This window comes from Dyadobacter sp. CY343 (assembly GCF_021390335.1).
GTDB lineage: Bacteria > Bacteroidota > Bacteroidia > Cytophagales > Spirosomataceae > Dyadobacter.
Window position 1 is genome coordinate 1,499,457 of the sequence record NZ_JAJUXK010000001.1, and the last position, 57,671, is coordinate 1,557,127.

The window sequence follows — 57,671 nt, forward strand, 5'->3', positions numbered from 1 at the left end:
ATCTGACTTTCAATCCGGTCTTTCAGCGGCGTGACAATACTTCCGCGGTTGGTATAATCTTCCGGATTGGCAGTGAAAACAAACTGTATATCAAGTGGCAAACGCAGCTTGAAACCACGGATCTGAATATCGCCTTCCTGCAAAATATTGAACAGAGCCACCTGAATACGTGCCTGTAAATCAGGAAGTTCATTGATCACAAAAATACCTCTGTGCGAACGTGGAATTAGTCCGAAATGGATCACGCGTTCGTCTGAATAGGGCAATTTTAAAGTGGCTGCCTTAATAGGATCCACATCACCGATTAAATCCGCAACAGATACATCCGGTGTCGCCAGCTTTTCAGTATAGCGCTCGCTTCTATGCAGCCACGCAATTTCTGTATGATCTCGATGCTCCTCAAGGAAATCCTTCGCATTGCGTGAAAGTGGTTCCAGCGGATCGTCGTGCAACTCGGAGCCTTTGATATAAGGAATATATTCATCGAGCAGATCCACCATCATCCGGGCAATACGCGTTTTAGCCTGTCCGCGCAATCCCAGGAAATTGATATTATGCATCGAAAGGATAGCTCTTTCCACATCCGGAATGACCGTTTCCTCATAGCCCCAGATACCGGGGAAAATATTTTCTTTTAGCCTGATCTTCGTAATCAGATTATCTCTTAACTCCTGCTTGATGGAACGTGTCTGATAACCTGCCTTTTTAAGTTCGCCGAGCGTCTGGATACCCAGTCGTTCTGAACTGGTAAGCTGTGAGTAATTCATGTATGATAATCTAAGTTAGCGCGCATAGGCAACCGAACGCATCTCGCGGATCACAGTGATCTTGATTTGTCCGGGGTATTGCATTTCTTTTTCTATTTTTTGAGATATATCAAATGACAACATACCTGCTTTTTCATCGGAAACATTTTCTGCGTCAATAATCACCCGCAACTCGCGTCCTGCCTGGATCGCGTAGCACTTCTCAACTCCCTCGAATGAAAGGGCCATATTTTCCAGGTCGCGCAGACGCTGAATGTAGGATTCCATCATTTCGCGGCGAGCACCCGGACGTGAGCCTGAAATAGCATCACAAACCTGGATGATCGGAGACAGGATACTCGTCATTTCAATCTCATCATGGTGAGCTCCGATTGCATTGCATACTTCCGGATTCTCTTTGTATTTCTTCGCAAGTTCCATTCCAAGTATTGCGTGCGGCAGGTCAGATTCTTCCGGCCAAACCTTACCAATATCGTGCAACAGTCCGGCTCTTTTAGCCAGTTTCGTATTCAGGCCCAATTCCGACGCCATCGTCGCGCAGAGCTTAGCCACTTCCCGGGAGTGTTGCAGCAGGTTTTGTCCGTAAGACGAGCGGAAACGCATTCTTCCGATCATTTTGACCAACTCTGGGTGCAGGCCGTGAATCCCCATATCGATCACAGTACGCTCACCGATTTCCACGATTTCATCGTCAATATTCTTGCGCGTTTTGGCAACTACTTCTTCAATCCTGGCAGGGTGAATCCGGCCGTCCTGAACAAGTCTGTGTAGTGAAAGTCGCGCGATTTCTCTTCTAACCGGATCAAAACCAGAGATTACGATCGCTTCCGGGGTATCGTCCACAATAATCTCCACACCAGTTGCTGCTTCCAGGGCGCGTATATTTCTACCTTCTCTACCAATGATCTTACCCTTAATATCATCATTTTCAATATTGAAAACAGATACGCAGTTCTCAATCGCATGCTCGGCAGCGGTGCGCTGTATGGTCTCAATAACGATTTTCTTAGCTTCTTTGGTGGCGGTAAGGCGGGCTTCTTCCATCGCACTTTTCACATACGATCCCGCTCTTGTGTCTGCTTCTGCTTTCAGCGCGTCGATCAGTTGCTCGCGAGCCTGCTCGGCAGTCAGGTTAGCTATCTTTTCAAGTTGTGTAACCTGCTGTTGTAGTGATTTTTCCGCTTCTTCCTTCCGTTTTGTAGCAATTTCAAGCTGCTGGTTGAGGTTGTTTTTCAGCGTTTCCAGTTCGTTTTCGCGGCGCTTATTTTGCTCCTGCGCCTGGTTCATGCTTTGCTCGCGCTGTTTCAGTTTCTGCTCGTTGCTTTGAAGGATGGTGCGTTTCTTGTTAGCGTCTTCTTCGAACTCTGTTTTGAGTCTTAAGTATTTTTCTTTGGCTTCAAGGATCCGGTCTTTTTTGATATTCTCAGCGGCACTTTCAGCATTTCGGAGAATTTCGGCTGCCCGTTCCTGGGCTTCCTTTTCCTTTTGATCAAAGGATCGCTGGAAAATGTATTTACCTGCAAAAATTCCCACACCGATGGCGATGATATCGGAGAGGACTACGATGAAAAACAAAGAATTTGACATTTCCATAATGGTTTATATATAGTTGGTTTTACCGACTACACCAATGCTAAAAATGCCGAAAGTGAAGGAGTTAAAAGAAGTATTAGAAGATTTTGAAATTAAAGGGTTGCTCTACAGTTGTTAGCTTTCAATGGCACCGGAGATTGCTTCATCCAGTTTCTCTACTCTGTTTTTAAAAGCCAGAATCAGATCATCCATCTGCTCCTGGTTCCGCTGCAATGCCACAAGGCACTCAATGGAAGTCAGCGCGATGGCTTCGATGTCTCCGTATACTTTTCCTCTTAATTTATGCTGTTGCACGCGATGCAAGAACACCTCATACCCATCCCTGTAAAATTTCTCCTGATCCGCCGGAACGCTCAGTTTGAAACCTCTGTCCAGCAGTTTTATAAAGACAGAAACGTCTGGATTAGGTATGCTATTTTTTTTCATAAGGTATCTTCAAGCAATTCTATGCACTTATCAATCTCCTGGATATATCTTTCAACTGAGTCTTTCAGCTCGGCAATTCCGCTTGTTGGTGTCAGTTTACTAGTGACAATTTTAGCGAAAGTTTTGGACTTATTAAAGTCTTTTTCCAAACTCCCGCTTTTTTTCTTCAATTCCCTTGACTCTTCTTTTAGCTTATTATTGGCCTGCTTAAGCTCGGCATTTTCGCGCTGAAGCTCCGAAATTGTCCAGCTTAATTTTTCTTTTGTGTTGATCAAAAACTCAAGTTTCCTTTCCAGGTCAGATAGTTTGTGTTCAATAATGCGCTCAATGCTTCTTTCCATTTGTCAGCCTGATGAATTTTGATCAAACAAATTATTGCTTCCAGTCTATTTTCTGATCACGGCTTCAAACTCTTTTTCATAAGCATTGATCAATCGCTGCATCGACTTGTCGATCACTTTATCTGTTAGCGTCTGCTGCTCGTCTTGCAGAATAAAACTGATTGAATAGGACTTTTTGCCTTCCAGATTAGCCCCTTCATACACATCAAATACATTCACAGAACGCAGCAACTGGCGTTCGGTCCGGTAGGCGATCTGTTTGAGCTCTTCAAAAGTGATTTTCTTATTAACAACAATAGAAAGGTCCCTTCTCACTTCCGGGAACTTTGGTACCTCGCGGTATTCCACTGCTGCACTATATTGACGCAACAAATATTCCCAGTCGAAATCTGCGAAATAGACAGGTGCCTTGATATCGAGCTTTTTGGTAACAGCCGCATTCAGCAAGCCAAGTGTCACTACTGGTTTTTTGTTGGCAAATAGTGTCAATCCGCTTTTAAAAATAGCTTTGTCGGCCTCCTGCTTTTCAACTTCCCTGATCTTTAAAGAAGCCAAAACCTGAGTTACGAATGCAGCCAGGTCGTGGAATGTCACTTCGCGCGACTTTTCAGTCCAGGATTCCTGCTGGATATTGCCAGTAAGAAACAAGGATAATCTTTCCTTTTCTACATACTTATCGCCGGACTGGTGATAGGTTTTGCCAAATTCAAATAATTTCAGATCACGCTGCCTGCGGTTTACATTATGCGCTATCACCTCTAATCCTGAGAAAAGCAGCGTTTGACGCATTACCGACAGATCTTCGCTCAGGTAATTCAGAATTTTCACCGGCTCACCAAAAAGACTATCTCCCAGCGACTGCTGATATTCTGCTTTGGTCAACGAGTTGTTGATCATTTCGTTAAATCCGTTGCCTGCCAGTAATTCAGAAGCACGTAACCGCAGCTTTTCCGGATCATTTACAGGAAAGTCTGACAAGAACTCCGAGCTCATTGACTCAGAAAGTTCTACCTGACCGAAGCCGTAAATGCGCAAAATTTCCTCAATCACATCCGCTTCACGCTGCACATCAACCCTGTAAGGAGGCACGATTGCGGTGAAAGTTGCGTCAGTATCATTCTCAACCTGAATATCAAGGTTACTTAAAATACTTTTGATCAACTCCTTATCAAGTGTTTTTCCGATCAACCGGTTGATATTCCGGTATTTCATATCAACCCTGAAATCCTCGATCGGCTCAGGATAAATATCAACGATATCGGAAGAAACCTGGCCGCCGGCGATTTCCTGGATCAACAGGGCTGCGCGCTTCAATGCAAAAAGCGGCATATTCGGATCGGTACCACGTTCAAAGCGGAACGAAGAATCTGTTTTCAGGCTGAAACGCTGGGCAGTTTTGCGAACCCAGGCCGGCGAGAAATAAGCAGATTCCAGGAAAATAGAAGTGGTTTCAGAAGAAACGCCCGAAGTTGCTCCACCGAAAACACCTGCAATGCACATCGGCTCCGGCGCAGTACCGTCACCTGCATTACAAACCATCAGATCGGTAGCCGACAATTTCCTTTCAACTCCATCGAGGGTAACAAACGGGGTACCTTCTGCCAATGTAGTCACGATCACTTTACCGCCTTTTATTTTGGCAGCGTCGTAAGCATGCATCGGCTGGCCCAGCTCGTGACACACGTAATTGGTAATATCTACAATATTATTGATCGTCCGGATTCCGATCGTTTGCAAACGCTGTTTCAGCCAGTCGGGCGATTCGCCTACTGTGATTCCCGAGATCGTCAGTCCTGTAAATCGGGGAGAGGCTTCCTGGTTACGCACTTCAACCGGAATGGAAAGATCCTGATTCGCTACTGCAAATCCGGCTACCGACGGAAGCGCGACTGGCCGGTTCAAAACTGCTTTCAAATCCCGCGCTACACCGAAATGGGAAGCCGCGTCGGCACGGTTGGGGGTTAAGCCAATTTCTATTAAATAATCGGAAGAAATACCGAAATAGTCGCTGGCTGGTGTCCCATTCGCTGCGTCGGTATTTAAAACCAGAATACCATCGTGGGAAGTGCCCATTCCCAATTCGTCTTCGGCGCAGATCATACCTTCCGACAATGCGCCGCGGATCTTGGATTTTTTCAGCACCAGAGGCTGCTCACTGCCGGTTGGGTAAAGTACAGCGCCGACAGTAGCAACAATCACTTTCTGGCCAGCCGCCACATTAGGAGCACCGCAAACAATAGACAGCGGGTTTTCACCACCTACGTCCACGGTAGTTAGGCTTAGTCTGTCAGCTTCCGGATGTTTTTCACAAGTCAATACCTGCCCGACTACTACGCCCTGCAAGCCTCCTTTTACGGATTCAATCTCTTCTATTGCTTCCACTTCCAGCCCGGTAGCTGTGAGCAGTTTCCCGATTTCTTCGGGATTTTCGTTAATTTCAATGAGGTCTTTAAGCCACTTATAAGAGATCTTCATGCGAATACTATAATGATAATAAAAGCGGCTTTGTCGTAAAACCGCCTTTATGCAAAAATAATGATTTAGTTGGAACGCGACTTTGTCAAATGCACTACAAATGACTTTTTCTATATGCCAGCCGGCCTATTCGTGCACCGCGCTTTCGATCAGCTCACCAGCCTCAATAGGTATAGTCAGCTTGTTTTCAGCTGGCGGAACCGGGCAGGCGTAAGATTCCTGGTATACACAATAGGGATTATACGCTTTGTTAAAATCCAGGATCAGCATATTGTTTTTGATATCGGCAACCGGGTAGTCAATGTAGCGGCCACCTCCGTAAGTCTGCTTTCCGCTGGTGGCATCCTGAAAAAGTACGGAGATAACGCCTTCATTTTTAAGTAGCAGCAACTTCTGAGCTTCGCCCATGATCGTAAAATTCGCATAGCCGTATTTTTCATATTTCTCGCTGGTACCGTCGGTATATTTCACGATCATTTCCTTATCATCATTCATATAAGGAGAAACGGTAGCTTTCACGCGGAATGTCATATTCGGATCGAAATAATGCAGTCCGTGGAAGCTCGTTTTGTCCGCAATAGGGGAGTCTTCCTGGGTTCGGAACTGCTCATCTTTGGCCGCTCTTTCTTCAAGAAGCTTGGTTTTGTATTGCTGTGGGTCAACTGCGGCGAGGGGATCATTGCCGGAAGAAAAATTTTCGATCACGAAGTAGGCCAGAATAGCGATAACCATCGCGATCGTGCTGTAACGGATCACTTTATTTTTAAACATAACTAAAACGGTAATGGTAAACGGTTTGCAAACTTACACCTTATGCCAGCATGGAAAAAAGTATCCCGGCATTATTTACTTTTTTGTGATATTTTTGAAATTTCGCACAAAACCGGTTTGCGTTGTTGATTGAAATATACCTAAATTGACCTGGCAAATAATTAAAACCAATACCTGACCCATCGTATGTCATACACCAAGCGAGTACTCATTGCCGAAGACAGTTCAGTAATTCAAAATCTGGCAAGGAAAATTCTGGAATTTCAACATTATGAAATTACCTCAGTGAAAAATGGCGAACAAGTATTGCAGCTTCTTGAAAAAGAGGATTTCGATATTATTTTGCTTGATATCAATATGCCTGTGATGGACGGAATGGAATGCGCAAGAAGCATCCGTAAATTGCCTAACGAGAAAAAGGCCAAAACGCCGATCGTAGCGATCACAGGGAATGCTAAAAATTATTCAGAAGAGGATTTTAAAGAGGCAGGATTTGATGATGCGCTGATGAAGCCTTTGAATTTTGACCGCCTGGTTGAAGTGGTGGCGCATTTGACAGAATAAAACCGAATGAGGATCACATTTTTAGGGACCGGCACATCACAGGGGATACCAGTTATAGCCTGTGAATGTGCCGTTTGCCGTTCTAATGACCAGCATAACAAACGTTTACGCGCCTCCGTGTTGATCGAAACACAAGGCCGGACCTTTGTAATTGATACAGGTCCGGATTTTCGACAGCAGATGCTCCGGGCTGATGTAAAGCACCTGGACGCGGCCATATTCACTCACCAGCACAAAGACCACACTGCCGGACTGGACGATATCCGCGCATTCAACCACCGCCAGCAGCAGGATATGCCGCTTTATGGCCGGGCAGAAGTATTGAACCAGATCCGCAACGAATTTTCCTACGCTTTTTCGGAAACTCGCTACCCCGGCGTGCCGCATTTCGAAATGCATGCTATTGAGAACAAGCCATTCGATGTATTGGGGGTCAATGTAATTCCTATTGAAGTAATGCACCACAAGCTGCCCGTTTACGGTTTCAGGATCGGCGACTTTACTTACATTACCGATGCCAATTTTATCTCAGAGAAAGAACAGGAAAAAATAAAGGGTTCGAAGATTTTAGTGTTGGATACTTTACAGAAAGAGCCTCACTTATCTCATTTCACGCTTGCTCAGGCTCTTGAACTGATTGAAAAACTGCAAGTTCCACAAGCATATCTCACGCACATCAGCCATAAGCTGGGCTTGCACGCTGTGATAGAAACCGAACTTCCTGACCATGTAAGACTGGGCTACGACGGGCTGGTTTTAGAAATCGACTAAATAGAATTATAAACCATAACTAACCCACTGCATCAAGAGCGCAGTCAGGTATCCCCCGTAAGTCCCTATTGCATAGCCCAAAATAGCCAGCAATACCCCGACTGGCGCGAGCGATGGGTGAAATGAAGCCGCTACAACCGAAGCCGAAGCCGAGCCGCCCACATTCGCCTGACTGCCGACCGCCAGGAAAAAGAATGGTATCTTCAACCATTTACAAACTGCGATCAATATCACGGCATGAATGCTGATCCAGATCAGCCCGATTGCAAAAAGGCCCGGATTATCTGCAACTGCGCCCAGGTCCATTTGCATTCCGATCGTTGCCACGAGCACGTAAAGAAATACGGTACCCAGCTTCGAAGCCCCGGTATATTCGAGTTTACGCGCCGGAGTTGCCGATAAAATGATCCCGATCAAAGTGGCAATGCTGATTACCCAGAAAAAGTTGGAAGTAAGGCTGTACTTTTCCAGTCCAGGATAATTTTGGGCGAGATAAGGTGTGATCAGCTCGGCCAGCCCGTGCGCCAGGCCGGTTGCGCCGAAACCGACGGCTGCCATTAATATGTAATCTTTCACCAGCGGATTCCGCTCATTGGCCTGGATTTCGCCCGCCATGTGCAATTTAACATCTTCCACCAGCTGGCTGTCTGCGCCCAGCATCTTGTCTATTCTCGCCGCAATACCAGCTCCGTAGATCAACACCGCCATCCAGAGCTCGGCCACTAATACATCAACCGCGACCATCTGGGAGAACAATACGTCACTGGGTCTGAAAACTTCCCGTAGCGCGGTCTGATTCGCGCCTCCGCCGATCCAACTTCCAGCGATCGTCGCCAAACCCCGCCAGACTTCATCCGGACCTTCGCCTGCAACCGTTTGCGGACTGATGCTTCCCACGATCCAAAGCGCCAGCGGCCCGCCGATCATGATCCCGGCCGTACCTACCAGCATGGCGATCAATGCTTTCGGGCCAAGTTTGGCAAGTGACTTCCAGTCCATTCCCACCGTAAAGAACACCAGGCAGGCGGGCAGGAAATATTTGGATACAACCGGATAAAGCTGCGAACCGGGTCCGTCGACGATCCCGAAAGAATTGAGCAGGCCGGGAATAAAATAACAGAGCAACAGCGGTGGGATAATGCCGTAAAAGCGCTTCCAGGATCTTGAATCGAGCGACGCAGTGAAAAATATTGCGCCCAGGATCGCCATTAAAATTCCCAGTACGACAGCGTCGTTTTTAATCATCGTCTCAGGTGGGGTTAAGGTCTTGCGGCAAAAATAGCTTTGTTTTTGAAATATAGCCCAAATGCAGCGGCTATCGAATGCGGGGTGGTTGTTTAACTGCTTTTTTTAGGATAATTTACGTATAGATTGACAGTACCATCTGTTAAAATTATTCACTATGGCGATTTATAACTTATCAGTTAATGAGAAGAAAGTAAAGGTGGACGTTGAGCCCGACATGCCTTTGCTTTGGGTTTTGAGAGATTTTGCAGGGCTAAAAGGAACAAAATTCGGCTGTGGAATGGCGATGTGCGGCGCCTGCACCGTGCATTTAAATGGTCAGCCGGCGCGCTCCTGCCAGACGCCGGTTTCGAGTGTAGGTAAAAGCGACAAGATCACGACGATTGAAGGGATTGGCGACGGGAAAATGCATATCATCCAAAAAGCCTGGATCGAGGAGCAGGTACCGCAATGCGGCTACTGTCAATCGGGACAGATCATGTCGGCCGTGGCGCTTTTGAAGTCCAATCCAAAGCCTACCGATACTGATATTGACGCGGCAATGAGCGGAAACCTTTGTCGCTGTGGCACTTACGACCGGATCCGCAAAGCGATCCACCGCGCCGCCGAAGAAATTAAGGTTTCGGAAAGCGGAATCGGGAAGAGGTAATAGCATCAGAAAGTCGACAGCATATAAGCCCAACAAATCTTGGAAAATATAAAAAACTCACGCCGTAACTTCCTGAAAACCTCCGCAGTTGCCTCCTTTGGGCTTGCATTGGGGATATCGGGATTTACGAAAGATGCCTCGCTGAAAAAGATCAGTGCGGCGATCCTGAAACTTGAAATCAATCCATTTATTATCATTGATACTGCCGGCAATATCACGCTGGTTAACCCGCGCCCCGATATGGGCCAGGGCTCTACGCAGGCGGTACCTTCGCTGCTCGCCGAAGAATTGGAGGTAAGTCTGAACAAAGTTCTGATCGTGCAGAGCGACGGAAACGGCAAATATGGAAGCCAGACTTCCGGGGGCAGCAGCTCTGTGCGCGAACTGTGGCTGCCGATCCGGAAAGCAGGTGCGGCGGCGCGCGAAATGCTGACAACAACTGCGGCGAAGCGATGGAATGTGCCGGTTTCTGAATGCAGGGCCGAGGATGGAAAAATTATTCACACGACTGGAAAATCGCTGACTTACGGCGAGCTGGCCGACGACGCTTCCAAACTAGAAATCCCCAAAGAGCCGAAACTGAAAGAGGCCAAGGATTTTAAGATTATCGGAAAATATAATCGGCGCTTGGATGTGCCGGAAAGGGTGACGGGCCAGGCGGTTTATGGTATTGATGTGGACGTGCCGGGCATGGTTTACGCCAGTATCCTGCATTCGCCTGCAATTCACGGCAAAGTTGTATCTATTGACGATTCGGAAACCAGGAAAGTGAAGGGCGTTTTGCAGGTGATCAAAACAGAGCGCACCATGCCGCACCGCACTTCGGAAGCTGTGGCGGTGGTTGCTACCAATTACTGGGCGGCATTGAAAGGAAAAAAGGCGCTCAAAGTGAAGTGGGATAATGCGGGCTACGAAAAGTCACTGAATACCGCAGACTATTTTGCGGCAACCACCCAGGCTGCGCTAAAACCGGGTATTAACTTCGAAGAAAAGGGAGATTTCTCCGCCAAATTTGCGGCAGCAAAGGAAAAACTGGAAGCCAACTACGAAACGCCATTTCTTGCGCACGCGCCTATTGAGCCTGAAAACGCGATTGCGCACGTGAAGGACGATGGATCGGTTGAAATATGGGCGCCGGTGCAAGGCCCGGACTGGACTTTGCGGGACGTTTGTGGTTACCTGAAAGTCAAGCCAGAGCAGGTCAAGATCAATGTGGCATTGCTGGGCGGCGCTTTCGGCAGGAAAGCTTACCACGATTTCGTTTTAGAAGCCTGTCATATTTCTAAACAGGTTAAGAAGCCCGTGAAAGTAATCTGGTCGAGGGAGGATGATATTTCGCAGGGACCTTACCGCCCGGGGATGCTCAGTCACATGCAGGGTTTTGTGGATAATGGAAAAATTACCGGTTTTCATCACCATACTATTGGCGAATCTATTGCGGGTCAGGTTTTTAAGGGTTTGAAAGAAGATGAAGCTGACTCGTGGATAGGCGGCGAGTTGAGTGTTGAAAACAGCAAATATCAGTTTGATGCTGCGTCAAAAGTGAGCTGGACGAATGTGAAAACCGATATTCCGGTTGTCTGGTGGCGGTCGGTGTACGCGTCCAACTTCGGTTGGGGACAGGAATGTTTTGTAGATGAGCTGGCGCATCTGGCCAAGAAAGATCCCCTAAAAGCGCGTCTGGAAATACTGCCCGACGAACGTTTTCAAAAAGTACTGAATACCCTTGCCGAAAAGGCGAACTGGGACGAAAAACTGCCTGAGGGGAGCGGAAAGGGTATTGCAGTGTTCAAATCCTTTGGAAGCATTTCGGCCTGCTGCATTACTGTTACCAAAAAAGACCAGGGCGTACGCATTGATAAAGTCGTTTCGGTGATCGACTGCGGGTATTATGTCAATCCTGATAATGTAAAAGCGCAGACGGAAGGTAACATCGTAATGGGTTTGACGGCCGCAATCAAAGACGGGATCACATTCACAAACGGTATCTGCGACCAGACGAATTTCCACCAATACAACATTCTGCGCCTGAACGAAACGCCGAAAATGGAGGTGCATATTGTCGATAGCGGCAGTGTTCCCGGCGGAGTAGGTGAGCCGGGTTTGCCGCCTATTGCGCCTGCATTAGGTAATGCAGTATTTGCCGCAACGGGTAGGCGCATTCGAAAACTGCCGTTTGATATCAGTAATCTGGGCTAATTGGTTCTGGTTTGATTTTAAATATAGAAACTTGCAAAAAATAAAAAGTAGCAGCGCCACCCGGCACTGCTACTTTTGTTTAAAACAATATAAAACTATTCAGCTCCGTCCGTTTTCGCTCTTGCAACAGCGAATTCACCTACCTTATGTCCCGTCGACAAGCCGGCTTCGCAATCAAACCGGTAGTGGATCAAACCATAAATGCGGGAAACCGAGGCTTCGTTGGCCATTGCTTCCAGTTTCTGTTTTTCTGATGGGAAAATATGCGTCAGCAATTCTGCGGCAGCACCTGAGAATGTCGAGTGTCCCGAGGTATAGGAAGGGAAATTCGGCAATCCTACTGAGGTTTTCACCTTCCGGTCCATTTGGTTTGGGCGTGGATAATAGTAATAATACTTAGCGTCCCAGCATGCAATTCCGGCATCCTGCAGAGTGGTACCCAGCAGTGCCAGTGTGCGCGCAGTTCTTATTTCGCTGAATTTGTTCTCATGACAAAGGTTGGCAGCGCGGCGGTGCCAATGTCCCGGAGGCGTGTAGCTTCCCACCCCGTCGGACCAGAAGCTGGCGATCCGTGCCTGCTCGCGTGTCTGATTTTTAGCGATAGTAGTCAGCTCATCCATATTTTTCTTAAACTCGGCGCTACCGATCGCAGGAGGCGGTGTCGGGCGGAGTGTTGGTACGGTTTGCGCATCAAAGTTCCATGGCTTTACAAAACCGTAAGTTGGCAGCATGGGCGGGCGGGGAGGGAATTCCTGACTAACCCAGGGCTCTGCAATACCGATTGCTTTCGCATTGGCGATCATCTCTGCGGTTTTAGCCTGATTGTTGGCTGCACCCATTCCGTCGGTTTTGGCTCTTGCCATTATTTTTTCGCCAACTGCTTTTCCCAACGCAGCACCGGCTTCAATATCACTCGCTACATTCATTCCTGCCCACATGCGGCTTTCCTTGTGCTCTTTCAGTTTTTGTTCCAGGTAAGGCACTTCACCCGGGAACATCGCTTTCAGGATTTGAAAAGATGCTTCTGCCACCACCGCATCTTCGGAAGGATAGGAAGGCAGGTCGGTGACCGGCAGCAGTGTCTTGATCTCCCCGTCGTTTTTGGAAGGAGCTTGCCGGTTGTATTTGAACTTGTAATTCCAGGCACTTACTAGCGCATCGTATTGGGCCACGCTCAGGTAAGCGAGCGCGCGGGCTGTATAAGGCGGGTTGGCAAATGGGAATTTAGGATCTGCCAGCGGATTTGCCGGATCTGGCACAGGGTATTTTCCGTCCTGGTTAGATGCAGGTGGTGTATTGTAGCGCGCCGCCAGCTCCCGACCGATCTCATTCCAGCGATATACAGCGCCCGCTCCCCAGAAGTTCACCTTCTCTTTCTGCTGCGGCGTGGCTGCATTCACAACTTCTTTGAGCTTTTTAAGCTCGGTTTTGTAATAATCGGTTGTGATCGCTTCTGGCTGAGCAACATTTATTTCGTTCGAGGATGCCAACACGTATGGTTTCCAGTCACCTGCCTTTTCATCCAGGCTTGACGGATCGTTGATTCCGGCAGTTGGCTCATTTACATTTTTATTACAAGAAAAAAGAGCCAGTGAGAAAATGACAACCAACCCCGGCAGGACGGTTTTGAATGGGTATATATTTAATTTTTTCATTTCAAAAAGAAGAATATCGTTTATTTCTTGTCAGCCTTTGCATAGCGAAACTGATACAGTACGCCCGCTGAAAAGGCAGTAGTTTGTCCCACATTTGAACCCGCCACTACATACGCAGCGCGCGCATTTACACCAATGTTTTTAGGTTGATATTTGGCATACACCCCAACAGTCGTCGATTTCATATTGTTGGTCGGGAATGGCATATCGTTTCTGCGGATGTAATCCCCGCCGTCGCACGCACCAGTTTCTACATAACCCTCAGCCTGAATAGCCCGTTTTAAATATCCCAAGCGCACTGCGCCATCGTAAGCATTAGGTACGCGAACCTGATTTGAACTGTAAAGCTTGTCGTCGGCCTGGTAGGAATCGCGGTCAATCTGGATATTGCTGCGGAAAATGTAGCTGGCATGCGCGGTCAAATAAATACCGCTTTTGTGCCGATAACTTGCCAGAAGCCGCGCAGTAGCAGTTTTGCATTGCATTCCAATTGACATCGGCATAAAATCGGCAACATAATTGGTGATCGGAACAGAGCCGCCTGCGATCGCGTGCAGCGAAAATCCTGACACGTTCACAAACCTGTATTTCAACCAGCCGGAAGCGTCCTGAAATCCGCGCTGCCACATCAGGTTACCTGTGCTCGCCTGCGTCCATACGTAAGGCAGGGCCACGATCAGGTTCAGATTTTTCACAATACCAACCGCGAGCATGGGCATCACACTTTGCGTCGTGTGCGTTCCAATATTGAGATTGCTTCTTTTGAGAGAATTTTCCCAATACTTATCCCAGGAACTATGGTTGTAAGACACAGCCAGACAGGCCGTTTTACTGCCCATATAAATGGCATCGTTTGGCATTTGAGCAAATGCAGAAGAAATGGAGACAGCCAGCGTTGCGCAACAAACAGTAAGCGACCGCCGAACTTTGAGTAAAGTACTGATCATACACAAATTAGATAGAATGAAATACCCCCTTGGATACACAGAACCGGAAACGGCCTGCGTAAGTGGATGGAAAGAATGTTAGAAGCTGGTAATCAGCAGTGCTCGGGCGGCGGGGTATTGAGCTGGCTTGTGCAAGACAAGTAAATGTCAGGATTCAGTGTCTGATATTTTGCGGGAATGGTAAAAACGGGCCGGCAGGCAACTTCGAAGTTGTGGGTTGCGGCAGGAACGTAGCTATTTAAGAGATTACTAAACAGTTTAATTGCTTTACTATAAGGGCTTTGCGGCTGCTCAGCTTTCGTGTCACTTAACATTTCCATCGCTCCTGCCAGCTCTACAAAGCGGTCGCGCGCGCCCTGGTTGGATTCGAGTGTGATGTATAAGGTGTCATTGGAATGCAAAACCTGCACCGGATTGTAAAATTCATTTTCTGTCCGGATCAACCCTTTTATTTCGCCTGAGATTTCAACATCGCCTGAATAGGGTAGGGAAGGGTGGTACATTTTGATCATCTTCTGATCTCCACGTGGGCCTGAAACTGCGGCTACCTGGTAATCCTTTTCAAAGTAAAGCACAGCGAAACTTAGCCCAAACATGTGGTAGAGCAATAAGAGCATCAAGCCGATCGGTGCTATTCTTTTCAATTTCAAGAGGATTTGTATTCAAATGTAAATAAAAAGATGGCATATAAACAAGAAGATTTATAATACAAAAGTGGCTAGCCCTAAATGAGTTGTAAGTCACCTCCGGTGAATAAATATCCAGCCCCGAGCGATTTGTTTGTATAGCCCGAATCCGTATTTTTCGCGCAGCATAATCAGCTACTTACATTTGTATACGCCACATTGATAGGAAACAAAAATGAAAAGATCCAACATTCAACCGATGCCGCCATTTTTTGACAGGTACATTAATATCATCGAAGATATTGACCTTTTCGATGCCTTCGAAAAGCACACGCCTTCGACTGTTTATGTTGAAATCGCGAAACTGGAGGCGATGGGAGACCGGGTATATGCGCCGGGAAAATGGACTATGAAAGACATTTTGCAGCACGTAGTCGATAACGAGCGGATCATGGCCTACCGCGCGCTTCGCTTTTCAAGGGGAGACAAAACGCCGCTGGCAGGTTACGAGGAAGAGCTACTGGCCGCCAATACCCTGGCTGAGACGCGGAGCATTGGCGATCTGATGGAAGAATTTGAGCAAGTTCGCACTGCTACCATTCCTCTTTTCAGGAATATGAGCGAGTCAATGCTTATGAGTGCAGGAACGGCAGATGGAAAGCAGATCACGCCACTCGCACTGGGCTTTGTGATCCTCGGGCATCCCGTTCACCACATGAATGTGATCCGCGAGCGTTACTTTCCGTTATTATGACCCGCCGCCAAGCTGTTCAAGCGCTTTTTCAACTTCTGTAACAGGCAGCTGACAGGCTTTATTGTAACAGATATAGATGGCTGTTTTTGAGTTGATCTCCGTTCGGTGTTGCAAAAGCGGCAACTCGGAAGCCGTTTTCGTTCCCATTACTATTTTATTCGGGACGAAAAAGCGGTCGAAATCTTTGCGGATTGCGTCCGCGTCGTTACCTATGATCGCTATCTCGGCAGTTGGGATTGCCCGGGTGCAATATACTGCCGCCCAGTTACTCACCCACTGCACGTCGGTCAGGATCAGTTTCGACATTTTGGAAAGCATCTGGTCAGCCATTTCAATGTACTCAAACTTATCGAGCATCATTCCCAGGCTGTACAGGTTCTGGGCCATGATTGAATTTGAGCTTGGAATCACGTTATCAAAAAGCTCCTTTTTACGCGCGATCAATGCCTCACCGTAAGTATTGGTAAAATGAAAGAAGTTTTCGGTTTGGTCAAAAAAGTTGGTGATCGTGTATGCGGCGAGCTGATCTGCTTTGATGAGCCAGTTTTCATCGAAACTGATCTGATAAAGCGCGACATACCCTTGAATGACAGCCGCATAATCCTCTAAAAAGCCTGTGACGGATGATTTTCCGTTTTTGTGGCTGTGGAAAAGCTTGTTCTCAACGGTCATCGACGAAGCGATAAATTCTCCAATAGAAAGCGCCAGTTCCCGGATATTTTCATCACCCAGCGCGCGGTAGCATTCAGCTAATCCTTTAATCAACAGTCCGTTCCAAGATGCGAGTATTTTGTCGTCAAGACCGGGGCGGATTTTTTCCTGACGTTTTTCGAAAAGTTTCTTTAATACGTCTTCATATTTCTCCTCAAACTGATCCGTGTATACTCCCGCCGATTTCGCAGCCTGCGCAGGCGTTTCGGTCAGGTGCAAGTGATTGTAGCCGTGTTCCCAGTTTCCTGCTTGGGATATATTGTAAATTTTGGAGAACCACTCAAAGTCCTCACCCAGGATTTCGGTAAGCTCGCTTTGCGTCCAGATGTAATATTTACCTTCAATACCTTCACTGTCAGCATCTAATGCAGAATAAAACCCACCCTCGGGGCTACGCATTTCGCTGGAAAGCCACTTGATCGTCTGCCTGATCCGGTTGGCATACAATGGGTTTCGGGTGAGTGAATAGGCTTCGGCAAAAATTTCCAGTAGCTGCGCATTATCATAGAGCATTTTCTCGAAATGCGGAATAAACCACTCATCATCAACCGAGTAACGCGCCCAGCCGCCGCCAACATGGTCATAAATACCACCGAGTGCAATGCGGTTCAGCGATAATTCAATATGCCGAAGTGCCTCCGGATTTTGACTTACATCATAATAGCGCAGCAGAAACTTGTAAATGGAAGGCATGGGAAACTTCGGCGCCCGGTCCATTCCACCTTTATAGTTATCAAAATTTTTCTGCAAAGTCTCAAACATTCCGTCCAGATTCTCGGCCTCAAATCCACCGGTAGTAGCTGTAAGGCCAAATTTCTCAGACTCTGAAACAACCATATTCTCCACAAAACCCTCTGCCGATTTGGCCAGCTCGTCGTAATGATCGGTAAATGCGGTTTGAATACTTTTAAGTAGCTGCGTCCAGTTTTGAGGCGGCAGGTAAGTAACCCCGTAAAACGGCTTAGCATCCGGCAGCAGGAATACATTCAGCGGCCAGCCGCCACGCACGCCCATTGCTTGCACCGCGTCCATATATACCGCGTCTACATCGGGCCGCTCTTCCCGATCGACTTTAATGCAGACGAAATACGCATTCATCACCGCCGCAATGTCCTCTTTTTCAAAGCATTCCCTTTCCATAACGTGGCACCAGTGGCAAGCCGAATAGCCAATGCTGACCAGGATCGGTTTGCGCTCTTCCTTCGCTTTTTGCAGGGCTAAATCTCCCCATGGGTACCAATCGACGGGGTTATGGGCGTGCTGCAAAAGATATGGGCTGGTTTCCTCGCTGAGTCGGTTCATGATTAACTTACTGGTTTACAACTACTTTTCTTGTAATTGTCTGTTTGAAAGTCTCGAAGCGGGCAAAATACATGCCAGCAGCGAGTCGCGGTAAGGTGAGCGTTTCTCTGGTTTCCCCAGCCTTCGGTTTTAATTTCTTTTGAAATACCACCTGACCCTTTGTATTGGTAAGTGAAAAATTCACATCAGAAACGCCATTTACGCCCGAAAGAACCACATTCAACTCCCGGTTTGCTAAATGCGGAAAAATGTATGCGTCAGAAAGCATCGGCTGGCTTGAATTGACAGAATCGTTGAGGTCGAACTTGCAGAGGAAGACTTCTTTACCGGTGACCGTGATCGTTCGGGACCAACCCTGGTATGAGACGCCGATCGTAGTCTGCTGATTGTCGGCCGCATACGGATTTTGTGCGGCGATCAGGATCTCTTCACCCTTAACCACACCACGCCAGACCGGGTTTTGCTGTTCCATGTGATCCCGCGCCGACTGGGGAATTACGAGCTGGTAGGCGCCTTCAAACATACTCTTGAATTCGGAGAGGCGATATAGTCCGTAAATGAAGTGCTCGTAAGCGCCATAATTTTCCTGGCGATCACCCGGAAAAAACGGATTTTCCCACATCCATAACCCTTTCGCACCTGAAAAAAACGGAAATATCGCAGTCGCCTCAGCCTGGAAATCGGCGATCAGCGGCGTATTCGGATCATAACTGTCGTGAATGCGCATCCAAATAAACGGAATCACGGGCTTGTCGCTCCAAGCTGCATTGGCCTCAATATTAAAGAGCAGATAGGAGAGGTAATCCTTTCCGATCGGGTTATCGTAGCCGTAATAGTAGTAGGGTGAAGGCGATTGAAAATCCAATGCATTATAAAAACTTCCTCCAATCTTGCCCGCATTGTCCTGCGTAAGGTAATGCGTGCGCGCCGGGTTGGTACGCCAGTCCTGCCAGGAATTGGCGGTGATATTCAGCCAGGTATTGCGGACTGGTACGTCGCTGTAACTGGTTATGCTCGCCGTTACGCCTTTGGCCCTCAGTCTGTTGATCGCCTCTGTGTACCACCAGCGCATATCTCTTTTATACGTATTAAGAAAATCGGCATCAGACAAATTTCTGTAATTGGCAGGGATCGCAGCATTGGTTTTCAATGCTAGAATATCACGGTCTTCCCGCTGCATCCGCTCAATATCCAGGCATACAATATCGACATCGGTTACTGTATTTGCGAAATTGTCCCAATAGCTGCGGTAAACGGCGGTATCATTTCCCCACGGACTTCTCAAAACATTATCTGCCCAAGGCTGCTGTCCGCTCGATGTAGCCACTCCGTACCAGAGTACCGCCCGGTTCTGGCGGGGAAGTGAACCGGGCTCCGGGCCGCTGAATGCAGCAATATGACTGAACCCGTGCTTCAATGGGCGGGACTGGGTGTCACCAAAGCGCGGCCCGCTGTATATGATCTTAAAAGGGAGCGAAAATTCAGGAAACTTATCCCATTCAATGCTATTGTTGCCGCTCACCGGATTTAGCACATAACCTGGCTCACAGTCCTGGCCAAGGCAGGTAACCCCGGTAAAGATTGCAAGTAGAATGCCACTGAGAAAACCCTTAAAATTGTTTTTAGTAGATAATATCATAAGATAGGCCCGACAAATTCGTTACTTTTGTAATGTGTGCAATGTTAATTTTCCGTGAAAGCTCAAAGGATTGACCGCCATATCGATGATTGCCTTGAATCTTAAAATAAAGAAGAATATGAAAAAATTACTGCTGCTATCCTGCTTATTTCTGGCGCTTTTTGTGTCAGCTTGTGACAAGGACAAAGATAAGAACGAAACGCCTCAGCCAACAGAGAAGGACAAAATACTGGTCAATTATCCCTGGCGCATGTCCACTGTGACAGACCTTACCGGCAAGGATATTCCAATGAACCAGCTCAATACCCAGACGCAGGCGATCAAGTCCGTGATGGATATTCAGTTCAGACAAAACAATACGACTGTCGCGATCGATCAGAAATCCAAACAGGTTATCAATGGTGGTACCTGGTATCTGATTGAGGACAACAAACTGCTGGACATTGACATTTCAGGATTCAAAGGAAAGTTTGGCGTAGAAGAACTGACCAACAGCAAAATGCGTCTGAAGAGCACCATGCCGGTCAATGGAAAGGATCAGGAAACGATCATGGTTTTTGAGCCGGTAATCTGATTAGATATTAAGGATATAATAATTTGCGAAGGCGGCGGAATTAATCTGCCGCTTTTCTTATTTTGTGTCAAATATTTTTGAATGAAAAAGAATAACCCTTCTATTATCAATGCCTGGTGTATGTACGACTGGGCCAATTCGGTACACGCATTGGTGATCGTATCCAGCATTTTTCCAGTCTATTTCTCGGCCACGGCCCTGGCTGCATCGGGCAGCGGCCAGGTTGATTTTTTCGGGTTTCAAATTAAAAGCTCGGTTCTGTTTTCCTACACGGTTTCAGTCTCATTTCTGATCACTGCATTACTGGTTCCGATATGCACGGCGATAGCGGATTACACCGGAACGAAAAAGCGTTTTATGCAGCTTTTCTGCTATACCGGCGCGCTGAGCTGCATGCTCTTATATTTTTTTACAAAAGAGACATTACTTCCTTCGATATTCCTTTTCGGGTTGAGCTTGATAGGTTGGAGCGGAAGCATTGTTTTCTACGATTCCTACCTGCCGGAAATAGCCACCGAGGACAACTTCGACCGGATCAGTGCGCGGGGGTTTTCAATGGGTTATCTGGGTAGTGTATTGCTGCTGCTTTTTAATTTAAGCATGGTTTTGTTTCCTGATTTTTACGGAATTACGCAAAAGTCGCTGCCGGCGCGGATTTCCTTTTTTACTGTTGGAATATGGTGGGTTTTGTTCGCGCAGATTCCTTTTTACTATTTACCCAAAGGAAATCGCGGCAAACAGCGAAGCGGCAACTGGATATTCAATGGTTTTGCCCAGCTGCGGAAAGTATATACCAGGCTTCGCGAGCAGCCTTACCTGGCTAAGTTTTTAAGCGCCTTTTTTATCTATACCATGGGGCTGCGCACGGTGATGTACGTGGCCACTATTTTTGGAGCGACCGAGCTGCGGCTGCCTTCCCAGAGTTTGATTATCACGGTTTTACTGATCCAGCTGGTCGGTATTGCGGGCTCCTATACTTTCGCGTGGCTATCTGGGCAGATTGGTAATATTTATGCTTTGATGATAGGGGTTTTTATATGGATTGGTATTTGCACCGGCGCTTATTATACGACCGAAGCTATGGAATTTTATGTGATTGCCTGTACGGTTGGTATGGTTATGGGTGGAATTCAGTCGCTTTCCCGCTCGACATTTTCAAAGCTGATTCCCGAAAATGTGACCGATACAGCATCCTATTTCAGTTTTTACGATGTGACTGAAAAGCTCGCGATCGTGGTAGGAACATTTATCTATGGATTTGTAGAGCAGCTAACCGGCAGTATGCGCAACAGTATCCTGGCATTGCTGGTGATCTTCGTGCTGGGGCTGGTGCTTTTATCGAGAATTCCCTCGCGCAAGCTTTACCATTTCGAATTGGAAACGAAGGAAAATTAATTTAATATCGCGCCCTGACAGGATGTTAGCTCAGCTGGTTCAGAGCGCCGCCTTGACAGGGCGGAGGTCAGCGGTTCGAACCCGCTACGTCCTACTAAGAACTCGCTGGTAACATACGGCGAGTTTTTGTTTTTTTATCCCAATACCTATATTCCCAGGTAATTCACTCCACGCTTTCTTCTTTTTAAGTACATTACCTTTCCACCGATAACAAAGGCGCTATGGAACTTACCGACAGACAGTGGCAATTGTTTGATTTTGTGAAGCAAATGCACGGTTCGCAAAAGCGGAAGTATTCGGGCCAGCCATATTATACCCATTTGCTGAGCGTGGCTGACCGGGTCAGTGCGTATCCGCAAACAGGTTGTGAGATCGAGATCGCGCTTTGTCATGATCTGATCGAGGATACCGAATGCTCGCTGGCAACGCTCTCATCGCTGCTGATGAGCCTGGGCTATGATATTGCAGAGGATACGCAGATCCTGGCAGGGGTGGATGATCTTACTGATAAATACACGACTGTCAAATATCCCAAACTGAACAGAAAACAGAGAAAGCAAATGGAAGCGGCCCGGATCATTTTGTCCCGCCCCATTGCGCAAACTGTCAAATACGCTGATATTATAGACAATATCCAATCGATTATTGCCAACGATCCGTCTTTTGCAAAAGTATACCTGGCCGAAATAGACCAGTATATCTGGCGGATCGATAAAGGTAACCCGGCACTTTATGCTGAATGCTGCCGGCTGTTTACTGCTGCTTACGAAAGTTTGCAACGCAAGCGGCACGTCTAAAACGATTTTGATAATCACTTTTAAAACAACAATATGAATTCATCAGAGCAAAGAGACTTTGAGCACATTACCCCCACAGAAGAAGAGGTAAATGAAACAATCCGTCAAATTCAGGCCAGGCTCGCAGACGTAGGATCGGGAAGTAGCGCAGACGAGCCTCTTTCGCAGGGTTACCGGCTGGCATTACAAATTTTAACAGAAAGATCCGAAGATTACACCGACATTCCCTTGGAGGCCAGCTCTGAAAAGGCCAAGGCAATTACTGTTCTGGCTATCAACTATTTGAAAGGAGAAAGCTCACGACAGGTTTTGCTGGATATCTTTTCAGACTGAGCAGCCGCAAATCGCTGGCATAGTTCTTATCCCGGATCAATCTTCATCAGGCTGAAATATTACTGCTCCATTTATTGACACGCAATGCAAAATCACACCAATTACGGCTCGTCCAATAGCAAGGAAGGATCCTTGGATACACAAACTTTTTTAGAAGATCTGCCTCGCGCCGTTCTCAGACCAAACGAATACATTTTGCTGGACGGTGAATGGCAATTTGCGGTTGACCCCGACGATATAGGGGTAACCGAGAATTGGTATGTCCAGCATCACTATGCGCAAACAGCGCATTGGCCCGGGAGTGTAGAGCAGCATCTGGCTGCCACCCAGCGGGAAAATTCTTCCTGGAAAGACAAGATAGTCGTTTGGTATGAGCGCGAATTTGCATTGCCGGAGCCTGCATCCTCTGGGGAAGAAGACGATAGCATGCTGCAATTGACCTTTGGCGCGTGCGGATATGAGACCCAGGTTTGGCTGAATGGGCATTTACTTTCGACGATCGAGGGGGAGGCAGTCCATATGGGGGAGTATACGTCTTTTTCGTATGAACTTGAAATGCTGCAAGCTGTCAACAGGCTGACTGTCAGAGTTGCCAGTAGTATGGACGCAGATACCACTCGTGGAAAGCAGGAATCGCACGTTTACAAGCGAGGCGGGATCTGGTATCAGACTTTTACCGGCGCTGTTCGCAGTATCTGGCTTGAAAAAGTGGAACGAAACCGCCTTCGTTCGCGGGTAGGAGTGGTTAGTATTATTGAAGATAATCTGGTGCGGTTTACGCTCACTACCCGTATTCACGATCCGGGCAAATACAAGATCAGGTTGAAAGTCTTTCAAATTATTGATAAACAAGAAGATAGGCTGGCGGCTGAGGATGAATTTGAACTGACTCTGGAAGCAGGGCAAAAATCGCAGCGGCTTGTGGTGGACCTGCCTGACGCGCAGCTATGGTCGGTAGCTAACCCGAATCTGTACCGCCTGATCGCTCAGCTTATAGACGAGAAAGAGACCATATCTCAGATCGAGACCAAATTTGGTCTTAGAAAATTTGAGGCGAGAGGCAGCCGGATGTATCTTAATAACGAGCCCATTTATCTGGACGGAATTTTGTACCAACCGGGAAATTCCACTTATGACCAGATTAAAAAGCACTTGCTGGCGATGAAGGAATTGGGCTGTAACCTGGTTCGTATCCACATTGCTGGCGTGGACCCGCGCATTTACAAGCTGGCCGATAAGATTGGTATGTTGCTTTGGGTAGAGGTTCCGAGCCCGCACCAGTCCACGATGAAGAGTCGAGAAAATCATCAGGCAGAATTGATGCGCATGCTGACATTGATCGGAACACATCCATCGGTGGTAATATGGAGTCTTTATAATGAAGACTGGGGCGCGCAGGATATTGCGCATAATGTTGAAACCCGCCAGTACATAATTAATATGTACCACTACATGCAGATCGCCTACCCACAATTCTTAGTGGTGGACAATGATGGCTGGCAGCACATTTCCTTTGAGGGGCGGCTCAAATCTGATCTTTTGACGGCACATTTATACACGCCTGACCTGGAAAATTGGAAAAGAATGCTCGATGAGCTGACTTCCGGCAATATGCAAACTGTCGCCGCTTTTCCGCTTGTTGTCGGTGATCCTTACTTTTTTAGAAAGCAAGTGCCGCTGGTTGTAAGTGAGTGGGGCGGTTTTGGCTTCAAAGATTACGGTGGCCCCGCAGACGATGCTGCCCGTGCCACCCAGATCAGTCTATTCAAAGCAGAGCTAAGAAAGCGCGCGATCTCGGGCGACGTTTACACGCAGGCAACCAACATCGAAGATGAAAGAAACGGCCTGATCGACCCTGAAACGGGCGAGTTGAATGTTCCTGCAGGGTTGCTGGCTTCGGGTGGGGGGAATCGTTGATAGAAGATAATTAGGATAAAACATAAAAAAGCCCGCACCATTCGGCGCGGGCTTTCTCTTTATAAAAACTATTATCAAAGCGTTCTCTTCACCTCGCGAAGCTCGAAGCTTTCGATGATGTCGCCGACTTCGATGTCGTTGTAATTTTTGATACTCAGACCGCATTCGTAGCCGTTTCTAACTTCCTGAACGTCGTCTTTGTAGCGTTTCAGTGAGTCGATTTCGCCGGTGTAAAGTACGATACCATCTCTAACCACGCGGATTTTGTTATTGCGTTTCACGTAACCGTCTGTTACATAACATCCTGCAATCGTACCGATCCGGCTGATTTTGAACACCTCACGAATTTCGATATTACCTGTGATAATCTCTTCGATCGTCGGTGCAAGCATACCGGTCATCGCATCCTTAATCTCCTCGATCGCATTATAAATAACCGAGTAGTGACGAATTTCTATTTGATCCTGTTCTGCCATTTTCTTCGCATTCGAAGAAGGACGAACCTGGAATCCAACAATGATCGCGTCAGCTGCGATGGCAAGGTTAACATCCGATTCGGAGATTTGACCTACCGCTTTGTGGATGATATTTACCTGAACCTCATTAGTTGAAAGTTGCAGCAATGAATCCGAAAGTGCTTCCACAGATCCATCCACGTCACCTTTGACAATCAGGTTCAATTCACGGAAACTACCGATCGCCTTACGACGGCCAATTTCTTCCAGCGTAATGTGTTTGCGGGTCCGAATCGATTGCTCTCTCTGGATCTGCTCACGCTTGGTAGCAATATCACGCGCGTCACGCTCATTCTCGAAAACGTTAAAACGGTCACCAGCCTGTGGCGCTCCATTCAAACCAAGTAGCTGTACTGGCATAGATGGTCCGGCGGTTTTAAGCTTTTTACCAAGGTAATCGGTCATCGCTTTCACCTTACCGAAGTGCGCTCCGGCAAGAACCACATCTCCCACTTTCAATGTACCGGTTTCAACAAGGATTGTAGTAACGTATCCGCGTCCTTTATCCAAAGATGCTTCTACTACTGTTCCAATCGCGCGTCGGTTCGGATTTGCTTTCAGCTCTAACAATTCAGCTTCCAGCAATACTTTCTCTAAAAGAAGATCAATACCTAAACCAGATTTGGATGAGATTTCCTGGGTCTGATATTTACCACCCCATTCTTCTACCAAAATGTTCATATTGGCAAGCTCTTCGCGTATCTTCTCGGTGTTGGCACCGGCTTTATCTATTTTACTGAATGCAAATACGATTGGCGCTCCTGCAACTTGTGCGTGGTTAATCGCTTCACGCGTTTGCGGCATGATGCTATCGTCTGCTGCAATTACAATAATGACAACGTCTGTAACCTTTGCACCACGGGCACGCATCGCGGTAAATGCTTCGTGACCCGGTGTATCCAGGAACGTAACCTGCTTACCCGTTTTGGTTTTTACACTATATGCACCAATGTGCTGGGTAATACCACCCGCTTCGCCACTTGCTACGTTTTCCTGACGGATATAATCGAGTAGAGATGTTTTACCGTGGTCAACGTGACCCATTACGGTGACGATTGGTGCACGATCGATCAGACTTTCCTCCGTATCAACTTCTTCTACTACATCGTTTTGAACTTCCTCTTCTGCCGAAATGAATGCGACTTCGAAGCCAAATTCGTCGGCAATGAATGTAATCGCTTCTGCGTCAAGGCGCTGGTTGATCGAAACGAACATACCCATGCTCATACAAACAGAGATAACTTCCTGAACGGTAACGTCCATCAGTGAAGCAAGGTCGTTGGCCGAGACAAACTCGGTAACGCGCAATACTTTTGTTTCCTCTTCACCCAGGCCGTTCGGATCGTTCTGATCGGCGCGATCACGGCGACGTCCGCCTTTCCCGCGGGCCATATTTCTGGTGTTTCCACCGCCCATACGGGCCATGGTTGCCTTGATATTGTCAGAAACTTCTTTATCAGAAACTTCTTCGCGTCTGCCGCCTCTTCTGTTATTGGTACTACCTGCACGGTTACCGGTACTTGGCCTGGCATTAGCCGACTGTGTACCTGATTGCGCGGGTGTAGTTCCGGCAGCAGGAGTACTTGTTCTGTTTCCTGTCGTCGTAGTGCCCTGGGTTCTTCCGGTTGTCGATGCAGCGTCGGTGGTAGTAGTAGCCGGTTTGGTTTCACCTGGTACCGCTGATCCGTCACGGATTCGCTTGCGTTTTCTGCGACGTTTTTTATCAGCCGCAGAGTCGCTGGACGCTACGGGATCTTTTTTCTTAGCTTTATCAGAAGGAAGTTCAATTTTTCCAACAACACGAAGTCCGCGAAGCTGCTCGCCACGTGCTTCTATCAGTTCAGAACCTGCCGGCTCAACTGCCGCCGCAATTTCAGGCTGGGCCGAAGGTGTCTCTGCTTCAACTTGTGTTTCTTTCGGAGCTTCCGGAGCAACAGCAGGTTTTTCAACTTCAACTTCAACTTCTGCTTTCGGTTCAGTGACTGGTTTTGACTCTGCAACCACCGGCTCGACCGGTTTTTCAACTTCCTGAACTTTAACTGGCGCTTCGGGCGCTTTCTCAGCCTCCGGCTTTGGTTCCGGCTCAGCAGGTTCGGGCTTCTCTACCACTTTTGCGACAGGGGCCACTACTTCCGGTTCTTTTGCAACAGGAGGAGCGACCGGTTCAGGCGCCGGAGCTGGTTTTGGCTCTTCTACCGGCGCAGGAGCTTGTGGCTGAACAGAACGTTTCTGATCCAGATCAATTTTGCCTACAACCTTAATACCAGGCAACCTGTTTTCAACCACAGGCTGTGGCGCAGCAGCTTTTTCCTCTTCTACTGCGGGCTTTTCTTCAGGTTTTTGGGCATTACGGAAATACAGGATCCCGTCAACATCACTTTTGACTTTATCCTCTTTTATTTCAACAGGAGCCTCTACCGGCGCAGGTCTCTGAGTAAGTGATGACCGAAGGTCGTCAGACTTGAAATCCTTGGCTAGAAACTCGATTTGATCAGAATTAACTTTGGTATTTGGATTACTTTCCACCTTATACCCCTTGGCAGACAGATGATCCACGATCGTAGTAATTCCCACGTTCAGGATCCGTGCCACTTGGCTAAGGCGCATCATTTTATCTTCTGCCATATTAGCAATTAATAGAAAAAAAGTTTTGCATTATTGCAGTCCCGGTCACTATGGCCGGGCATGCCAGTTTATTATATTATTCAAATTCTTTCCGAAGTATTTCCAGTACTTCTTCGACTGTCGCTTCTTCCAGGTCAGTTCTCCTAACAAGTTCTTCTTTATTAAGAGCCAAAACACTTTTAGCAGTATCCAAACCTATCTTATGCAGTTCACTGATGATCCATTCGTCGATTTCGTCAGAGAATTCAGTCAAATCGACATCTTCGTCATTCTGCTCTTCTACATCTCTGAATACATCAATTTCCATCCCTACCAGCTTGCCTGCAAGCTTGATGTTCTGGCCGCCCTTCCCGATTGCGAGTGATACCTGATCCGGTTTTAAGAATACCGAAACACGTTTTGCATCACGATCGATCTGCATTGAACTAACCTTCGCAGGGCTTAATGCACGGCTGATCAACAGTTCTAGGTTGTCAGTATAATTTATTACATCAATATTCTCATTTCCAAGTTCCCGCACAATCGAGTGTATCCTTGAACCTTTCATACCAACACAAGCACCCACCGGGTCAATTCTGTCGTCGTAAGATTCAACTGCGACTTTGGCGCGTTCCCCTGGTTCACGAACAACTCTTCTTACTGATATAATTCCATCATATATCTCAGGAATCTCAACTTCGAATAGTCTTTCAAGAAACATCGGTGATGTTCTCGACAATGTGATTTTCGGCGATCCGTTGTTCATTTCCACTTTATGGATCACAGATTTAACTGATTCTCCTTTGCGGAAACGGTCTTTTGAAATCTGCTCGTTACGCGGTAAGGAAAGCTCGTTTCCTTCCGAATCCACAATGATCACCTCGTGTCTGAGTGTTTGATAAACTTCTCCGGTGATCATTTCACCAACCTGATCCTTGTATTTCTCGAACATGATTTCTTTTTCCATGTCCTTGATTTTCTGAATCAGTGTCTGACGCGCTGTTTGAACAAGTCTGCGGCCAAATTCTACCAGTTTAACTTCTTCTGCCACTTCTTCACCTACTTCAAAATCGCTCTGGATCTTGCGGGCTTCTGCAAGGGGTATCTTATTATAGTCCCAGATATCCTCCGAGTTATCGTCAACGATTTCCCTAGTGCGCCACATTTCGAGGTCACCACTTTCAGGGTTAATAATTACATCAAAATTATCGTCCGTGCCATATTTCTTGCGAATCATGGTACGAAATACCTCTTCTAAAACACTGATCATGGTTGGACGATCAATGTTTTTAGAGTTTGCAAACTCCGCGAATGATTCAATTAATATTCCGCTATCCATTGCTTATTTAAAGAATATTTGCTGATACTAAGTTATACATATTATGTCATTGATTACAAGACAGTAAAGGCTTTCCGTCCTGGAATCTCATTTAAATGATATTTCAACTAATGCCTTTGCTATCTCATCCAGAGAAATTTTTCGTTCCAGCAGACTTTCATCAACGGGCGTTTTAGATTTCTTTTTCGGCAATGGTAATTTGATATTGATCTCTTCCTCGCTGGCATCGGTTAAAGCGCCACTGATCACTTCCCCTGTTTTCAAGGTAACTTTTAGATTCCTTCCAACATTTTTCTTGTATTGTCGCGGCAGGACCAGGGGTTGATCCAAACCAGGTGAAGAAACTTCAAGTGTGTATGCCTCTGTGATCAGATCCAGTTCTTCGAGTTGCTTGGCCAGCCGGCGACTGATAGAAGTACACTGCTGAATTGTAATCCCTTCATCACTGTCTACCAGAATCGATATTTTCTGGCTAAGCTTGGAAGGCTTGGTGACAATGTCAACTAAATAACAATCACCATCTTCCAGTAATGGAGCCAATAAAACTTCTATATTTTCCTTTATTGTCATGAAGACTTTGTGCAAATAAAAAAGGGGATTGGCGTCCCCCTCAATCAATCGATCAAAATAGAATAGGATGCAAAGGTAAAACTATTTTATCACATCTACAACTGACGGAAGGTCTTCAAAATTGATATTCAATGCCTATTTTTGCCAAAAGAACATAGATTTGATGGGTAGTATTGAAAAGTTTTTGTGGTTTTTATATAAGTGTTTTTCATTCTATACACTTGTCGTTTATGCCCTGATCCTGTGGATTCCTTTTGATGGCTGGGTGGCGGGATTTATGATGATGTCATTCCCCGTCGTAATCCTGGTTCATGTCATTTCTTTGCCGGTTTGGTTTGTTGTTAAAAAGCAAAAGGCACTGTTGCCGCTGGCCTTGATCTTGCTGGGAGGCATTTTTCTGGACAGAACTTATGCTTTCGGAAATTCACGTAGTGAAGACGGACACGACTCTGCCGGCAGCTTCCGGGTGCTGAGCTACAATACCCAGGTTTTTATGCGCAATGCAGGTACCAGTGATGATGTAAGGAAAGAGCAGGTCAGGGAAATGAAAAACTGGATCGCTGAAAACGGCGATGTGCTCTGTATGCCAGAGTTTTACGACGAAGGTAGGGCGATGTTTAAGACAACTAAATACTTCGAAGGCCGTGGCTTCAGGCATTCTGTCAGATATGAGCACGCGCCAATCAGGTGGGGGCAATATGTTGGACTCGCTCTGTTTTCAAAGTACCCTATCGTCAGCAGCCAGGATACGATTTTTGAAGCGCAGAATGGGATGATCAGGGCTGATCTAAAAATAGGTAAGGATACTGTGCGGATTATCGCGCTGCATTTATATTCGATGACCCTGGATCTTAACAAACTTGCTCACCAGAAAAAGGTAGACGGCGTGGTCAAAGAGGGTAGGGTAACGTTAAGCAGAATGAAATTTGGATTTAAGAAGCGCTCCCAGGAAATCAAAGCTTTGCAGGCTTGGGCGGAAGATTCGCCGTATCCGGTGATTGTGTGCGGGGATTTTAATGAAATACCCTACGGATATGTATATGGTAAAATGCGCAAAAGCTTTGCGAATGCATTTGAAGACAAGGGTAACGGGTTCGGGTTCAGCTTTGGGAAACTGCCTTATTTTATCCGCATCGATCACCAGTTCTATGATTCAGAAAAGCTGGAACTACTTGACTTTCAAACCCACAGAAGTGTAAAATATTCAGATCACTATCCGGTTACAGCCAGCTATCGATTTGGTAGTGTTGAAAAATCGGAGTAGTCACATTACCAGCTCAATATTTCACACCCAGACTATCGAGTTCCCCGGAAGAAATAGTCGGAGGGAAAATGCCTTGATCCAGCTTTTTCTTCACAAGTAAACCAGTGCTCTTTGCCATTTGCTCAGACTGAAAACCCCGGTTACCAACAATCCCAGGTGGGGTAAGCTGCTCTATCACGGGCACCGAATCCTGATAAATCCTGTATGCCCAGCCAGCCTGGCCCTGGAACGTTTCTACTTTGAACAAGGAGCGGCCCTGGCCGTTACTGCTCTCTTCTGTTTTCTTTGGAAAAATGAGAAGATAAGCTGCAATAGCCAGGGCCAGCGTACTCAGTATTATAATTATGCTTTTATTCTTCCTGATCACTGATTGTCGTCATCGTTTGTTGCGGCAGCAGGATCGAATGCCCAGAAATCATCTGTTCCAGCAGAACCAGACGCGCTACCTGTGCCGAAATACCCTACGTTACCAATCGCGAAACCTGCCGCGTAACCTCTTGCCAAACCAGCAAACGGTGCCATTTCAGTCCATGTGTTGGTTCCCGGAACGAATTCCCAAACGTCAGATTTGTTTTCTCCGCCGATGATGTAAGCTTTTTCGCCAAGAACAAATGCGGTTGCGTTGGTTCTTGTAGTGAATGCTTCCTTCACGTCATCGTTCGGGAATGCAATGCGCGACCATGCGCCACGTCCGGCATTTCCAGCCGCATCAAAGCTATAAAGATCGTTTGTGAACGCTGTTGAATTACTTCTTCCAAAACCAACATACGCTTTTCCAGCCACAGAGAATGAAGTAGCACCGCTGCGCTTACCACCAATGAACGTTGCAATTTCAGTCCATTTATCGGTTGCAGGATTGTATTCATAAAAGTCCTGGAAGTAATTGCTTCCGTTGTAACCCAGCCCTACATAACCTTTATTGTTAGCTACGAAAGCAGTCGCGCCCTGACGGGTGCCAGGAAAGTCTGCGATTGCTTTCCATCTGTTGGCAGCAGGATCAAACTGGTAGAAATCTTTTTTGTACCCGTTATCAACTGTTCTTACATCATCATAACCTGTTCCCACGTAAGCTTTTCCGTCCAAAACGAATGCAGCAGCGTCAGCGCGGCCAGTTCCTGGGAAAGGAGCTACCTGTGACCATATTTTTGAGCCGGCATTAAATGCCCAGAAATCTTTAACTCTTGGTACTGTTTCGTTGGTATAGCCTGTTCCAATGTACCCCACCTCGCCAATTACAAAGCTCACTGAGCGGGTTCTGCCTGATCCTCCGAAACTTGGAAGATCCCTTCTATACCAGTTACCCATTTTATCCGCTTCCGGATCATCATCTTTACAGCTAAATGAAACGATAGCGACAGATGCAACTAGAATGGCTAACGAAGTCTTTTTTAAGGTATTAAACATGAAAAAATATAGTTTGACGAATTGTTACAATTGAATACTGATAAATGAACAGACGCGGCACAGAGCGCCGGTGAAAAGGTTTTTTAACACTAATTTTTTGCAAACATAATAGCTTGGAGGGGCTAAGTAAAAATTATAAGCTCTTTTTTGTCCAAAACTTTGCCGGTCAGTCCCATTTAACGCGCAACTCAATGCATTGTTGTTGGGTATTCCCGACGTCCTTGATGATAACTTCTGGCTGCATTTGGTTGTAATACCCCGCCGCATTTTGCGTTTGTAAATAGTCCTGCCACTCTTTCAACCGATCGTGCGTATTGTTTTTTAGCGTCTGTTGAAAAGGTTTACGCCGGCTGCTTAAAGTTTGTTGCAACCAATTCGAGTTTTCTGTTGCCTTCTAATTGTCTAAATCATATTGTAATTAAGCTTACATGTGATAGTTTTGCATTTTTTACTGTTCTTGCTATAAATGAAATTGAATTACAAATCCGTCAGAGCTTCCTTAGCAGCATATAATCTGGTGTTTATATTAGGGTTGTCTATCTCGATGTCAGCCTGCGACTGGGGAGATCAGATAGAATCACTGGTTCAACCCAATCAAGATGATTTTGCAGTATTGTTTTCAGATACTTCCACGGTCCTATTATCGACTGTTATTACCGACTCTGTGATGACAGGATCGGCGCAGCGAATGCTGGTAGGGCGTTATGTTGATCCTTATTTTGGGAAAATACAAACCTCTACTTTTTTCCAGCCGGGTACCCAGTCTAGCGTAACGGTCGCTCAGGAGGCGGTTTATGATTCACTGATCTTCTCAATTTATTACGACAGGTACACCTACGGAGACACAACCAAACCGCTGAATCTGACCATACACAAGCTGCTGACAGATCTTGCAACCGATAAGAATGCTTATTTCAATTCCAATTCGACTGCCTACGAACCTACTCCGATCGGCCGGGCCACGGTAGTGCCTTCACCAAGAAGACAGCAAAGACTGGTGATCCGTTTATCGGATGTTTTGGGAAAAGATATTTTTGCAAAAGCGAAGACCAATCAGATCCCGTCCAATACAGAATGGATTAATCTGGTAAAAGGCCTTGTATTAAGGAACGCGCCGACAGATAATGGAGCGATTGTCGGATTTATTACTGCCAGCGCAGCCCTTCAAATGCATTATCACACCCCGCGGGCCGACGGTGTGAGTAAAGACTCAACTGTTTTTAATAATAATGCACTCTATAACCAGGTGCTTACCGACCGCACAGGGACTCCCACGGCCAATCTGCCAGTAACTAAAAGGCTTGCTCAGCCCTCTGCTGCAACAGGCAATATGTCGTTTGTTCAGGCAGGGCCAGGTTTAATGACGCGGGTTGATCTGCCTTATTTGAGAGGTTTGAAAAATATAAAATACACTGCTTCCAATAAAGCATTTTTGCGCATAACACCTAAAAGACAATCCGTTACAAATCTTTACCGCGCGCCGGATTCGCTGGTTGTGTATCGGGTGGACAAAAACAATGAATTCTATTTGGGACAGACAGGATTTCCCTTGCCGCTACTTAGTTTAGGATCACAGGTTCCTGCTTACGGCAGATATATCGTTGATATGGTCACAAACAGAGAATATTATCTGATCGATATCAGCTCGTATGTGACTGAATTACTGGCGAGTGAAACAGGTGATGTGGGTGGTTTGATCTTGCGTACTTCCCAATTCAACGAACAGCTTCAACGGTACAGTTCGACTACTTATCCTGCGTTGGGAACAACTTTCACAAACAGCTTCAACAGGCTCGTGATCGGTGACCAGCAAAGCGATGATCCCGGAGTCAAGCTGGAACTTTACTATACTACGATAAAGGTTCAGTAAAATCGATATTAGATTATATTCAAAACGGCTGTCAGTTTCTCACTGGCAGCCGTTTTCTGTTACATGACAACCCCATCTTTCGGCAGGATCTTTTCAGGGATCTTATCAGCGCCGATCAATTGGAGCAGGTTAATTTCAATTGTGCGCGATAACGAGGTCATCGGAATATCGTTCGGCCCGTTCTCGAAAGGATTTTGCAGAATATAGGCGATCCATTCTACATAAAAGAACAGAAACGAAATAATGAATGTGACAGGAATGGCGATCCTGCCGATACTTTCTACTAATCCCATTGGCAGAATGAGTGTGAAAATGAAGATGACCAGCAAAACAAAAAAGCTGTATTGAGTAGGAAATACGGTGTTTTTGATTCGCTCGCATTTTCCCATTGAATCGCAAAGTCTTCCCAAAGTCTGGTCAATGTTCTGGTACAGCAGCGTTTCAATCTTGCCCTGCTGGTGCAGCTCGCTGATCTTGAACTGGATCAGGTTCAGTATTCCGTTAGGAATGTTATCCTGATCTGCCACATAATCATGCTCAACCTGGGTCAGGTGCAGATCCGCGTAAACCAGAACCTTACTTTTTCTCAAAGAATTGGTCAGCGCGTAGCACCAGGCAATTTGCAGGTGCGCGATATTGGATATGATTTCATCCTTTTCTGCCCGCTCAGCCTTGATAAACGCGCTGCACTGCCTTACCAGCGTGCGGCTGTCATTGACGATCTCGCCCCACACTTTGCGGCCTTCCCACCAGCGATCATAAGCAGAGTTGGTCCTAAAACCCAGCAGCAGCGAAAGCGCAGTACCCAGAATGGTGATAATTGAAATAGGGAAGGAGAGGAAGTGCCAGTTTTGGTAACTGAACAAATAGAAAACTGCTGTGGCGTAGGCTGTTACGACAACAACACCGCCCCAAATGCCCCTTAATAACCTCCAAACGGAGAAGACTTGCTTTACGTACATTGTTAAATTAAAGTTCGATTTTGAATGGATAACAAAAAAGCGGAGCAATGGTTTAAATCCAAAGCTCCGCTCTTAAAATATTATCAGCAGGATTTATGCTATTGCAGGCTCCTGACTGCTGCCTGGCTCATCGTCTTTTTTTGCATGCCCTTTCTTACCCATCGCAATTTTTTCAATCGCTACAAATAATACAGGTACTACAAATATAGCCAGCGAGGTAGCGGCAAGCATTCCGCCAAATACGGTCCAACCAATGGTTTTACGCGATTCAGCAGCGGCGCCACTTGCAAATGCGAGCGGCAATACACCCAGGATAAATGCCAGCGAGGTCATAATAATAGGTCTGAGGCGCAATTGAACTGCTTCCAAAGTCGCTGCAATAAGCTCCATGCCACCGTCTACACGCTCTTTGGCAAACTCCACGATCAGGATCGCGTTCTTTGCCGCCAGACCAATCAAGGTGATCAGACCGATCTGCGCGTAGATATTGTTAGACAAATTCGGTAAAAAGGTCAAAGTCAAAATCGAACCGAATGCACCAATTGGCACTGCAAACAGTACAGAGAACGGTATAGACCAGCTTTCGTATAGCGCAGCAAGGAACAGGAATACGAATATGATCGAGATCGCAAAGATCGTCGTCGTGCTGTCGCCCGCCTTGATCTCTTCACTACTCATACCAGAAAATTCATAGCTATAACCCGCCGGTAGTTTGGCGGCTTCCTCGCGCAATGCCGCGATCGCCTGCCCGCTACTATATCCCGGTTTCGGCGTTCCGTTGATCTCCACCGACCTGTAAATATTGTAGTGAGAGATAAGAGCCGGGTTTTCAACCACTTTGGTGGTAACCAATGCGCTGAGCGGGATCATATTGCCCGCGCGGTTGCGGACATAGAACTTCTGTATTTTGTCAAGAGACGAGCGGTAGCTGCTGTCCGCCTGAACCATTACACGGAAGTTACGCCCGTAAAGGTTGAAATCATTGACATAACTACTACCCAGTAAGGTAGATAGCGAGCTGAAAACCTCATTGACCTGCACACCCAGTTTCTTGGTTTTATCCCGGTCCACATCGATCTGATAACTTGGCGTTCTTGCATTGAAAAAGGTATAAGCCATCGCAATCTCAGGGCGTTGATTTACGGCTCCCAAAAATTTACGCATTACCCCTTCAAATTGCTGGATATTATCCGTACTGGTTGATTGCTGCAACTGGAAGGTAAAACCAGAAGTTGCACCCAAGCCAGGGATCGCAGGAGGAGCAATGGCAAGTACCCTGGCTTCATTGATATCGCTGGTCCGTTTTTGGATTTCCTTGATTACAGCCTGTACATGGTGCTCGGCTCCTTTACGGTCGGCCCAGGGCTGCAAGCTGATGAAGAGTGTTCCTACGTTGGATTTATTAGAAAAACTCACTACGTTCAAGCCTGCCAGACCACCCGCAACCCGCACCTCAGGAATAGAGGAAACGCGTTTCATGATCTCTTTGAGCATCGCAATGTTACGCGTAGTCGAGGTTGCTTCCTGCATTTCGTATGTTACAAAAAGGCGGCCTTCATCTTCAACAGGAATAAATCCGGAAGGCTTGTTTTTAAACAGGAAAAACAGACCGACAAACAGACAAACCATCATTACCAAAACCAGCGGAGTAGCCTTGATCCATTTGGAAACGCCGCGTGTGTAGCCACGGGATACTCTATCAAACCAGGCATTGAATCGGTCAAAGAATTTTTCCAGCCAGTTTTTCTTCTCGTTTTCACCTTTGGAAGGTTTCAACATGATCGAGCAAAGCGCTGGCGTGAGTGAAAGTGCCACGAATGCAGACAAAAGAACTGAAACCGCAATCGTGATCGCAAACTGCTGATACAGCCTGCCGACAATACCGGGAACAAAACTCACCGGAACGAAAACCGCCGCCAAAATCAATGCAATCGCAATTACCGGGCCGGAAATGTCTTTCATTGCCTGGATAGTCGCTTCTTTCGGAGACATTTTCTTTTCATCAATATAATGCTGCACCGCCTCGACGACGACAATCGCGTCATCGACCACAATACCGATCGCCAATACGAATGCAAAAAGTGTCAGCGTATTGATCGTAAAACCAAATGGCAAGAAGAATATCAATGTACCGATCAGCGAAACCGGGATCGCCAGAATAGGGATCAGGGTTGCGCGCCAGTTTTGAAGGAAAAGGAAAACCACGATCACAACAAGGATCATCGCTTCTGCAAAAGTTTTCAATACTTCTTCAATGGAAACCCTTACTACTGAGGCCGTTTCGTTCGGAATCACGTAATCAATATCCTTAGGGAAAGTCTTTTTCATTTCTGACAAAGCCTTCATAACCCCATCGTAGGTTTCCAATGCATTGGCGCCCGGCGCCTGGTAGATCAGTACAAATGCAGCAGGTTTTCCAGCTACGAATGCATTGGCAGAATAATCAAATTTACCAAGTTCTACTCTCGCAACGTCACGCAGGTAAACTACGCTGCCTTCCTCTGGAGAAGTACGTACGATGATATCCTCAAACTGCGCCTTGGTATTCAACCGGCTGTTTGTCAGTACGCTATATTCAAATGTCTGCGCATTAGGCTGCGGCGTGCCACCGATCGTACCTGCTGCTACCTGCAAATTCTGTTCAGCCAACGCAGCTGAAATATCCGCAGGCGTCATACGAAGGCTGGCCAGTTTCTCCGGATTAAGCCAGATCCGCATACCGAAATCATCCGCCCGGGAAACAATATCACCCACACCCTTCACACGCTGCAAAGCGTCTTTTAAATAGATATTGGCATAATTACCAATGAATTGCGCGTCGTGGGTTCCGTTTGGAGAATAGAGCGCGAGCACGATCATGATACTGGGCTGGCGCTTGCGGACAGTTAGTCCAAGTCGCTTCACCGCATCCGGAAGAGTCGGCTCGGCTACACTTACCCGGTTTTGAACGTCCAGGGCGGCGATATTCACGTCTGTTCCTACGTCAAATACGACGTTAATGCTGCTTTGCCCACTGCTGGTCGAGTTACTGGACATGTAGGTCATGCCCGGCGTACCGTTGATCTGTGTTTCAATAGGGGTGGTGGTCGTCTGCTCCACCGTCTGGGCGTCGGCCCCGGTAAAGTTTCCGCTGACTGTTACAGTCGGGGGAGTTACGTCGGGATATTGCGCTACGGGTAAGGTTGTCAGGGCGATAAGTCCCACCAGTACCAACACAATCGATGTGACGATGGCTGTAATGGGCCTTTTTATAAAAATATCTGCAATCATTTTTACTGGATTATATTAAATGCGAAAAGAGACCGGATCATTTACCTGCGTCGACAACTGCTCCTTCTCTCAGATTTTGAACGCCTTCCACAGCGATCTTTTCACCCTCTTTCAAGCCTTCTCTAACAATAACATTCGGGCCGATTGCGGTACCAAGCGTAATACGGCGCTGACTTACCTTGCTGCTGTCGCCGGCTACATATACGAAAAACTCGCCTAGCTGCTCAGTAACTGCTTTGTAGGGAATTACAACCGAATTCGCAGCTGCATTGTTAAGTACCCGCACCGATCCGCTCATTCCAGCGCGCAGCTGCCCGCTTTTATTAGCAAATACCAGTCGCGCCTTGATGCTACCAGTCTGAGGGTCAACAGCCCTGTCGATTAATGCCAGCTTTCCTTTTTCCGGGTAAATGTCATTGCCAAATTTCAGGCTGAATGTAGAATCAGCAGCCTTTTGAGATTTCATCAGGGTAGTGAAACGGTATATTTCTTTTTGATCGACATTAAAGTCAACTGCAAGCTGATTATCGGTAGAAACCGTGTTCAGAATCGTCTGGCCTGCGGTAACAGCAGCGCCCACTTTAACAGCTGAAATGCCGATCACACCGTCAAACGGAGCGGTTACTTTGGTATAATTAACACTGGTTTTCACTGCCTGAATGTTGGCTTTTGCCGCATCTGCCTGCCTTTTAGCTACTTCCAGCGCCGCGTCTGCATTGTCTACAAGCTGCTTGGCAACTGCGTCATTTTTTTCGAGCTCGTGGTAGCGGTCTGCATCTTTTTGCGCTCGTACCAGGTTCGCTTCCTGCACATTCAGGTTAGCCACTGCCTGATCATAATTGGCAGTGTAAAGTTGCGCGTCGATTGAGTAAAGCAACTGGCCTTTGCGCACCCTGGCTCCATCCTTAAAGTGAATGCCGGTAACAAAGCCGGTTACCTGCGGGCGCAGCTCAATTTCATTCAATGGCACAACCGTTCCGGGATATTCCTCATAATAGGAAGCTTCTGTGGTGGTAACCTCCGCAAGTGTAACCTTCACTGCCGGGGGCTGGGTAGGTTGCTGCTGCTGTTCCTTTTTGCCGCAGGAAGCCATCAGCAGAACAAGTGCAGCAATAGAATAGTATTTCATTTGATCTGGGAGCATCATACTTGTATTTCGATTGTATATCTTTTTGATAGGGTCTTGAATAATTTGAAAAGATGCTGTTTTACAGATAGTTAATCTGTCCCAACGCCCTTTGAACATCTATTTTGCTGGCCAATACCTGATAAAGGGCATTGTAATAATTAATTCTGGCCAACCGAAGATCTGTCTCGGAAGTAACCACTTCCAGATAGGTTTTAATACCCGATTTATATTGAAGCTGGATCACATCGTACACCTCACGCGCCAGGTCTACATTCTCTTTTTGCGCCAAGAGGTTGGTCAGATAACCCTTGTAGTTAGCCAATGCAGCCGCATATTCAGAGTTGACATTATTCTGTAAACCTTTGATATCCCAGTCAAGCCTTTTGAGCGACCATTCCGCGCTTTGCAGATTAGCTTTCCTTTTTCCACCCTGGTAAAGAGGAAGTGAGAGGGTTACAAGCCCGAAAGAGTTGGGGTAATTCTTATTATATAGCTCGGTAAACTGATTGTTCTGGAAATTCAGGTTATAAGCGCCATTCAGCGAGATATTAGGCAGGTAGCTCCATTTGTTGTACTGGATATTCGCTTCCTGTAATTTTCTTTGGGTACTTAAAATCTGATATTCGACGCGGCTTGTGAAATCGACATTCTGCAAGGTATCCAGCAAAATTTCCCGCTCCATTTGCAGCGTATCAAAGCTTACTTTCAGTTCCTGCTCAGCAGGATAGCCCATTAATGCTTTCAAATACTGCACTTTACCTTTCAGGATTTCCTCATTTCCTTTTTTGCTTGCGCGGGTATTATTAAGGGAAATGGTTGCTCTTTTAAAGTCGATTTTATCAGCAACACCAGCCTTATACTGGTTTTCAGCATCCCTCAAACTTCTTTCCAGCCGCACAATATCCTCAGCCGCCACATCAATTTGTTGCGTAGTAGCGATCACATCGTAGAATGCTTTGGAAACATTCACTGCAATATCCGTTTTGTTGGCTGCCGTATTTTGGCTGGCCGCTAGTAAAACGTCGCGCTTGGTTTGGTTGGCAAGCAGTACATCTCTGTTAAAGATCTGTTGTGAAAGTGTAAACTGCGCTGCGGAAATGTTGCTAACTCCGAGTTTAACCGGGTTACCAGCGATAATGCTGGTTTGTACGATAAAGTTGTGTTGCAGATTGTAGTTGAAGTTGATCTGCGGGTACCAGTCGGCAAGGCGGCTTCTGATCTGGTTTTCGGTAATGCGCTCGTCAATTAGTGACTGCTGGATCACAGGCTGATTTTTGATTGCATACTCAACCACCTGCTGCAAAGTGGCCTGCTCTAATAACGGGGCCTGATTGGCAGGTTCCTGAATAGTCTGACCAAGCAATGGGTGAAAACAATTCAATAGTAAACATGCCGAGCCAATTGCCAAACGCATTAATTTTTGTGGCTTTGACCAATAATTCATGTAATAGGATTTTGAAAGAAAGATGATGTTAATTCTGGCAATAGATTGTACTCACGCTGGCTTTGAATCGTCAGCTATCTGCGGGAACAGAAATGACTTCATTCTTGATAAGGAGGAGAATGTGCGGCAACATACTGACAAACATTAATTTAGTTTTTGTAACGAACGGTTACATAATGGACATGCAAGCATGAGAACTAACAAGCCAATTGCACTTATTAAGGATTAAAGACGTGGAATAGTTTCACCTGTAAGGCGAAAAAAAGAGAGGTATTATTCATTTTCTTTAAAATATTAAATTATTAAAATGAATAATACCCGAATCGTTCTTTTCTAGGTTGATTTGACAACAACTGTATTAGAAGGTGGCTGTGGCCAGATCATTTCGATCAGCCAGGCGAATGCGATCACGAGCACGCAACCGATCAGGTTGAGCCAAAGAAATGCGGTAAGATCATTCATGTAACTGATCACGACAAAAATTTCGCCCAGGATACTTCCCCAGAACACGGCGCGGCTGCCAATTTTTTTGAAGTAAAAAGCAACCAGAAATATGCCCAGGATCACACCATAAAATAGTGAGCCTAGGATATTGACTGCCTCGATCATACTCCCGAGCCGGGCGGCATATTGGGCAACACAAATGCAGAAGATACCCCAGAAGAAAGTAGCCCAGCGTGAAGCGCGCACATAATCGTGGTCGTCGCTGTCCTTGCGGATCATTCGTTTGTAAATATCCACGACCGTGCACGAAGCGAGCGAATTATAAGCAGCTGCCACAGAACCCATTGAAGCGAGCAGAATCACAGCGATAAGTAATCCCACCATTCCAACCGGCAGATAATCGATCACAAACCGCAGAAAGATATAGTTAACATCATTGACATCACTGCCGCTGGCTTTGGTCAGGACCTTGTTGGCGTCGGCGCGTACTTTGGTTACCTTATCATCCAATGTAGCCAGCACACCGCAGCTGGTTGCGATTGCATTTTCATCGTCTGCCCGCAGCGCCTGTGCCAGCGAGAGCACGTGCGGCCTTTTTTCGTCCTGGATTTGCTGATGCTGCTTTTCCAGTACATTGTATTCTGCCGCGTAAGAGGTCTTTTTTACTTTGTCAACAACAGTTTTATCAAAGAACAGGGGAGGATTGTTGAATTGATAGAATGCAAAAACAAGTACACCGACAAGCAGGATCAGAAATTGCATCGGTATTTTTAAAAGCCCATTCATTGCCAATCCCAGCTTACTTTGCCCCTGTGAGCTACCGGTCAGGAACCGGCCAACTTGTGACTGGTCAGTACCGAAATAGGAAAGTTGTAAAAAGAATCCGCCGATCAGTCCGGACCATACATTATAGCGACTATTCAGGTCAAAACTAAAATCGATCAAATTAACTTTTCCCATTTTTCCAGCCACGTGGATCGCGTCGGTAAATGAAACATTATCCGGCAAAAATTTAACAACCATCACCCCGGCCACCACCATCCCGACGGTAATAATGCCCATTTGCTGCAAATGCGTGTGAGATACCGCCTGCGAGCCGCCTGCAATCGTGTACAACATCACGATCCCGCCGGATATAATATTGGTCCAGGTAATATCCCAGCCCAGAATCGCAGAAAGAATCAACGAGGGTGCATAAATGGAGAGCCCGGTGGACAATCCACGCTGTAAAAGGAATAAAAAAGCTGTTAATCCCCTCGTCCTAAGATCGAAACGACCTTCCAGAAACTCGTAGGCAGTAAAAACTTTGAGCTTATTAAACTTGGGAACGAATGTAATGCAAAGGACAACCATCGCCAGCGGCAGACCGAAATAGAACTGCACAAACCGCATTCCGTCCGTATAAGCCTGACCGGGCGCGGAAAGAAAAGTGATCGCCGAAGCCTGCGTGGCCATCAAAGACAAGGTCACATTGTACCACGGCATCGACTGCCCGCCCAGCAGAAATGAGTCGACCGTGTGCTTTTCGCGGCTTCGGTAAATTCCGTAGGATACAACAAATAACAGGGTTAGAGCAAGAACAATCCAGTCAAGATAATTCATTGAAAGTGGGTCATAAAGAGATAGAAGAGCACGATCAACAGCACGAGTGTGCCAATCATCACTATATAAAGCTGTTTCCAGCTATTGACGAATGGGGGTAATCCGTCACGGGGGTCGTTTTCCTGATTCAAAGGCCTTGGTGGTTTAGGCAATGGCTAAAATTAGGGCTAAAAGCAGCACTGGCAAAATTAGAACGGTTTTTTGTCGGATTTAGCGCGTTGGGGTGGCGGGGGATGCGGTGGGTTAGGTCATTAGTGGTCATTAGTGGTCATTGGTAGTCATTTAATTGTCATTGATTGTCACTTGTTGTTAGGATTTGAGAATGAAAAGCGATTATAACGACCAGTGACAACTAATGACTACCAATGACAAGCAATGACAACAAATGACTACCAATGACTACCAATGACTACCAATGACAAGCAATGACAACGAATGACTCCCAATGACAACAAATGACCACCAATGACAAAAAATGACCAACGTCCCCGCCCCCCCACACAGGACACAACAGGCTAGTTGGTAAAACTATAATCACTTATTTTCCTGCAATATTACCATGTATCCTAAGCCCCTATGCGCTACAATTACCTTACGCTTCTGTGTTATACGCTGCTGTCTACCAGCTACCAGGCCCTGGCTCAGGGACTTCCGCCGATTTTTGATAAGACTTATGAAAGCCAGAAAGATTCGCGGATCAGGCATTATCTGACTCCGAAACGCATTGTCTGGACTTCTGATAAAACTTCCACAAGTGTGGTCGATGCGCAGAAACTGCTTGTAAAAGGAAGCGGGCAGGCGGATCTGGTGCACCAGAATTTTTGCAAGATGATCAGTACCGCAGATGTGAAGCCGGGGATATTATTTGACTTTGGAAAAGAGATTCAAGGTGGGATACAGCTGATTACTGACCAGCCTGCTAATCAGAAACCAATCCGCGTCAGGATACGATTTGGCGAGTCGGTGAGCGAGGCAATGTCTGATATTGACACCATCCGCGGGGCAACCAACGATCACGCCATGCGCGATTTTGTGGTAGAAGTGCCGTGGCTGGGTAGTATGCAGGTAGGGAATTCAGGTTTTCGTTTCGCCAGAATTGATCTGATCGATCCTGACCGGGAGTTGCAGCTGAAAGAAGTAAGGGCTGTATTTGAATTTCGAGATATTCCGTATTTAGGCTCATTTAAAAGTAACGACGAGCGCCTCAACCAGATCTGGAATGTGGGCGCCTACACGGTGCATTTAAATATGCAGGAATATTTGTGGGACGGTATCAAGCGCGACAGGCTGGTGTGGGTAGGGGATATGCACCCGGAAGTGATGACGATCAATACCGTTTTTGGTAAAAATGACGTAGTTGCAAAAAGTCTGGACCAGGCGCGCGACATTACCCCGCTGCCTGGCTGGATGAATGGGATCAGTGCCTATTCAATGTGGTGGGTATTGATACACAGGGATTTATATAAGAATCAAGGCGATATTGCCTATCTGCGCAAGCAACAAAAATACCTGGTCGGGTTACTTGACCTTTTAATACAAAAAACAAAAGACAACAAGGAAAACCTGGACGGTACACGTTTTCTGGACTGGCCTTCAAGCGAAAATCCGCAAGGAATCCACGCTGGCTTGCATGCGATGATGCTCATGACGATGGAAGCAGGAGCCGAACTTTGTACGATTCTCGACGAGCCGGCCCAGGCTGTCAAATGCAAAAATACGGCCACTCAGCTCAAATTATATGTACCTGAAATAAACGGTTCGAAACAGGCCGCTTCACTTTTGGCTTTGGCAGGATTGGTTCCGGCTGAAAAGGCCAATGCGGACGTGATTTCCCAGGGTGAATGCGAGCGGTTTTCTACCTTTTACGGTTATTATATGTTGCAGGCCAAAGCAAAAGCGAAGGATTACAATGGCGCATTGAACTGCATTCGTAACTATTGGGGAGGAATGCTTGATATGGGCGCAACTACTTTCTGGGAAGATTTTGACCTGGCGTGGACTAAAAATGCAGCGGCGATCGACGAGCTTGTGCCGGAAGGAAAGGATGATATTCACGGAGATTTTGGAGCCTATTGTTACAAAAACCTGCGGCATAGCCTCTGTCACGGCTGGGCTTCCGGGCCTACTGCGTGGCTTTCTGAGCACGTTTTGGGTGTTAGTATTGTGGAAGCAGGCGGCAAGACGATCCGCGTGCAGCCCAACCTGGGCGACCTGACCTGGGCAGAAGGTACTTATCCAACCCCGCTCGGAGTTGTGAAAGTGCGCCACGAAAAGCAGGCTGACGGCAGCATTAAATCCAATATCGACGCGCCAAAAGGTGTGAAAGTTCTACGCTAGCCCAACCCACCTCATGAAAATTCTAGTATCCCTGTTATTGTCAGCCTGCGTTCTTGCAAGCGCAAATGCAAAAGGTGTTGACCCGACTTACCTACGCTGTGAATATAAGGTCAACCCGGTCACCGATCAGAAAAGCCCGCGACTGAGCTGGGAGCTGCAATCGGGTGAAAACAACCAGGTCCAAACCGCTTATCAGATATTGGTAGCAAGCTCGCCGGAGAATCTGACGGAAGCGAAAGCCGATCTTTGGAACACAAACAAAACGACCGGTCGCGCTACTTACCAGATTGAATATAAGGGTAAGCCGCTGTCTTCCAGAACAATTTGCTATTGGAAGGTAAGGAGCTGGGATAAAAACGGAGTGCCTGGTAAATGGAGCGAAGCGGCCTTGTGGGAAATGGGACTTTTGGCAAAAAATGAATGGAAAGCCGACTGGATCGGTCTGGATCTGGATCATCTGGGGAAAGGAAAAGTGTACCATTTGCCGCCCGCGCCTTATTTGAGAAAGCAGGTTGTGATCAAAAAAGGATTGAAAAAAGCAAGGTTATATGTGACCGCGCTGGGATTGTATGAATTTCAGATCAATGGGAAAAAAGCGGGTGACGCATTCCTGACGCCCGGCTGGACAGACTATGATAAAAGGGTTTATTATCAAACCTACGATGTTACCTCTGATCTGAAACCCGGTGAAAATGCATTGGCTTCCCAACTTTCCTATGGTTGGTACGCAGGTTATCTGGGTTATTCCTTATTGGTTCAAAATCCGGTTGTGCGCGCATTTTATGGCAAAGTACCTCTTTTGAAAGCGCAGCTGGAAGTAGAATATGCTGACGGAACGAAAGAGACTTTTATGACAGACCAAACCTGGAAAGCCAGCACAGGTGCGATCCTGGAATCTGATCTTTTAAATGGTGAAACCTACGACGCCCGCCTCGAACCGACGGGCTGGAACAAAGCAGGTTTTAACGATAGTAAATGGGAAAAAGCGCAGGTTTTTGCCGATAAACCTGAGCGGCTGATCCAGGTATACCCGGGCCCGCCGGTAAAAGTGACACTAACGCTGGAAGTGAAAACGATCGCAGACCGCCCGGGCGGCAGTTATATCTTTGATATGGGCCAGAATTTCGCAGGGATTGTGCGCATTAAAGTAAAAGGCGCAGCCGGCGACACGATCCGTTTGAGGTTTGGTGAAAAGCTGCATCCCGACGGCAGATTAATGACCGAAAACCTAAGAATGGCGCGGGCGACGGATACATATATATTAAAGGGAGATCCGCAGGGCGAAACCTGGGAGCCGCAATTTACATTTCATGGATTTCAATATGTAGAAGTGGCGGGTCTGGGTCACAAGCCGGGCAAAGATGCGATTCTTGGTCTGGTGATCGGTTCGGATACTCCGAAAACGGGTTCGTTTGAGACTGATAATGCGATGGTCAACCAGCTTTACAGCAATATCGACTGGACCCAGCGCGCAAATTATATTGATATTCCTACCGACTGTCCGCAGCGCGACGAGCGGATTGGCTGGACCGGGGACGCGCAGGTTTATGCCAAATCGGCTACTTTCAACCGCGACGTAGCTTCGTTTTTTACCAAATGGGTGGTCGATTTAAATGACGCTCAGCGAAAGGATGGATCTTACCCGGTTTACGCGCCGGCACCGGATCTGCGAAAATCGGATACATTTTCGCCAGGCTGGATGGAAGCCGGCATTATTTGCCCCTACCAGATCTATCGAGCTTACGGAGACACGCGCATGATCAGCGAAGGCTGGCCGGCGATGTCCAGATTTATGGATTTTCTGGAAAAGAGAAGCAAAGGCGGCTATGTTTTCAAGGAGAATGCATTCGCTGACATTGACCCAAAAGGCGGCTTTGGTGACTGGCTTTCTTTCGGTAAAAAAACGCCGCCGGATATGCTCGCTTCCTTTTATTACGCCTACTGTGCCGATCTGATGGCAGAAATGGCGGGCGCGGTAAACAATCAAAAAGACTTTCAAAAATACGCGCAGATAGGCGCGAAGGTGAGAAAGGCGGTACTTGCACATTACAGCGATGCCAGCGGGAAATTCAAAACGGATGCGAAAGCGTATGGAAACGGTGCAGGTTATGTGGATGGCGCGCTAGGCTTTACCGGTCATACGCAAACTGCTTATGCGAATGCGATTTATATGAAGATCATTGACAAATCTCAGACTAAAAAGTCGGGAGACTTTCTTGTTGCATTGCTGAAAGAAAACGGGAATAAGCTCGGTACCGGATTCCTTGGTGCCAAGCCGCTGCTACCTGCATTATCAGCGACTGGCAATACGGATCTGGCTTACCGGTTGTTTTTGAGCAAAGAGTTTCCGTCCTGGGGTTTTGAGGTCGAACAGGGCTCCACTACGATTTGGGAGCGGTGGGACAGCTTCACCAAAGAGGATGGATTCAAATACAATGCGGCCATGAACTCGTTCAGTCACTACGCATTCGGGGCTGTTTGTGAATGGATGTTTGGCAATGCAGCGGGCATTCAAGCTACCCAACCAGGATTCGCAACCTTTGACATAAAACCTGAAATTGCGCCTGACGGAATGGGTAAGGAGGGTATAAACCATTTAAAGGCTTCACTTGTGACGATGAACGGGAAAGTTGTTTCGGAGTGGGAGCGGAGTAATTCCGGGCTCAATCTCAAAGTAACTGTTCCGGTAAATACGGTTGCGCGCATTCATATTCCTTCTGAAAAATCGCAGCAGATATTGGCCAATAGGGAAAATATTAGCAAATCGAAATCTGTAAAATTGATCGGCACCGAGAACGGCCACACGATTGTAGAGGCAGGGTCGGGGAGTTATGAGTTTGTGGTAAAATAGTTGATGAACTTTCGATTTATTTGTTAACTTTTGCGGATAAAATCTGGCTCAACGTCTAATAAATCTCAGTTAATGACATCAACCTCTAACAGCTTGTTTCATTCTTCTACCTCCCTCTGTAAGCTTATTCTTGGCGGTTTTGCCGCAGTAGCTGCATTTTCCAGTCCTGCCTTTGCGCAGGATACCGATACTTCTAAAAGTCACACCAATGCGTGGGTGGAGCTGGCTGCGTATGGTTCAACTGCGTCCCGGACCCCATTCTGGCTTCATGCAAATCAATGGGGGATAGTCCCGATCACGGGGCAGGTAGGGAGTCTGAGAGCTGGTGTGGTAGGCAGGCAACCCTTATCGCAAAATGCAGAATCAAAGCAAAACTGGACTTATGTATACGGACTGGAAGCTGTCGGTAATGTAAGCAAGAACAGCAAATTTTTGCTTCCGCAGGCTTACGCCGGGATTGCTTTTAAAAGCTTACAGCTGACGGTCGGAAGGCGGAAACAGTATGTAGGTTTCAATGATCACGAACTGGGAACAGGATCGTATATGTGGTCGGGTAATGCGATGCCGATACCGAAGGTTCAGCTCGGATTTGAACAATATGTACCCCTGATCAAGAATTTTTTCTATTTCAAAGGGTACTATTCTGATGGAGTCTTAGAAAACAGCAGGCCAGTAACCAGCCATTTAAAATTGCATAATAAGGCGCTATTCGTGCGGTTGGGAAGGCCAGAAGGGACTGTGAAGCTATATGGCGGATTCAATCATGCTGTTCAATGGGGAGGAAGATCTCCCTACTTTACAGAAAATGGAAAAATGCCCGGCGGCGTGGAGAACTATTGGTTTGTCGTTACAGGTTTCAAGCCCAAGAATAAAACGAATTTGTCGAATTTCGATAGGACTAACCGCATAGGAAATCATGTAGCCAGCCTGGATGCAGGGCTGGAATTTGATCTGGCAAATGTGAATATATTTCTTTACCGGCAAAACCTCGTTGAAGACGGATCACTTTTTTACCTGAATAATATAAAGGATGGGTTGAATGGACTCGTTTTAAAATTTAAGAATACTGAACAAGCAGGTTTTTCTATTGATAGAATCGCATTGGAATTGCTCTATACGAAGAGTCAGGGTGGAAGCGAAACTACCGATGGAAATGGAATTCGTGGAAAGGACGACTATTTTAATAATGGACAGGTCCGTGACGGATGGTCTTATTTTAGTAGAGGAATAGGTACGCCCTTCATAACCGCTAGTTCAGAAAATGACTGGCCACGGTATGCAGATTTCTTTACCAATAACAATCGAGTTTGGGTTACTCACGCCGGATTGCAAGGTAAATTGGGCAGCACTACCTGGATAACAAAGCTTTCATTTTCCAGCAATCAGGGTACTTATGATCAATCCTTCCCTGGTAAAATATATCAATTCTCCGGTATAGCAGGTGTTGAAGTACCCCTCAGCTGGCTGGGAGGTACCTTTGTTAAAGGTGCAATCTCCGTTGATCAGGGTGATCTGTTCGACAACGCGGTTGGCGGTATGCTTTCAATACGGAAAAACCTGAATTTATAAAATCAAATTAAGCTAACCTTTCAATACAAGCGGCAAGACTGTCACGCCAGTAAGGAATTGTAATACCAAATTCAGCTTTAATCTTGCTTTTGTCCATTACCGAATACGCTGGTCGAATAGCCTTAGTGATGTACTCCGACGTTTTCACAGGAATGACTCTTACGTTTGTCCCACTGATATCGAATATGGCTTTTGCGAAATCGTACCAGGAAGTTACACCTTCATTACTATAATGATATATCCCATACTGGGTACTCTCTGATGCAATAATGTCGAAGATTGCACCCGCCAAATCTATCGCATACGTTGGAGATCCTACCTGATCGACTATTACTCCCAGTTGTTCCCGCTCAGTCCCCAACCGGAGCATTGTCTTCACAAAGTTGTTTCCGAATTCAGAATATAGCCAGCTAGTGCGCAACGTGAAATGCTCCGGTAGGACTTCGGCGATAGCAACTTCTCCTTCCAGCTTAGTCAAGCCATAAATGTTTTCAGGACTAGCTGGATCGCTTTCTGTCAGAAGCCCGGTTACATTGCCTTTGAAAACGAAATCCGTGCTGACGTGAATCAACTTGGCGCCATGTGATTTACATGCTTCTGCTATGTTAGCCGCACCGTCGCGATTGACTTTCCTGCAAAGATCTATATTATCCTCAGCCGCATCCACCGCAGTGTAGGCGGCGCAATTGATTACGTATGTTGGCTTTTCCTGAAAGAATAGCTTTTCTAATAAAGTCTTGTCTAAAATATTGGCGTTTTCCTCAGCTGGGAAAGCGATATTTGATATAACCCTCTCACCGGCGATTTTTTTTAAACAGCTCCCAAGTTGGCCTGATGCTCCTAGTACAACGATGTTCATACGTAATTTTCTTTTAAATAACGACAAATATAAGCACGAGTGCCTTAATGAAAGTCCATTTTAAGATTGGGAATACAAGTTAAGATCACTTCTCCAAATTTTACATCAATTGTTGTTAGCAACTAAGGTAGGTTGACCTAGTAGAAACTTTTGAAAAAGAGGATTGTACCATATTATTTGAGTCACTAGATCGGCACCACTCTTAGTATAATGATTTTGATCGTACATATAGGGCGTATTTTTACTCGTTAATTTTGGTACACCCTGCATGTCATAAATCTCAATGTAGCGGGATTTCAACCTATCCTTCAAAATACTGTTGATCTGCCTAGATTTGTCGTCCCTGTACCGGTTTCTTAATAATTTCCCATATTCAGTTTCTCTTGCTGCTATTGAAGAAAAAGCAATTGTGTAGGTTTCATTTTGGCCCAATATAATGGTATTAAGGCTTAGCTTCTTGAGATAGGCAATCGTTTCTTCTATTTCATCGGGAAGCTCATTATGATCTCCGCTGACCCAATTCGCACTGATGATTACCCCGTCAATATTTGATGCATTTTTTGGTAGATAGTTCTTATAGACGAAATCAATGAGCTCAGTGCACCTTATTTTGCCATTTTTCTTTATCAATGGCAAGCAGCCGCTCCCAGAAGCCTGAATCAAATTCATGTTATTTTTAAGGAAAATTTCTCTCAGGGATTGTGATAAATGGGCAGAGTGACTATCGCCAATAAGCAAATAGTTTTTTTTATTGATATCAAGTTCAAGGCACTGATCGGCGTTATAGTCCTTGAGACCATCATGCTGGGCTGTTATAAAACATTTTCCTACGCTAAATTGATCATCGTGCTCTTTTTGATGAGTTTGACTATACTGAGAAATGTTAAGTGTTTCTTGATCGAAAATAAATCTATTCACATCCTGATTTGCAAAAACTAGCCCGATTATGACAAGTGCTACCGAACCACTTACCAGTCTGAGGTTATTTTCAAACCTAATTGATTCTATATATTTATACGATATTGTTGCGGCTAATAATGAGGCAATAATAAGAATAATAGAAGTCACCAAGCTTGTCTCTACCCCGAGGTATATCGCAATTACATACAGAGGCCAGTGCCATAAATAAAGGGAATAGGAGATTTTTCCTAAATATTGAGTGAACTCGTATCGCAGCACTTTGAAATCGTTGATGTTCATGCAAATGATCAAAAACGTTCCTAATACCGCCGGCAATGTATATATGCCAGGCCACGGTAAGGTTTCATTAAGGAGGTAAAAGCAAGAGAAAATTACAGCGTATCCAATTATTGCAATAATCTTGTTGTACCGCGTCTGTATCTTATTCTCAGTCAGGAATGCTAACCCTCCTAATAACATTTCCCACGAACGGGTCGGAAGGAGATAAAAAGACGAGTTAGGCTTGTATTTTGTAATGAACAAGGTTACCAGGAAGATTGATATTATTGATAATGAAAACAGGTAAAGATATCCCGATCGACTTATCCGGAACAGCCTGTTTACGGCAACGAGACCAACTGGAAGTATAAGATAAAATTGCCACTCAACGGACAGAGACCACGTATGCAGAAGCATGTTCGTATCTGACGAAGGATCAAAATAATTGGAGTTGTTATAAAGGACGTTAGAATAAAATAGCAAACTGGCAATAGCGTTTTTCGCAACAACTTTATAATCGATGGGAAGGTAGACGAAGAAACAAAATATGAACAGGCACAATATTAAGAAGCTGAGTGCCGGGATAATACGTTGTGCTCGCCTGGCATAGAAATTCAAGATAGAAAATTTACCAGATTCAATTCCGGTGATAACTATACGGCTCATCAGATATCCTGATATCACAAAGAACACGTCCACTCCTGCGAAGCCACCAGAAAAAAAAGGCAGCTTAAAGTGAAAGAGTACTACTCCTATCACCGCAATCGCACGGAGCGCATTGATATCGTATCTAAATTTATCTGTAGACTTTGTCATAATATGTATTTTATATTTATTCAGTACGACGTCTGATTCTATCCACGAATTCAAACAAAAAGCCTAACAGCAGAATCTATCTGCATCAGGCTTTTTGTTTGAATCGTCACACAGAGAAAAAAAATTTGTATAGGTGGGAAAGAGGAATTGATTTCTATTGACCTCGCCCTAAGATCATTACCTGTAAAGTTCTAAATATGAGTTGAACATCATCTACAATACTGTAAGACTTCAAGTATTGCAAATCATATTTCAACCGCTCTACATTTTTAGCCATCGTGTCTGCATAGCCCACATTAATTTGCCCGATGGATGTGATTCCAGGCTTCACTGTCAACAAACGCTGAAATTCATGAGGTTCAGCTTCCATAAGCATATCCACATCGTATTTAAATAATGGTCTAGGGCCGACAACAGACATTTCTCCTTTCAGTACATTGATAAACTGGGGTAACTCATCAAGCCGAGACTTACGCAGAAAACGCCCGATAGGTGTTATTCTTGGATCGCCATCACCTTTCGAATGTTGCAGTCCCATTTTATCAGCATCCACGTACATGCTGCGAAACTTGTATATTTCGAACATCTCACCCCATCTTCCCGAGCGCTTTTGCTTGAAAAATACAGGGCCTGGGGACGTTATTTTAATTGCAAGAAAAACAAATAAAAATACAGGTGCTCCTAAAATCATTACTACAACCGAGAATATCAGATCAAATGCACGCTTGGAAGTTTGTTCATTAAAACTAGAAAAAGGTTTTGTATTAACCTGAATAATAGGATACATATCATGATACTCGATCGTTGCCATATTAGTCATAAACCCGCGAAAATCAGGGACTAGCCGAATTTGTGTTCTATGTCTTTCTCCTATCTTGATTATTTCCCTAACCTGATCATCATTCATCTCATTGAGACAGCAATAAAGATAGTCGAGTTGTTTTTCCTTAATCCAAACTTCTATTTCGCTTATTTGGCTATGAATGTCACTGAGCTCAAACATGCCATAATAGCGATATCCCAACTCTTTCCGTTCCGAATAGAATTCACGAATAAGTTTAGCGAGATCACCTCTTCCTACAATCGCGAAACGATTGAAGTTGTATCCTGCTTGCCTGTAAAGTTTCAAAGACATAACAGCCAATCCCCGTACCAAAATTGACAAAAAACAAAAAAAGCAGTATGTCATCAAGAACTGATAGCGGCTATATTCTTCACCTTGCTTAAAGAGGTAAAAAAATGCCATCATGATCGAGGCATGAACAGCAACAGCTTTGAAGAATTTACCCAGTTGCGTAGTGAAGTGATAAGACAGGCGGGAAATTTTGTAAGTCTCTAGGGTAAGAATAATCAATATCCAAACCAAGTTTGCTACTAGCAACAGGTTAACGTACTGATTTTGAAAGATTTCAGAAGCCTCGTCAAAACGAAAAACATAGGCTAAGAAAAAGGAAACGTTCAATAACAGCACATCTATCCATAAATGTGCCTTTGGAAGGACTCCCGGGTAATGATTTTTCATATATAACGTTGAGAAAGTTTTCTAATGGTTCCCTAGTAACTCAGGCTGAATCAGCTTGTACTGCATTAACCAGAATTAGCATACTCAGATACCCCACATAGACTGACAAGTATAAGAGAATAATATTACTTTTCCAAGTTAGTTCTTATAAAATATGATCCTTAAATAGGAGATGGATTTCGTCCCATAAGGACGTAGCGTTGCTATTTGTACCAATGGCTTCTTCAAAACAGCCTGGTTGCCAGAGTTGCTCCCGTATGGCGACGACACCAGGATATTAATTCAATATCACTTTAACGGTACGCCTTACCTGATACTAAGGCTCGAAAAAATAAAAATATAAAGAGTGCGTTAGTGACAAAATATCTTTTCATAAGCCTTCTAGGCTCTTGCATTAAACGAAAAAGCCATTCTAAGCTTGCTTTTTGCATCCAGTCAGGTGCCCTCTTTTGCAAGCCTATCATGACTGGAAGTGCTCCTCCGATTCCGATCATGGGCATTTGTATTCTACCCTTCATTTTAGCCATCCACTTTTCCTGTTTGGGACAGCCCAACGCAACTACAAGAAATTTGGCACCACTCGTGTTAATCATTTCTTCATAGTCAGCTTCTTCATCGGAAGAGAGCTGCCGGAAAGGAGGACTTACCATACCCGCAATACTAAGATTAGGATATTTCTTATGAAGGAAGGCTTGATTTTTTATGAGCATTTCATTTGAACCTCCGTAAAAAAAAACAGGTATACCAAGATTTTCCAACGTTGCTAACAGATCTGGTAGTAAGTCCATCCCACACACGCGCTCCTGTCTCTCGCCGTAAAGTAATCGCATGCCCCAAGCTAGTGGCATGCCATCAGGTGCACAAAGATCAGCTGAGTTGACAATGGTCGCAAAATCTCTGTCTTGATAAGCTTCGACCAACATATGCACGTTCGCTACACAGATGTATGACGACTGCTGTTTATTAACGAGCTCAAGGGTTTTATCAATAAATTTGACGTAGCTGTGAGAACTGACTTTGATACTAATTAGGTCTTTTTTCATCGTTGAGTAATTATAATATCGTCTCTGAGATCTCGCATCAGATCCGCATAAACCTGCTTGTAATGACTACATAGCATTAAATATCTGTAAATTTAGCTCCTATTTTGTCAAATTCTATGTTTTTCCAGCTTTTCGATTGCTTCACTTCTGCAGGAACGTCGTCTTCTTGAAGAGCTCGCTGTCGTTTTGGTGAGAAGTCAGAGTTGCCCTGGGTTGTGATCGAGTTGTGTATTATGTAACCAGGACTGTTATCTATCTTACCAACATTGTAGAAATAGTTACCATCAACATAATTTTCTCGTTTCTTAGAACTTGATAATGCAAAGAAATTTTGGAGATGTGGATATTTTTTCTGAAAAATCTTAGATCTAATATCAACGGTTTGAGTGATTCTAGCAAGGTTTTCCTTATTTGTGATAAACGTCTGTTTCCACTTCTTATCAGTCCAAGCTTTGTATGAAAATGCTTTACGACAGTTTAGAAAAACGTTGTTGTCAATGTTAGTGTGACTTCCGCCATTGATGTGGATAGCCCCAAATCCATTGGATTTGGTAGTTCCGGATTCAAGAAAGATGTTGTTTGCAATGCTGAAACCACCGCTTCCATCATCAATGTAAATAGCAGTTACGAGGGGACTTGCTTCGTTTTGGATTTTTCCGAAAAGGTTGTGAATGATCATTGTTCCGGTCGATGACGGGTCTCTACCAGTGTAGATAGCACCCACATCTCCAAACTCCTGACATACATCACTGATGTTGTTGTAAGAAATGACATGATCATTGCCTTGAAAAATAATGGCTTGACCTGGTGCCACGCTGATATCATTGTTTTTTACTGTTATTCCAACACCTTGGATATTTATTGCCGGAGAATAGCTTCTATAAAGCCTTGAGAAGTTAGTGATGACACAGTTCTCGATATAGTTTTCTGAAGGCTGTAATGTCTTTCTGTTCCCACCACTCATGACGATGGCACCTGACCCTGTGTTCATAATTGTCGAGGTTTGCACCTTCAATTTCATACAATTAGCTGCGTCAATAGCGAGTAGCCCGAAATTTTTAAACGTGCAGTTCTCTATCAAAATATTGCTTGACCTAGAGATTTTAATAGCTGAAGACCTTCCTAAACCAAAATTTAAGCCTTTAATTCTGATCGCTTCGGTGTTGCTAATCTCAATCAGTGGGGTAGCCAATGTGGATATTGAACACTTCTCGAGATCGCTTTCCGAATCCAGATATACATAGAGTTTTTTGGATTGCGGATCCATGACGTATTCTCTGTTCCTAGTTAGCTCTTCCGTAACATTGTAAAAAAAGAATGATCCTAATGTCCTGCTATCACCAAACTGCTGTCTCCTCTTATCTGGCGCTTTTACAATCTTATACTTTGCTTTATCAGATAACCTCACAAGGTTTTTTTTGGGCTCTAAGCTTAAAACAGGAAGGTTATCAAAAGCCCAGTTTTTAGTAAGGGCTCCCGCTATCCATATATGTGAAGGAGATTCCCACCTCGTCGGCAAGATTGCGCCAGTTGTGAATGCTGCCTTTTCTCCGCCTGATATCTCAGCCGCCGGAACAACTGAAACAATACTGATAGTACTGTCTTTCGGCCACCGTGCCAGACTTGCCGGGTCTTCATTGATGAATAATTCGATTGGAGATGGCTTCCTAGGTTGCCCATAGCCATTTTTATGCAAACTAATATCATTACTAGCATAGCGACCTAGATCAAGGGCGTAGACATTATTGCGGGAAGTTGTTGGTATTTTCCTCAGGATCGCCCCATCTGTTACTTTTTGGAAATCCGAACTATTGACGTTACTACCCCCGGTCAAGAATACTTTCTCGTTTCCATAACTTGTTAGAGTCAGCTGCTTTCCCTTTGTAAGTGTCGTATTATTGATAGAGGCAGTATTCGAAAGCATGTAAGTTCCATCTCTAAAATAAATAGTAATGGACGAATTGCCTGGTACTGACACCACAGTTTCAAGTGCCTTGGACAAATTACGGAAAGGCTCTTCTTTGGTCCCTTTTTTCGAGTCACTTCCCTTAGTGGAGACAAAAAACGCGAATTCTCGAATACTTGGTCTAGCTGAACCTGAGACGATTAGGATTGAAAAAAGCATTATAGCACTACTTAATTTTCTCATTACGGGTCTGATTGACGAATACGTTTGCGTTATAATATCGACTTTATTGTCGTTTGTCGGGTGCTGGTATGATTTTAATCTATAAAAATCCACAAAGTAGATTTTATTCTACGTAAATTATCAAGTACTTAGCAATGTGAATGTAATTAACTCAACTTAACTGTGATGAAACTATTATTACCTATTTTACTGCTATTAGCTCCGATAGTAAACTTGGCCGCAACGTTCACGATTGCTGATGGCGATGTAAATGCATTGGCTGCAGCGATTAGTGCATCAAATGCAAATAACGAGCCAGATGTTATCAACCTGGCCCCAGGTGGTATGTATATTCTTACATCTGTCAGATATACATCCAGTAGCGTTTCCAGGTCAGGTTTCAGCGGGGAGAGAGGTTTGCCCGCAATTGCGGGAGATGTTGTGGGTCTTGACCTAACAATTAATGGTAATAACTCCACACTTTCCAGAGATTTGTCAG

44 protein-coding genes and 1 tRNA gene (2 of these 45 cut by a window edge) are annotated in these 57,671 nt (G+C 45.7%); 17 read left to right on the top strand and 28 right to left on the bottom strand.

From position 1 onward, the window contains the following. From LZG94_RS06170 to LZG94_RS06195, 6 genes are all read right to left on the bottom strand, one after another. Positions 1 to 767: the 5' portion of a sigma 54-interacting transcriptional regulator gene (locus tag LZG94_RS06170; protein WP_233791043.1), read on the bottom strand. 769 nt of this gene lie to the left of the window's left edge; 767 of the gene's 1,536 nt are visible here — the first part of the coding sequence; its start codon is at positions 765 to 767; the stop codon falls past the left edge of the window. 15 nt (positions 768 to 782) lie between these two features. Beyond that, positions 783 to 2,354, bottom strand: a complete 1,572-nt coding sequence (rny, locus tag LZG94_RS06175; RefSeq protein WP_215235293.1) for a ribonuclease Y — start codon at positions 2,352 to 2,354, stop codon at positions 783 to 785. 120 nt (positions 2,355 to 2,474) lie between these two features. Beyond that, positions 2,475 to 2,786 (bottom strand): cell division protein ZapA, encoded by a 312-nt coding sequence (gene zapA, locus LZG94_RS06180; RefSeq protein ID WP_149638458.1) that lies wholly within the window; start codon positions 2,784 to 2,786, stop codon positions 2,475 to 2,477. Next, positions 2,783 to 3,127, bottom strand: a complete 345-nt coding sequence (locus LZG94_RS06185; protein ID WP_233791044.1) for a hypothetical protein — start codon at positions 3,125 to 3,127, stop codon at positions 2,783 to 2,785. Before LZG94_RS06185 ends, zapA begins: the two co-directional genes overlap by 4 nt. A gap of 45 nt (positions 3,128 to 3,172) precedes the next feature. Further along, on the bottom strand, positions 3,173 to 5,602 hold the full coding sequence (pheT, locus tag LZG94_RS06190; protein WP_233791045.1) for a phenylalanine--tRNA ligase subunit beta: 2,430 nt from the start codon (positions 5,600 to 5,602) through the stop codon (positions 3,173 to 3,175). Between the two features lie 126 nt (positions 5,603 to 5,728). Beyond that, positions 5,729 to 6,373 carry a DUF1684 domain-containing protein gene (locus LZG94_RS06195; protein ID WP_215235290.1) on the bottom strand — a complete coding sequence of 215 codons (645 nt, stop codon included), beginning with the start codon at positions 6,371 to 6,373 and terminating at the stop codon, positions 5,729 to 5,731. A gap of 186 nt (positions 6,374 to 6,559) precedes the next feature. Between LZG94_RS06195 and LZG94_RS06200 the strand changes: the two genes are divergently transcribed. Further along, positions 6,560 to 6,937: a response regulator gene (locus tag LZG94_RS06200; RefSeq protein ID WP_149638454.1), complete on the top strand. Its 378-nt coding sequence runs from the start codon at positions 6,560 to 6,562 to the stop codon at positions 6,935 to 6,937. 6 nt (positions 6,938 to 6,943) lie between these two features. Further along, on the top strand, positions 6,944 to 7,708 hold the full coding sequence (locus tag LZG94_RS06205; RefSeq protein WP_233791046.1) for an MBL fold metallo-hydrolase: 765 nt from the start codon (positions 6,944 to 6,946) through the stop codon (positions 7,706 to 7,708). Between the two features lie 6 nt (positions 7,709 to 7,714). Here the strand turns inward: LZG94_RS06205 and LZG94_RS06210 are convergent, their stop codons facing one another. Further along, a complete protein-coding gene (locus LZG94_RS06210; RefSeq protein WP_233791047.1) occupies positions 7,715 to 8,953 on the bottom strand; it encodes a DUF819 domain-containing protein in 1,239 nt (412 codons plus the stop codon). Between the two features lie 157 nt (positions 8,954 to 9,110). On the opposite strand from LZG94_RS06210, the gene LZG94_RS06215 reads away from it, so the two are divergent. Next, positions 9,111 to 9,602, top strand: a complete 492-nt coding sequence (locus LZG94_RS06215; RefSeq protein WP_215235287.1) for a (2Fe-2S)-binding protein — start codon at positions 9,111 to 9,113, stop codon at positions 9,600 to 9,602. 39 nt (positions 9,603 to 9,641) lie between these two features. Continuing rightward, on the top strand, positions 9,642 to 11,801 hold the full coding sequence (locus LZG94_RS06220) for a molybdopterin cofactor-binding domain-containing protein (protein ID WP_233791048.1): 2,160 nt from the start codon (positions 9,642 to 9,644) through the stop codon (positions 11,799 to 11,801). 95 nt (positions 11,802 to 11,896) lie between these two features. On the opposite strand, the gene LZG94_RS06225 is transcribed toward LZG94_RS06220, so the two are convergent. The 3 genes from LZG94_RS06225 to LZG94_RS06235 all read right to left on the bottom strand — a co-directional run bounded on the left by LZG94_RS06225 (position 11,897) and on the right by LZG94_RS06235 (position 15,047). After that, positions 11,897 to 13,456, bottom strand: a complete 1,560-nt coding sequence (locus LZG94_RS06225; protein ID WP_233791049.1) for a phosphatase PAP2 family protein — start codon at positions 13,454 to 13,456, stop codon at positions 11,897 to 11,899. 20 nt (positions 13,457 to 13,476) lie between these two features. After that, complete coding sequence (locus LZG94_RS06230) at positions 13,477 to 14,403, bottom strand: hypothetical protein (RefSeq protein WP_229254763.1); 927 nt, start codon at positions 14,401 to 14,403, stop codon at positions 13,477 to 13,479. Between the two features lie 92 nt (positions 14,404 to 14,495). Next, a complete protein-coding gene (locus tag LZG94_RS06235; RefSeq protein ID WP_233791050.1) occupies positions 14,496 to 15,047 on the bottom strand; it encodes a hypothetical protein in 552 nt (183 codons plus the stop codon). A 217-nt stretch (positions 15,048 to 15,264) separates the two neighbouring features. On the opposite strand from LZG94_RS06235, the gene LZG94_RS06240 reads away from it, so the two are divergent. Beyond that, entirely contained in the window at positions 15,265 to 15,783 is a 519-nt protein-coding gene (locus tag LZG94_RS06240; protein ID WP_233791051.1) for a DinB family protein, read from the top strand. Here LZG94_RS06240 and LZG94_RS06245 read toward each other — a convergent pair. Continuing rightward, complete coding sequence (locus tag LZG94_RS06245; RefSeq protein ID WP_233791052.1) at positions 15,778 to 17,796, bottom strand: thioredoxin domain-containing protein; 2,019 nt, start codon at positions 17,794 to 17,796, stop codon at positions 15,778 to 15,780. The genes LZG94_RS06240 and LZG94_RS06245 overlap by 6 nt on opposite strands. 7 nt (positions 17,797 to 17,803) lie before the next feature. After that, a complete protein-coding gene (locus tag LZG94_RS06250; protein ID WP_233791053.1) occupies positions 17,804 to 19,435 on the bottom strand; it encodes a T9SS type A sorting domain-containing protein in 1,632 nt (543 codons plus the stop codon). 118 nt (positions 19,436 to 19,553) lie between these two features. On the opposite strand from LZG94_RS06250, the gene LZG94_RS06255 reads away from it, so the two are divergent. The 6 genes from LZG94_RS06255 (at position 19,554) to LZG94_RS06280 (ending at position 24,451) form a co-directional block, all read left to right on the top strand. Then, positions 19,554 to 20,009: a hypothetical protein gene (locus tag LZG94_RS06255; protein ID WP_233791054.1), complete on the top strand. Its 456-nt coding sequence runs from the start codon at positions 19,554 to 19,556 to the stop codon at positions 20,007 to 20,009. A gap of 81 nt (positions 20,010 to 20,090) precedes the next feature. Continuing rightward, positions 20,091 to 21,404 carry an MFS transporter gene (locus tag LZG94_RS06260; protein ID WP_233791055.1) on the top strand — a complete coding sequence of 438 codons (1,314 nt, stop codon included), beginning with the start codon at positions 20,091 to 20,093 and terminating at the stop codon, positions 21,402 to 21,404. 19 nt (positions 21,405 to 21,423) lie between these two features. Continuing rightward, positions 21,424 to 21,498, top strand: a tRNA-Val gene (locus LZG94_RS06265). A gap of 127 nt (positions 21,499 to 21,625) precedes the next feature. Further along, the gene (locus LZG94_RS06270) at positions 21,626 to 22,201 is read left to right on the top strand and encodes a metal-dependent phosphohydrolase (RefSeq protein ID WP_233791056.1); all 576 of its coding nucleotides are present in this window, start codon (positions 21,626 to 21,628) and stop codon (positions 22,199 to 22,201) included. Positions 22,202 to 22,234: 33 nt separating this feature from the next. Beyond that, a complete protein-coding gene (locus tag LZG94_RS06275) occupies positions 22,235 to 22,534 on the top strand; it encodes a hypothetical protein (RefSeq protein ID WP_233791057.1) in 300 nt (99 codons plus the stop codon). Between the two features lie 84 nt (positions 22,535 to 22,618). Beyond that, on the top strand, positions 22,619 to 24,451 hold the full coding sequence (locus tag LZG94_RS06280) for a glycoside hydrolase family 2 protein (protein ID WP_233791058.1): 1,833 nt from the start codon (positions 22,619 to 22,621) through the stop codon (positions 24,449 to 24,451). Between the two features lie 74 nt (positions 24,452 to 24,525). Here the strand turns inward: LZG94_RS06280 and infB are convergent, their stop codons facing one another. From infB to rimP, 3 genes are all read right to left on the bottom strand, one after another. Next, the gene (gene infB / locus LZG94_RS06285) at positions 24,526 to 27,591 is read right to left on the bottom strand and encodes a translation initiation factor IF-2 (protein WP_233791059.1); all 3,066 of its coding nucleotides are present in this window, start codon (positions 27,589 to 27,591) and stop codon (positions 24,526 to 24,528) included. Between the two features lie 76 nt (positions 27,592 to 27,667). Further along, complete coding sequence (gene nusA / locus LZG94_RS06290) at positions 27,668 to 28,909, bottom strand: transcription termination factor NusA (protein ID WP_215235272.1); 1,242 nt, start codon at positions 28,907 to 28,909, stop codon at positions 27,668 to 27,670. An 87-nt stretch (positions 28,910 to 28,996) separates the two neighbouring features. After that, the gene (rimP, locus tag LZG94_RS06295) at positions 28,997 to 29,479 is read right to left on the bottom strand and encodes a ribosome maturation factor RimP (RefSeq protein WP_215235271.1); all 483 of its coding nucleotides are present in this window, start codon (positions 29,477 to 29,479) and stop codon (positions 28,997 to 28,999) included. A gap of 163 nt (positions 29,480 to 29,642) precedes the next feature. Here rimP and LZG94_RS06300 point away from each other — a divergent pair, with 163 nt between their 5' ends. Further along, positions 29,643 to 30,743 (top strand): endonuclease/exonuclease/phosphatase family protein, encoded by a 1,101-nt coding sequence (locus LZG94_RS06300; RefSeq protein WP_233791060.1) that lies wholly within the window; start codon positions 29,643 to 29,645, stop codon positions 30,741 to 30,743. A gap of 13 nt (positions 30,744 to 30,756) precedes the next feature. Here the strand turns inward: LZG94_RS06300 and LZG94_RS06305 are convergent, their stop codons facing one another. The 3 genes from LZG94_RS06305 to LZG94_RS06315 all read right to left on the bottom strand — a co-directional run bounded on the left by LZG94_RS06305 (position 30,757) and on the right by LZG94_RS06315 (position 32,517). Beyond that, a complete protein-coding gene (locus LZG94_RS06305) occupies positions 30,757 to 31,110 on the bottom strand; it encodes a DUF4907 domain-containing protein (protein ID WP_233791061.1) in 354 nt (117 codons plus the stop codon). Then, the gene (locus LZG94_RS06310; protein ID WP_215235268.1) at positions 31,107 to 32,147 is read right to left on the bottom strand and encodes a kelch repeat-containing protein; all 1,041 of its coding nucleotides are present in this window, start codon (positions 32,145 to 32,147) and stop codon (positions 31,107 to 31,109) included. Before LZG94_RS06310 ends, LZG94_RS06305 begins: the two co-directional genes overlap by 4 nt. Positions 32,148 to 32,313: 166 nt before the next feature. Then, entirely contained in the window at positions 32,314 to 32,517 is a 204-nt protein-coding gene (locus LZG94_RS06315) for a hypothetical protein (RefSeq protein WP_215235267.1), read from the bottom strand. A gap of 96 nt (positions 32,518 to 32,613) precedes the next feature. Here LZG94_RS06315 and LZG94_RS06320 point away from each other — a divergent pair, with 96 nt between their 5' ends. Continuing rightward, positions 32,614 to 34,017, top strand: a complete 1,404-nt coding sequence (locus tag LZG94_RS06320) for a DUF4270 family protein (RefSeq protein WP_233791062.1) — start codon at positions 32,614 to 32,616, stop codon at positions 34,015 to 34,017. 59 nt (positions 34,018 to 34,076) lie between these two features. Here the strand turns inward: LZG94_RS06320 and LZG94_RS06325 are convergent, their stop codons facing one another. From LZG94_RS06325 to LZG94_RS06345, 5 genes are all read right to left on the bottom strand, one after another. Further along, entirely contained in the window at positions 34,077 to 34,979 is a 903-nt protein-coding gene (locus LZG94_RS06325; protein ID WP_215235265.1) for a bestrophin family protein, read from the bottom strand. A 93-nt stretch (positions 34,980 to 35,072) separates the two neighbouring features. Then, positions 35,073 to 38,249 carry an efflux RND transporter permease subunit gene (locus tag LZG94_RS06330; protein WP_233791063.1) on the bottom strand — a complete coding sequence of 1,059 codons (3,177 nt, stop codon included), beginning with the start codon at positions 38,247 to 38,249 and terminating at the stop codon, positions 35,073 to 35,075. 37 nt (positions 38,250 to 38,286) lie between these two features. After that, positions 38,287 to 39,393: an efflux RND transporter periplasmic adaptor subunit gene (locus LZG94_RS06335; RefSeq protein WP_215235577.1), complete on the bottom strand. Its 1,107-nt coding sequence runs from the start codon at positions 39,391 to 39,393 to the stop codon at positions 38,287 to 38,289. Positions 39,394 to 39,457: 64 nt separating this feature from the next. Beyond that, positions 39,458 to 40,822, bottom strand: coding sequence for a TolC family protein (locus LZG94_RS06340; RefSeq protein WP_215235263.1), 1,365 nt, complete (start codon positions 40,820 to 40,822; stop codon positions 39,458 to 39,460). A 333-nt stretch (positions 40,823 to 41,155) separates the two neighbouring features. Then, complete coding sequence (locus tag LZG94_RS06345) at positions 41,156 to 42,868, bottom strand: sodium:solute symporter (RefSeq protein ID WP_233791064.1); 1,713 nt, start codon at positions 42,866 to 42,868, stop codon at positions 41,156 to 41,158. 576 nt (positions 42,869 to 43,444) lie between these two features. Here LZG94_RS06345 and LZG94_RS06350 point away from each other — a divergent pair. The 3 genes from LZG94_RS06350 to LZG94_RS06360 all read left to right on the top strand — a co-directional run bounded on the left by LZG94_RS06350 (position 43,445) and on the right by LZG94_RS06360 (position 49,625). Further along, positions 43,445 to 45,205: an alpha-L-rhamnosidase C-terminal domain-containing protein gene (locus LZG94_RS06350; protein ID WP_233791065.1), complete on the top strand. Its 1,761-nt coding sequence runs from the start codon at positions 43,445 to 43,447 to the stop codon at positions 45,203 to 45,205. A gap of 13 nt (positions 45,206 to 45,218) precedes the next feature. Next, a complete protein-coding gene (locus tag LZG94_RS06355) occupies positions 45,219 to 48,056 on the top strand; it encodes an alpha-L-rhamnosidase (protein WP_233791066.1) in 2,838 nt (945 codons plus the stop codon). A 72-nt stretch (positions 48,057 to 48,128) separates the two neighbouring features. Then, the gene (locus LZG94_RS06360) at positions 48,129 to 49,625 is read left to right on the top strand and encodes a capsule assembly Wzi family protein (protein ID WP_233791067.1); all 1,497 of its coding nucleotides are present in this window, start codon (positions 48,129 to 48,131) and stop codon (positions 49,623 to 49,625) included. Between the two features lie 7 nt (positions 49,626 to 49,632). On the opposite strand, the gene rfbD is transcribed toward LZG94_RS06360, so the two are convergent. The 5 genes from rfbD to LZG94_RS06385 all read right to left on the bottom strand — a co-directional run bounded on the left by rfbD (position 49,633) and on the right by LZG94_RS06385 (position 57,193). Beyond that, entirely contained in the window at positions 49,633 to 50,484 is an 852-nt protein-coding gene (gene rfbD / locus LZG94_RS06365; RefSeq protein ID WP_233791068.1) for a dTDP-4-dehydrorhamnose reductase, read from the bottom strand. A 105-nt stretch (positions 50,485 to 50,589) separates the two neighbouring features. Continuing rightward, the gene (locus tag LZG94_RS06370) at positions 50,590 to 52,479 is read right to left on the bottom strand and encodes an acyltransferase family protein (RefSeq protein ID WP_233791069.1); all 1,890 of its coding nucleotides are present in this window, start codon (positions 52,477 to 52,479) and stop codon (positions 50,590 to 50,592) included. A gap of 154 nt (positions 52,480 to 52,633) precedes the next feature. Beyond that, positions 52,634 to 54,001, bottom strand: coding sequence for a sugar transferase (locus tag LZG94_RS06375; protein WP_233791070.1), 1,368 nt, complete (start codon positions 53,999 to 54,001; stop codon positions 52,634 to 52,636). A gap of 293 nt (positions 54,002 to 54,294) precedes the next feature. Further along, positions 54,295 to 55,044: a WecB/TagA/CpsF family glycosyltransferase gene (locus LZG94_RS06380; protein ID WP_233791071.1), complete on the bottom strand. Its 750-nt coding sequence runs from the start codon at positions 55,042 to 55,044 to the stop codon at positions 54,295 to 54,297. Between the two features lie 76 nt (positions 55,045 to 55,120). After that, a complete protein-coding gene (locus tag LZG94_RS06385) occupies positions 55,121 to 57,193 on the bottom strand; it encodes a right-handed parallel beta-helix repeat-containing protein (protein ID WP_233791073.1) in 2,073 nt (690 codons plus the stop codon). Positions 57,194 to 57,358: 165 nt separating this feature from the next. Here LZG94_RS06385 and LZG94_RS06390 point away from each other — a divergent pair, with 165 nt between their 5' ends. Next, positions 57,359 to 57,671: the 5' portion of a T9SS type A sorting domain-containing protein gene (locus LZG94_RS06390; RefSeq protein ID WP_233791074.1), read on the top strand. 1,967 nt of this gene lie beyond the right edge of the window; the window shows 313 of its 2,280 coding nt (coding positions 1-313); the start codon lies at positions 57,359 to 57,361; its stop codon lies off the right edge, out of view.

Bases quoted from the DNA above. Each gene is read 5' to 3' on its own strand.
- rny (WP_215235293.1), bottom strand. From the start codon at position 2,354: ATGTCAAATTCTTTGTTTTTCATCGTAGTCCTCTCCGATATCATCGCC.
- zapA (WP_149638458.1), bottom strand. From the start codon at position 2,786: ATGAAAAAAAATAGCATACCTAATCCAGACGTTTCTGTCTTTATAAAA.
- LZG94_RS06185 (WP_233791044.1), bottom strand. From the start codon at position 3,127: ATGGAAAGAAGCATTGAGCGCATTATTGAACACAAACTATCTGACCTG.
- pheT (WP_233791045.1), bottom strand. From the start codon at position 5,602: ATGAAGATCTCTTATAAGTGGCTTAAAGACCTCATTGAAATTAACGAA.
- LZG94_RS06195 (WP_215235290.1), bottom strand. From the start codon at position 6,373: ATGTTTAAAAATAAAGTGATCCGTTACAGCACGATCGCGATGGTTATC.
- LZG94_RS06200 (WP_149638454.1), top strand. From the start codon at position 6,560: ATGTCATACACCAAGCGAGTACTCATTGCCGAAGACAGTTCAGTAATT.
- LZG94_RS06205 (WP_233791046.1), top strand. From the start codon at position 6,944: ATGAGGATCACATTTTTAGGGACCGGCACATCACAGGGGATACCAGTT.
- LZG94_RS06210 (WP_233791047.1), bottom strand. From the start codon at position 8,953: ATGATTAAAAACGACGCTGTCGTACTGGGAATTTTAATGGCGATCCTG.
- LZG94_RS06215 (WP_215235287.1), top strand. From the start codon at position 9,111: ATGGCGATTTATAACTTATCAGTTAATGAGAAGAAAGTAAAGGTGGAC.
- LZG94_RS06225 (WP_233791049.1), bottom strand. From the start codon at position 13,456: ATGAAAAAATTAAATATATACCCATTCAAAACCGTCCTGCCGGGGTTG.
- LZG94_RS06230 (WP_229254763.1), bottom strand. From the start codon at position 14,403: ATGATCAGTACTTTACTCAAAGTTCGGCGGTCGCTTACTGTTTGTTGC.
- LZG94_RS06240 (WP_233791051.1), top strand. From the start codon at position 15,265: ATGAAAAGATCCAACATTCAACCGATGCCGCCATTTTTTGACAGGTAC.
- LZG94_RS06245 (WP_233791052.1), bottom strand. From the start codon at position 17,796: ATGAACCGACTCAGCGAGGAAACCAGCCCATATCTTTTGCAGCACGCC.
- LZG94_RS06250 (WP_233791053.1), bottom strand. From the start codon at position 19,435: ATGATATTATCTACTAAAAACAATTTTAAGGGTTTTCTCAGTGGCATT.
- LZG94_RS06255 (WP_233791054.1), top strand. From the start codon at position 19,554: ATGAAAAAATTACTGCTGCTATCCTGCTTATTTCTGGCGCTTTTTGTG.
- LZG94_RS06260 (WP_233791055.1), top strand. From the start codon at position 20,091: ATGAAAAAGAATAACCCTTCTATTATCAATGCCTGGTGTATGTACGAC.
- LZG94_RS06270 (WP_233791056.1), top strand. From the start codon at position 21,626: ATGGAACTTACCGACAGACAGTGGCAATTGTTTGATTTTGTGAAGCAA.
- LZG94_RS06275 (WP_233791057.1), top strand. From the start codon at position 22,235: ATGAATTCATCAGAGCAAAGAGACTTTGAGCACATTACCCCCACAGAA.
- LZG94_RS06280 (WP_233791058.1), top strand. From the start codon at position 22,619: ATGCAAAATCACACCAATTACGGCTCGTCCAATAGCAAGGAAGGATCC.
- infB (WP_233791059.1), bottom strand. From the start codon at position 27,591: ATGGCAGAAGATAAAATGATGCGCCTTAGCCAAGTGGCACGGATCCTG.
- nusA (WP_215235272.1), bottom strand. From the start codon at position 28,909: ATGGATAGCGGAATATTAATTGAATCATTCGCGGAGTTTGCAAACTCT.
- rimP (WP_215235271.1), bottom strand. From the start codon at position 29,479: ATGACAATAAAGGAAAATATAGAAGTTTTATTGGCTCCATTACTGGAA.
- LZG94_RS06300 (WP_233791060.1), top strand. From the start codon at position 29,643: ATGGGTAGTATTGAAAAGTTTTTGTGGTTTTTATATAAGTGTTTTTCA.
- LZG94_RS06310 (WP_215235268.1), bottom strand. From the start codon at position 32,147: ATGTTTAATACCTTAAAAAAGACTTCGTTAGCCATTCTAGTTGCATCT.
- LZG94_RS06320 (WP_233791062.1), top strand. From the start codon at position 32,614: ATGAAATTGAATTACAAATCCGTCAGAGCTTCCTTAGCAGCATATAAT.
- LZG94_RS06325 (WP_215235265.1), bottom strand. From the start codon at position 34,979: ATGTACGTAAAGCAAGTCTTCTCCGTTTGGAGGTTATTAAGGGGCATT.
- LZG94_RS06330 (WP_233791063.1), bottom strand. From the start codon at position 38,249: ATGATTGCAGATATTTTTATAAAAAGGCCCATTACAGCCATCGTCACA.
- LZG94_RS06335 (WP_215235577.1), bottom strand. From the start codon at position 39,393: ATGCTCCCAGATCAAATGAAATACTATTCTATTGCTGCACTTGTTCTG.
- LZG94_RS06340 (WP_215235263.1), bottom strand. From the start codon at position 40,822: ATGAATTATTGGTCAAAGCCACAAAAATTAATGCGTTTGGCAATTGGC.
- LZG94_RS06345 (WP_233791064.1), bottom strand. From the start codon at position 42,868: ATGAATTATCTTGACTGGATTGTTCTTGCTCTAACCCTGTTATTTGTT.
- LZG94_RS06350 (WP_233791065.1), top strand. From the start codon at position 43,445: ATGCGCTACAATTACCTTACGCTTCTGTGTTATACGCTGCTGTCTACC.
- LZG94_RS06355 (WP_233791066.1), top strand. From the start codon at position 45,219: ATGAAAATTCTAGTATCCCTGTTATTGTCAGCCTGCGTTCTTGCAAGC.
- LZG94_RS06360 (WP_233791067.1), top strand. From the start codon at position 48,129: ATGACATCAACCTCTAACAGCTTGTTTCATTCTTCTACCTCCCTCTGT.
- rfbD (WP_233791068.1), bottom strand. From the start codon at position 50,484: ATGAACATCGTTGTACTAGGAGCATCAGGCCAACTTGGGAGCTGTTTA.
- LZG94_RS06370 (WP_233791069.1), bottom strand. From the start codon at position 52,479: ATGACAAAGTCTACAGATAAATTTAGATACGATATCAATGCGCTCCGT.
- LZG94_RS06375 (WP_233791070.1), bottom strand. From the start codon at position 54,001: ATGAAAAATCATTACCCGGGAGTCCTTCCAAAGGCACATTTATGGATA.
- LZG94_RS06380 (WP_233791071.1), bottom strand. From the start codon at position 55,044: ATGAAAAAAGACCTAATTAGTATCAAAGTCAGTTCTCACAGCTACGTC.
- LZG94_RS06385 (WP_233791073.1), bottom strand. From the start codon at position 57,193: ATGAGAAAATTAAGTAGTGCTATAATGCTTTTTTCAATCCTAATCGTC.